Annotated in this window: 54 protein-coding genes, 3 tRNA genes and 1 pseudogene (2 of these 58 only partly in view); 30 read left to right on the top strand and 28 right to left on the bottom strand. The window is 55.2% G+C overall.

Annotated elements, in window-relative coordinates; translation table 11 throughout:
- The 3 genes in view from LQK91_RS12115 to rbsK are tightly spaced (at most 9 nt apart) and all read right to left on the bottom strand, a layout consistent with a single transcriptional unit that may run on beyond the window.
- On the bottom strand, window positions 1-999 hold the 5' portion of the coding sequence (locus LQK91_RS12115) for an aldose 1-epimerase family protein (protein WP_105099538.1). 15 nt of this gene lie to the left of the window's left edge; the window shows 999 of its 1,014 coding nt (coding positions 1-999); the start codon lies at window positions 997-999; its stop codon lies beyond the left edge, outside the window.
- Window positions 996-2,321: an L-fucose:H+ symporter permease gene (fucP, locus tag LQK91_RS12110; protein ID WP_105099537.1), complete on the bottom strand. Its 1,326-nt coding sequence runs from the start codon at window positions 2,319-2,321 to the stop codon at window positions 996-998. The genes LQK91_RS12115 and fucP overlap by 4 nt, the downstream gene beginning before the upstream one ends.
- Before the next feature lie 9 nt (window positions 2,322-2,330).
- Entirely contained in the window at window positions 2,331-3,248 is a 918-nt protein-coding gene (gene rbsK / locus LQK91_RS12105) for a ribokinase (RefSeq protein ID WP_003854889.1), read from the bottom strand.
- Window positions 3,249-3,627: 379 nt separating this feature from the next.
- Here rbsK and deoR point away from each other — a divergent pair, with 379 nt between their 5' ends.
- Window positions 3,628-4,392, top strand: a complete 765-nt coding sequence (deoR, locus tag LQK91_RS12100; RefSeq protein ID WP_033743124.1) for a DNA-binding transcriptional repressor DeoR — start codon at window positions 3,628-3,630, stop codon at window positions 4,390-4,392.
- Window positions 4,393-4,571: 179 nt separating this feature from the next.
- Window positions 4,572-6,239 carry an energy-dependent translational throttle protein EttA gene (gene ettA, locus LQK91_RS12095; protein ID WP_008925533.1) on the top strand — a complete coding sequence of 556 codons (1,668 nt, stop codon included), beginning with the start codon at window positions 4,572-4,574 and terminating at the stop codon, window positions 6,237-6,239.
- A 45-nt stretch (window positions 6,240-6,284) separates the two neighbouring features.
- Here ettA and LQK91_RS12090 read toward each other — a convergent pair whose 3' ends face one another.
- A complete protein-coding gene (locus tag LQK91_RS12090; protein WP_003854894.1) occupies window positions 6,285-7,181 on the bottom strand; it encodes a LysR family transcriptional regulator in 897 nt (298 codons plus the stop codon).
- A 186-nt stretch (window positions 7,182-7,367) separates the two neighbouring features.
- Between LQK91_RS12090 and LQK91_RS12085 the strand changes: the two genes are divergently transcribed.
- Window positions 7,368-8,369, top strand: a complete 1,002-nt coding sequence (locus LQK91_RS12085) for a zinc-binding alcohol dehydrogenase family protein (RefSeq protein ID WP_003854895.1) — start codon at window positions 7,368-7,370, stop codon at window positions 8,367-8,369.
- Between the two features lie 45 nt (window positions 8,370-8,414).
- On the opposite strand, the gene nadR is transcribed toward LQK91_RS12085, so the two are convergent.
- The 3 genes from nadR to serB all read right to left on the bottom strand — a co-directional run bounded on the left by nadR (window position 8,415) and on the right by serB (window position 12,105).
- A complete protein-coding gene (gene nadR, locus LQK91_RS12080) occupies window positions 8,415-9,656 on the bottom strand; it encodes a multifunctional transcriptional regulator/nicotinamide-nucleotide adenylyltransferase/ribosylnicotinamide kinase NadR (RefSeq protein WP_008925532.1) in 1,242 nt (413 codons plus the stop codon).
- Window positions 9,657-9,731: 75 nt separating this feature from the next.
- Window positions 9,732-11,114 carry a DNA repair protein RadA gene (gene radA / locus LQK91_RS12075; protein WP_003854897.1) on the bottom strand — a complete coding sequence of 461 codons (1,383 nt, stop codon included), beginning with the start codon at window positions 11,112-11,114 and terminating at the stop codon, window positions 9,732-9,734.
- Window positions 11,115-11,127: 13 nt separating this feature from the next.
- Window positions 11,128-12,105 carry a phosphoserine phosphatase gene (gene serB / locus LQK91_RS12070; RefSeq protein WP_078804764.1) on the bottom strand — a complete coding sequence of 326 codons (978 nt, stop codon included), beginning with the start codon at window positions 12,103-12,105 and terminating at the stop codon, window positions 11,128-11,130.
- A 107-nt stretch (window positions 12,106-12,212) separates the two neighbouring features.
- On the opposite strand from serB, the gene LQK91_RS12065 reads away from it, so the two are divergent.
- Window positions 12,213-12,863: a YtjB family periplasmic protein gene (locus LQK91_RS12065; protein ID WP_008925530.1), complete on the top strand. Its 651-nt coding sequence runs from the start codon at window positions 12,213-12,215 to the stop codon at window positions 12,861-12,863.
- 320 nt (window positions 12,864-13,183) lie between these two features.
- Here the strand turns inward: LQK91_RS12065 and yjjG are convergent, their stop codons facing one another.
- Genes yjjG through LQK91_RS12050 form a run of 3 tightly spaced genes read right to left on the bottom strand, consistent with a single transcriptional unit; the run spans window position 13,184 to window position 14,705 of the window.
- Window positions 13,184-13,864 carry a pyrimidine 5'-nucleotidase gene (yjjG, locus tag LQK91_RS12060; RefSeq protein ID WP_008925529.1) on the bottom strand — a complete coding sequence of 227 codons (681 nt, stop codon included), beginning with the start codon at window positions 13,862-13,864 and terminating at the stop codon, window positions 13,184-13,186.
- An 18-nt stretch (window positions 13,865-13,882) separates the two neighbouring features.
- Window positions 13,883-14,323 carry a ribosomal protein S18-alanine N-acetyltransferase gene (gene rimI, locus LQK91_RS12055; RefSeq protein ID WP_003850861.1) on the bottom strand — a complete coding sequence of 147 codons (441 nt, stop codon included), beginning with the start codon at window positions 14,321-14,323 and terminating at the stop codon, window positions 13,883-13,885.
- Complete coding sequence (locus LQK91_RS12050; protein WP_003850863.1) at window positions 14,295-14,705, bottom strand: DNA polymerase III subunit psi; 411 nt, start codon at window positions 14,703-14,705, stop codon at window positions 14,295-14,297. Before LQK91_RS12050 ends, rimI begins: the two co-directional genes overlap by 29 nt.
- A 106-nt stretch (window positions 14,706-14,811) precedes the next feature.
- Between LQK91_RS12050 and rsmC the strand changes: the two genes are divergently transcribed.
- The 4 genes from rsmC to LQK91_RS12030 all read left to right on the top strand — a co-directional run bounded on the left by rsmC (window position 14,812) and on the right by LQK91_RS12030 (window position 16,313).
- On the top strand, window positions 14,812-15,843 hold the full coding sequence (rsmC, locus tag LQK91_RS12045) for a 16S rRNA (guanine(1207)-N(2))-methyltransferase RsmC (protein ID WP_003850865.1): 1,032 nt from the start codon (window positions 14,812-14,814) through the stop codon (window positions 15,841-15,843).
- Between the two features lie 151 nt (window positions 15,844-15,994).
- Window positions 15,995-16,081 (top strand) — tRNA-Leu (locus LQK91_RS12040).
- A gap of 30 nt (window positions 16,082-16,111) precedes the next feature.
- Window positions 16,112-16,198 (top strand) — tRNA-Leu (locus LQK91_RS12035).
- A gap of 28 nt (window positions 16,199-16,226) precedes the next feature.
- Window positions 16,227-16,313, top strand: a tRNA-Leu gene (locus tag LQK91_RS12030).
- A gap of 137 nt (window positions 16,314-16,450) precedes the next feature.
- Here LQK91_RS12030 and LQK91_RS12025 read toward each other — a convergent pair.
- Window positions 16,451-16,735 (bottom strand): DUF1435 domain-containing protein, encoded by a 285-nt coding sequence (locus LQK91_RS12025; protein WP_003850867.1) that lies wholly within the window; start codon window positions 16,733-16,735, stop codon window positions 16,451-16,453.
- 231 nt (window positions 16,736-16,966) lie between these two features.
- Between LQK91_RS12025 and LQK91_RS12020 the strand changes: the two genes are divergently transcribed.
- From LQK91_RS12020 to LQK91_RS12010, 3 genes are all read left to right on the top strand, one after another.
- On the top strand, window positions 16,967-18,064 hold the full coding sequence (locus LQK91_RS12020; RefSeq protein ID WP_105099536.1) for a GGDEF domain-containing protein: 1,098 nt from the start codon (window positions 16,967-16,969) through the stop codon (window positions 18,062-18,064).
- A 194-nt stretch (window positions 18,065-18,258) separates the two neighbouring features.
- Entirely contained in the window at window positions 18,259-19,053 is a 795-nt protein-coding gene (gene fhuF, locus LQK91_RS12015; protein ID WP_003850871.1) for a siderophore-iron reductase FhuF, read from the top strand.
- 94 nt (window positions 19,054-19,147) lie between these two features.
- Window positions 19,148-19,612 (top strand): YbaK/EbsC family protein, encoded by a 465-nt coding sequence (locus tag LQK91_RS12010; RefSeq protein WP_008925525.1) that lies wholly within the window; start codon window positions 19,148-19,150, stop codon window positions 19,610-19,612.
- Window positions 19,613-19,729: 117 nt separating this feature from the next.
- On the opposite strand, the gene LQK91_RS12005 is transcribed toward LQK91_RS12010, so the two are convergent.
- The 3 genes from LQK91_RS12005 to LQK91_RS11995 all read right to left on the bottom strand — a co-directional run bounded on the left by LQK91_RS12005 (window position 19,730) and on the right by LQK91_RS11995 (window position 23,233).
- A complete protein-coding gene (locus LQK91_RS12005) occupies window positions 19,730-20,725 on the bottom strand; it encodes a nucleoside hydrolase (RefSeq protein ID WP_008925524.1) in 996 nt (331 codons plus the stop codon).
- 12 nt (window positions 20,726-20,737) lie between these two features.
- Window positions 20,738-21,760 carry a LacI family DNA-binding transcriptional regulator gene (locus LQK91_RS12000; RefSeq protein ID WP_003850877.1) on the bottom strand — a complete coding sequence of 341 codons (1,023 nt, stop codon included), beginning with the start codon at window positions 21,758-21,760 and terminating at the stop codon, window positions 20,738-20,740.
- 84 nt (window positions 21,761-21,844) lie between these two features.
- On the bottom strand, window positions 21,845-23,233 hold the full coding sequence (locus tag LQK91_RS11995) for an MFS transporter (RefSeq protein ID WP_105099535.1): 1,389 nt from the start codon (window positions 23,231-23,233) through the stop codon (window positions 21,845-21,847).
- A gap of 582 nt (window positions 23,234-23,815) precedes the next feature.
- Here LQK91_RS11995 and LQK91_RS11990 point away from each other — a divergent pair.
- On the top strand, window positions 23,816-24,370 hold the full coding sequence (locus LQK91_RS11990; RefSeq protein WP_008925521.1) for a histidine phosphatase family protein: 555 nt from the start codon (window positions 23,816-23,818) through the stop codon (window positions 24,368-24,370).
- Here LQK91_RS11990 and LQK91_RS11985 read toward each other — a convergent pair.
- Window positions 24,352-25,317, bottom strand: a complete 966-nt coding sequence (locus LQK91_RS11985) for a hypothetical protein (protein WP_105099534.1) — start codon at window positions 25,315-25,317, stop codon at window positions 24,352-24,354. The two genes, LQK91_RS11990 and LQK91_RS11985, sit on opposite strands and share 19 nt — an antisense overlap.
- 503 nt (window positions 25,318-25,820) lie before the next feature.
- Between LQK91_RS11985 and LQK91_RS11980 the strand changes: the two genes are divergently transcribed.
- Window positions 25,821-26,834: a glycosyltransferase family 32 protein gene (locus tag LQK91_RS11980; RefSeq protein WP_105099533.1), complete on the top strand. Its 1,014-nt coding sequence runs from the start codon at window positions 25,821-25,823 to the stop codon at window positions 26,832-26,834.
- Here the strand turns inward: LQK91_RS11980 and LQK91_RS11975 are convergent.
- On the bottom strand, window positions 26,811-27,728 hold the full coding sequence (locus LQK91_RS11975; protein ID WP_008925518.1) for a LysR family transcriptional regulator: 918 nt from the start codon (window positions 27,726-27,728) through the stop codon (window positions 26,811-26,813). The genes LQK91_RS11980 and LQK91_RS11975 overlap by 24 nt on opposite strands.
- A 102-nt stretch (window positions 27,729-27,830) precedes the next feature.
- On the opposite strand from LQK91_RS11975, the gene LQK91_RS11970 reads away from it, so the two are divergent.
- Window positions 27,831-28,220, top strand: a complete 390-nt coding sequence (locus tag LQK91_RS11970; protein WP_105099532.1) for a tautomerase family protein — start codon at window positions 27,831-27,833, stop codon at window positions 28,218-28,220.
- 221 nt (window positions 28,221-28,441) lie between these two features.
- Complete coding sequence (opgB, locus tag LQK91_RS11965) at window positions 28,442-30,733, top strand: phosphatidylglycerol--membrane-oligosaccharide glycerophosphotransferase (protein WP_039658838.1); 2,292 nt, start codon at window positions 28,442-28,444, stop codon at window positions 30,731-30,733.
- An 88-nt stretch (window positions 30,734-30,821) separates the two neighbouring features.
- Here opgB and LQK91_RS11960 read toward each other — a convergent pair whose 3' ends face one another.
- A complete protein-coding gene (locus tag LQK91_RS11960; RefSeq protein ID WP_105099588.1) occupies window positions 30,822-31,535 on the bottom strand; it encodes a GNAT family N-acetyltransferase in 714 nt (237 codons plus the stop codon).
- Window positions 31,536-31,635: 100 nt separating this feature from the next.
- On the opposite strand from LQK91_RS11960, the gene LQK91_RS11955 reads away from it, so the two are divergent.
- Entirely contained in the window at window positions 31,636-33,084 is a 1,449-nt protein-coding gene (locus LQK91_RS11955) for a PLP-dependent aminotransferase family protein (protein ID WP_105099531.1), read from the top strand.
- Between the two features lie 5 nt (window positions 33,085-33,089).
- On the opposite strand, the gene LQK91_RS11950 is transcribed toward LQK91_RS11955, so the two are convergent.
- Complete coding sequence (locus LQK91_RS11950; protein WP_039658844.1) at window positions 33,090-34,175, bottom strand: LacI family DNA-binding transcriptional regulator; 1,086 nt, start codon at window positions 34,173-34,175, stop codon at window positions 33,090-33,092.
- 193 nt (window positions 34,176-34,368) lie between these two features.
- Between LQK91_RS11950 and LQK91_RS11945 the strand changes: the two genes are divergently transcribed.
- The 4 genes from LQK91_RS11945 (at window position 34,369) to LQK91_RS11930 (ending at window position 37,935) form a co-directional block, all read left to right on the top strand.
- Window positions 34,369-35,181, top strand: a complete 813-nt coding sequence (locus tag LQK91_RS11945; protein WP_039658846.1) for an ABC transporter substrate-binding protein — start codon at window positions 34,369-34,371, stop codon at window positions 35,179-35,181.
- Window positions 35,182-35,242: 61 nt separating this feature from the next.
- Complete coding sequence (locus tag LQK91_RS11940; RefSeq protein ID WP_039658848.1) at window positions 35,243-36,049, top strand: amino acid ABC transporter permease; 807 nt, start codon at window positions 35,243-35,245, stop codon at window positions 36,047-36,049.
- Window positions 36,042-36,803, top strand: coding sequence for an amino acid ABC transporter ATP-binding protein (locus tag LQK91_RS11935; protein WP_105099530.1), 762 nt, complete (start codon window positions 36,042-36,044; stop codon window positions 36,801-36,803). The genes LQK91_RS11940 and LQK91_RS11935 overlap by 8 nt, the downstream gene beginning before the upstream one ends.
- A 19-nt stretch (window positions 36,804-36,822) precedes the next feature.
- Window positions 36,823-37,935: an NAD(P)/FAD-dependent oxidoreductase gene (locus tag LQK91_RS11930; protein WP_078804772.1), complete on the top strand. Its 1,113-nt coding sequence runs from the start codon at window positions 36,823-36,825 to the stop codon at window positions 37,933-37,935.
- Window positions 37,936-37,968: 33 nt separating this feature from the next.
- Here the strand turns inward: LQK91_RS11930 and LQK91_RS11925 are convergent, their stop codons facing one another.
- Together LQK91_RS11925 and LQK91_RS11920 are read right to left on the bottom strand one after the other, a co-directional pair.
- Window positions 37,969-38,484 carry an RcnB family protein gene (locus LQK91_RS11925; protein ID WP_008925514.1) on the bottom strand — a complete coding sequence of 172 codons (516 nt, stop codon included), beginning with the start codon at window positions 38,482-38,484 and terminating at the stop codon, window positions 37,969-37,971.
- 126 nt (window positions 38,485-38,610) lie between these two features.
- Complete coding sequence (locus LQK91_RS11920; RefSeq protein ID WP_105099529.1) at window positions 38,611-39,864, bottom strand: serine hydrolase domain-containing protein; 1,254 nt, start codon at window positions 39,862-39,864, stop codon at window positions 38,611-38,613.
- A gap of 241 nt (window positions 39,865-40,105) precedes the next feature.
- On the opposite strand from LQK91_RS11920, the gene LQK91_RS11915 reads away from it, so the two are divergent.
- From LQK91_RS11915 to LQK91_RS11875, 9 genes are all read left to right on the top strand, one after another.
- Window positions 40,106-40,774, top strand: a complete 669-nt coding sequence (locus LQK91_RS11915) for a YecA family protein (RefSeq protein WP_003850904.1) — start codon at window positions 40,106-40,108, stop codon at window positions 40,772-40,774.
- Between the two features lie 182 nt (window positions 40,775-40,956).
- Window positions 40,957-41,550, top strand: coding sequence for a transcriptional regulator UhpA (uhpA, locus tag LQK91_RS11910; RefSeq protein ID WP_105099528.1), 594 nt, complete (start codon window positions 40,957-40,959; stop codon window positions 41,548-41,550).
- A complete protein-coding gene (gene uhpB / locus LQK91_RS11905; RefSeq protein WP_105099527.1) occupies window positions 41,547-43,046 on the top strand; it encodes a signal transduction histidine-protein kinase/phosphatase UhpB in 1,500 nt (499 codons plus the stop codon). Before uhpA ends, uhpB begins: the two co-directional genes overlap by 4 nt.
- Before the next feature lie 9 nt (window positions 43,047-43,055).
- Window positions 43,056-44,384: an MFS transporter gene (locus tag LQK91_RS11900; protein WP_003850910.1), complete on the top strand. Its 1,329-nt coding sequence runs from the start codon at window positions 43,056-43,058 to the stop codon at window positions 44,382-44,384.
- Window positions 44,385-44,536: 152 nt separating this feature from the next.
- The gene (uhpT, locus tag LQK91_RS11895; RefSeq protein WP_105099526.1) at window positions 44,537-45,928 is read left to right on the top strand and encodes a hexose-6-phosphate:phosphate antiporter; all 1,392 of its coding nucleotides are present in this window, start codon (window positions 44,537-44,539) and stop codon (window positions 45,926-45,928) included.
- 253 nt (window positions 45,929-46,181) lie between these two features.
- On the top strand, window positions 46,182-47,699 hold the full coding sequence (locus LQK91_RS11890) for a BglG family transcription antiterminator (RefSeq protein WP_370640814.1): 1,518 nt from the start codon (window positions 46,182-46,184) through the stop codon (window positions 47,697-47,699).
- A 15-nt stretch (window positions 47,700-47,714) separates the two neighbouring features.
- Complete coding sequence (locus LQK91_RS11885) at window positions 47,715-48,188, top strand: PTS sugar transporter subunit IIA (RefSeq protein WP_105099525.1); 474 nt, start codon at window positions 47,715-47,717, stop codon at window positions 48,186-48,188.
- A 108-nt stretch (window positions 48,189-48,296) separates the two neighbouring features.
- Window positions 48,297-49,721, top strand: a complete 1,425-nt coding sequence (locus LQK91_RS11880; RefSeq protein WP_105099524.1) for a PTS fructose transporter subunit IIC — start codon at window positions 48,297-48,299, stop codon at window positions 49,719-49,721.
- A 5-nt stretch (window positions 49,722-49,726) separates the two neighbouring features.
- Window positions 49,727-50,587: a ketose-bisphosphate aldolase gene (locus tag LQK91_RS11875; RefSeq protein WP_105099523.1), complete on the top strand. Its 861-nt coding sequence runs from the start codon at window positions 49,727-49,729 to the stop codon at window positions 50,585-50,587.
- Window positions 50,588-50,709: 122 nt separating this feature from the next.
- On the opposite strand, the gene LQK91_RS11870 is transcribed toward LQK91_RS11875, so the two are convergent.
- The 8 genes and pseudogenes from LQK91_RS11870 to LQK91_RS22090 form a co-directional block, all read right to left on the bottom strand.
- The gene (locus LQK91_RS11870; protein WP_105099522.1) at window positions 50,710-51,294 is read right to left on the bottom strand and encodes a DJ-1/PfpI family protein; all 585 of its coding nucleotides are present in this window, start codon (window positions 51,292-51,294) and stop codon (window positions 50,710-50,712) included.
- 290 nt (window positions 51,295-51,584) lie between these two features.
- A complete protein-coding gene (locus LQK91_RS11865; protein WP_105099586.1) occupies window positions 51,585-52,394 on the bottom strand; it encodes a CDP-diacylglycerol diphosphatase in 810 nt (269 codons plus the stop codon).
- A 69-nt stretch (window positions 52,395-52,463) separates the two neighbouring features.
- Window positions 52,464-52,772: a contact-dependent growth inhibition system immunity protein gene (locus LQK91_RS11860; protein ID WP_003850923.1), complete on the bottom strand. Its 309-nt coding sequence runs from the start codon at window positions 52,770-52,772 to the stop codon at window positions 52,464-52,466.
- 18 nt (window positions 52,773-52,790) lie between these two features.
- Entirely contained in the window at window positions 52,791-53,216 is a 426-nt protein-coding gene (locus LQK91_RS11855; RefSeq protein ID WP_105099521.1) for a hypothetical protein, read from the bottom strand.
- Window positions 53,213-53,914 carry a hypothetical protein gene (locus tag LQK91_RS11850; RefSeq protein WP_039658871.1) on the bottom strand — a complete coding sequence of 234 codons (702 nt, stop codon included), beginning with the start codon at window positions 53,912-53,914 and terminating at the stop codon, window positions 53,213-53,215. Before LQK91_RS11850 ends, LQK91_RS11855 begins: the two co-directional genes overlap by 4 nt.
- 154 nt (window positions 53,915-54,068) lie before the next feature.
- Complete coding sequence (locus LQK91_RS11845) at window positions 54,069-54,425, bottom strand: putative T6SS immunity periplasmic lipoprotein (RefSeq protein ID WP_039658872.1); 357 nt, start codon at window positions 54,423-54,425, stop codon at window positions 54,069-54,071.
- A 566-nt stretch (window positions 54,426-54,991) separates the two neighbouring features.
- Window positions 54,992-55,321, bottom strand: coding sequence for an endoribonuclease SymE (gene symE / locus LQK91_RS11840; RefSeq protein WP_105099520.1), 330 nt, complete (start codon window positions 55,319-55,321; stop codon window positions 54,992-54,994).
- 324 nt (window positions 55,322-55,645) lie between these two features.
- Window positions 55,646-55,716 (bottom strand): annotated as a pseudogene (locus tag LQK91_RS22090) (restriction endonuclease subunit S); the annotation flags it as partial.
- Window positions 55,717-56,109: 393 nt separating this feature from the next.
- On the opposite strand from LQK91_RS22090, the gene LQK91_RS11835 reads away from it, so the two are divergent.
- On the top strand, window positions 56,110-56,669 hold the 5' portion of the coding sequence (locus LQK91_RS11835) for a type IV toxin-antitoxin system AbiEi family antitoxin (RefSeq protein WP_105099519.1). It continues 214 nt past the right edge of the window; only the first 560 of its 774 coding nucleotides appear in the window; its start codon is at window positions 56,110-56,112; the stop codon falls past the right edge of the window.

Genomic DNA, 56,669 nt, shown 5'->3' with positions numbered 1-56,669 from the left:
CTCCACAGAGAAGTGACGCTGCTCGCCGCTCGCCAGGGTGATCAGCGTGCCGGCCTGCTGCGCGGCAAGAAAACCCTCTGGCCGACAGGTGGCGGGCAGAATATAGGCCGCCACCTGCTGGTCATGGTTGTGCAGCAGCCAGCGGGTTGCGTGCGGGAACTGCGCGGTAGAGAAGCGCGTCATCAGCGCGTAGCCCTGCGGCGCATGCAACTCAAACTGTACCTCATCACCATACTGCGGCAGATCGTCCGCAAATAAGACGATCTCGGGATCGCAGAGCTGCGGTTGATCGAGCTGCTGTAACGCCTGCGGATCGCGCGCCAGTTGATCCGTGTAATCCCGCCAGGCGGGCGTTGGTCGCAGGTGCGCCGGGATCGAGCGACGCAGCTGGAATGCCCCTTCGGGGATCGACTGCCGGAAGCGCCCCTGATCGATCCACGCGCTGTTGAGGTGACACATGTATTGCAACGGCATCGGTGCACCCGCCAGATTGGTCACCGTCATCTCTATCGTCAGACGGGGCCTGTCGGCCTGAATGCGAACGGCGGGTGCCGCAACATAATGATGGCCGAAGCCTTTAACATATTCACACTCCCCTTCCAGCGACAGTGTCTGATCGTCCAGCACCAGCCAGGCACTATCCATGCGGGCGCAGGCCATTTCCCCGTGCAGCGGATGATCGTCCTCTGGCGCGGGACAGCCGTTAGCCAGCAGCCCCGAATGAAAGGCAAAACAGCCATAGGTATCTATGATCGAATTCGCGGGCAGCGGCTGCTTAAAGCTGTGGCCCATGGTCAGGTTATGATCGTCAAACTGCACGTCCCAGATCATCTGCCCGAGAAACGGCAGCACGGTCACGCTGCCGCGCCGGTTATGAATGCGCACTGCCTCGATTCCTGCCGGATAGCGAAACACCTCAACCCGGAAGTCATCGCTTTCCAGCAGCAGCGAGGGCGTGGTGTGAAACTGGTCACACGCTAAGGGTAAACGGGTTCTCATGGTAACTCCTCCACCAGACGACCGGCCGCAACCGGCTGTTTTTTATGGCGCAGTTCGCCGTAGAAGTAAAATCCGACCCAGGCGAAGCAGAGCAGCGAGACACCAAACGCCAGCTGCATTGAACCCAGCGTGTCAGACACCAGGCCCTGCAGCGCCGGGACAAAGGCCGCGCCAACAATCGCCATCACGATAAACGCGCCTGCCACTTCAGTGTATTTATTATCGACCGTCGCCAGCGTACCGGCGTAGATCGTTGCCCAGCAGGGCCCAAACAGCACGCTGACAAAAACGGCGGCGTAGACGGCGGTAAAGTTCGGCACCAGCATCACATAAGCCAGCGTCAGCACGCCCAGCACCGAATAGGCGATCAGCACTTTCTCGGCACGGAAGCGGGTCATCAGGAAGTTCGCCACGAACTTGCCGATAAAGAAGCAGACGAAGCTGTAGATCATAAAGTTAGAGGCGTGACGTTCATTGGCCGCCCCCAGCGTCAGCGCCAGACGAATGGTAAATGACCAGACCGCCACCTGCATGCCGACATACAGGAACTGGGTCACAATGCCGCGTTTAAAGTGACGGTTAGCCGCCAGATAGCGGAAGGTCTCGCCCAGTGACGGCCGGGATGTCTCATTACTCTCTGGTTTGCAGCGCGGATAGCGGGTGAACATAAACAGCAGCATCACGACCACCAGCACCATCACCAGATATTTGTAAGGCTCCAGCGTGTGCTCCAGCATTGTCAGGCGGAAAGCATGCGCCTGCTCTGCCGTCATGGCTGCCATCTGACTCTCCAGACTGTCGCCATCCTGGAACACCAGATATTTACCCAGCACAATCCCCATCAGCGCACCGATCGGATAGAAGGTCTGGCTGACGTTGAGGCGCAGCGTCGCATGATCACGATGACCAATCATCGAGCTGTAGGTGTTGGCCGCCGTTTCCAGGAAACTCAGGCCAATGGCAATCGCAAAGATCGCCGCGAGGAACATGGTGTAGGTCGCCATGTGCGAAGCAGGATAAAAGGCGATACAGCCGGCAATGTAGAGCGCCAGACCGATCATAATCGCCATCTTGTAACTGGTTTTGCGGATCACCAGCGAGGCGGGGATCGCAATCAGAAAATAGCCGCCATAAAAGGCGCTCTGCACCAGCGCACTGGCGAAGTCGCTCAGGGCAAACACACTTTTAAACTGGGTAATCAGGATATCGTTGAGACTCGCTGCACAGCCCCAGAGCGGGAAGAGGCACGACAGCAGAATGAACTGGAACAGCGGCGTTTTATTCAGATAGCCATCAGATTGCTGAACAATTTTCTGTTGCATAGCAGAACCTCAGTTACGGTTGAGAAAACGCTGGAAAGTCTCTGCGTCGGGATAAGCGCGCTGCGTGCCGCGCCCGGTGACGCTGCAGGCGGCATAGGCCGACGCCTGTGTCATGGCGGCGGCCACATCGCCGGTTTTCACCAGCAGATAGGCAAAGCAGCCGATAAAGGCATCACCTGCGCCGCTGGTATCGACCGCCTGAACCGGCGTCGCGGCCACGCGATGCACCTTGTCGCCGCTCATCCAGACCGAGCCCCGGCTGCCCAGAGTAATGATCAGATTTTTAAGGCCGCGCTTCAGCAGCGACTGCCCCGCCAGGATCACCTCGTCATCGGTGCTGACGGGCAGGCCGGTGAGGATCTCCAGTTCGGTTTCGTTCGGCATAAAGAAGTCGCATTTGCAGGCGTAGTGAATATCCAGCGAAGCGACGGCCGGTGCCGGATTCAGGATCACGTTGATCTGATGCTGGCGGGCAAAATCGATGGCGTAATAGACCGTCTCCAGCGGGATCTCCAGCTGCAGGATGATCAGCTCACAGGCTTTCAGCGCCTCTGCCGCGTCGTCGATATCAGCCGGTTTCAGCTGCTGGTTGGCACCTTTGATAATCAGAATGCGGTTTTGCGACTGGTCATCGACAAAAATCGGTGCCACACCGCTGGAGGTGCCTGGTGCAGTGGTGACAAATCGCGTGTCCACGCCCTGCTGCTGCAGGTTCGCGACGGTGTTGGGCGCAAAGAGATCGTCGCCAACTTTGCTGACCATCATCACGCTGCCGCCCATTTTCGCCGCCGCAACCGCCTGGTTAGCGCCCTTACCGCCGCAGCCAATCGCAAAGTCAGGCGCTTCAAGGGTTTCGCCCGCTTTCGGCAGGCTGTTGGTATAGGTAATCAAATCGACCATGTTTGAGCCGATGACCGCAATTGTCATGACCATTTCTCCTGGATATTTTGCAAACTTCAAATGTTATTAAAGTCACAATAACCTTTCTTAAAAGTTAAATATGTGACAAAAACCACAACATGAGTTCGCAAAATCGACAATATGCGACAGGGATCGGGATTTTAAGTGTTACTATTATAACAAGATAACATCATAGAGCCTGCTGGCTGAGCAATGTGAACGCCTGCGGCGATGAGCGGTAGTCACCGCACAGCGGAGGTTTGCGGGCCTTTCAGAATGCGGGTAAGATTGGTTGCCAGCCTGGCGGATGAGACGCAACTCATTCAAATCTGTGAGGTTTGTCGCGTATTGACGTCGGTTCCGGCGTCTTTCCTCCGCATTGCAGGATAGGTAAACAGAGATGACCATGGAAACCCGGCGCGACGAACGCATTCACAAGCTGACACAGGCGCTTAAACGCACCGATAAACTGCATCTCAAAGACGCGGCCCAGCTGCTGGGTGTCTCAGAGATGACGGTTCGCCGCGATTTAACCGAACCGGGCTCCAGCGTGGTGTTACTGGGCGGCTACATTGTCAGCGACCCAAAAAGTCATACCGGCCACTATTTTGTCAGCGATCAGCATGGGCAGAATGCGGCCAGAAAGCAGCGACTGGCGCAGGCGGCGGCCAGCCTGATTAACGAAAACGATACGGTCTTTTTCGATTGCGGCACTACCCTGCCCTATATCGTTGATGCGATTCCCGACACGCTGTCGTTCACTGCCATCTGCTGTGCTATGAACACCTTTCTGACGCTGAAAGAGAAACCTGGCTGTAACGTTATTCTCAGCGGCGGTGAATTTCATGCTGACAACGCTCTGTTTACACCGATTGGCGTGCACACCATCCTGGACGATCTTTGTCCGACGCTGGCTTTGATCTCTGCGGCGGGTATCGACAAAGATCAGGGGGCGACCTGCTACAACACCAATGAACTGATGATGAAACATCACGCCATGCTGCGTGCCCGAACGTCGGTACTGGTGGCTGACAGCAGTAAATATGGCAAGGTGCTGCCTGCCCGCATTGCCGGGCTGCAGCGTTTTGACCTGCTGGTGAGTGACAGCGCACCCGATCAGGCGTTACAGAACTGGCTGGCGCAGCAGGCGATACCGCTTCGCCTGCCCTGAGCCTGCCTCTGCCGTCATTTCAGCGATTACGCGCGGAAATCAGACAGTTATTTCATACGTTGTCCGGCATCACCGCCCTCAGGGCATTATTCGCCGCCCCCCGGCTGGGATTAAACGGTGAAAAAGGCTAAACTTCGACATCATTCCAACGACCAACAGACCCAGAGGCTCAATCCAACGTGGCTCAATTCGTCTATAGCATGCATCGCGTCGGCAAAGTGGTTCCGCCGAAACGACATATCCTGAAAAACATCTCGCTCAGCTTCTTCCCCGGCGCAAAAATCGGCGTACTCGGCCTGAATGGCGCGGGTAAATCTACCCTGCTGCGCATCATGGCCGGCATCGATAAAGATATCGAAGGGGAAGCGCGTCCGCAGCCAGGCATCAAGATTGGCTACCTGCCGCAGGAGCCGCAGCTTAACCTTGAACACACCGTGCGCGAGTCGGTTGAAGAAGCGCTGTCAGAAGTAGTTGGCGCACTGAAACGTCTCGACGAAGTTTATGCGCTCTATGCCGAAGAGGATGCAGACTTCGACAAGCTGGCCGCTGAGCAGGGCCGTCTTGAAGAGATCATCCAGGCGCACGATGGTCACAACCTGAATACCCAACTGGAACGTGCTGCCGATGCGCTGCGCCTGCCAGACTGGGACGCGAAGATCGCCACCCTTTCCGGTGGTGAACGTCGCCGCGTCGCCCTCTGCCGCCTGCTGCTGGAAAAACCAGACATGCTGCTGCTGGACGAACCGACGAACCACCTGGACGCCGAATCTGTCGCCTGGCTGGAGCGCTTCCTGCATGACTTCGAAGGCACTGTGGTCGCGATTACGCATGACCGTTACTTCCTGGATAACGTGGCAGGCTGGATTCTGGAACTTGACCGCGGTGAAGGTATTCCGTGGGAAGGCAACTACTCCTCCTGGCTGGAGCAGAAAGATGCGCGTCTGGCGCAGGAAGCTTCTTCTGAAGCCGCGCGTCGTAAGTCGATTGAGAAAGAGCTGGAGTGGGTGCGCAAAGGGCCAAAAGGCCAGCAGTCTAAAGGCAAAGCCCGTCTGGCTCGCTTTGAAGAACTGAACAACACGGACTACCAGAAGCGTAACGAAACCAACGAACTGTTTATTCCGCCAGGTGCCCGTCTGGGTGACAAAGTGCTGGAAGTCAGCAATCTGCGTAAGTCCTATGGCGACCGTGTGCTGATTGACGATCTCTCGTTCTCAGTACCGAAAGGGGCGATTGTCGGGATTATCGGTCCTAACGGCGCGGGTAAATCGACGCTGTTCCGCATGATGTCCGGTCAGGAACAGCCTGATTCCGGCAGCATTGTGCTGGGCGAGACGGTGAAGCTGGCGTCCGTCGATCAGTTCCGCGACAGCATGGATAACTCCAAAACCGTGTGGGAAGAGGTTTCCGGCGGTCAGGACATCATGCGTATCGGTAACACCGAGATGCCAAGCCGCGCCTATGTTGGCCGCTTTAACTTTAAAGGCGTCGATCAGGGCAAACGCGTTGGCGAACTGTCGGGTGGTGAGCGTGGTCGTCTGCACCTCGCGAAACTGCTGCAGGTTGGCGGCAACATGTTGCTGCTCGATGAACCGACCAACGACCTGGATATCGAAACCCTGCGCGCGCTGGAAAACGCCCTGCTGGAGTTCCCGGGCTGTGCCATGGTCATCTCGCATGACCGCTGGTTCCTGGACCGTATCGCGACGCACATCCTGGATTACCAGGATGAGGGTAATATCGAATTCTTCGAAGGTAACTTTACCGAATATGAAGAGTACAAGAAGCGTACTCTCGGCGCCGACGCACTGGAGCCGAAGCGCATCAAGTACAAGCGTATGACGAAGTAATCGAATAAACGGGCGGCAGCGATGCCGCCCTTTTTGATGGTTCACTCAGCGATAAAACTCTCTGAACACCGGTGACTGCAGCGCAAACTCAATAAAGCGCGCCAGCGCAGGCGAATTCAGTTTACGGCCCGGATAGACCAGCCACAGCTCATTTCCCTCGACTTCCCATTCCGGCAGCACCGGCACCAGTCGGGGATCCGCCATCGCCCCATCGGTCAGAAAGTGCGGCAGCAGCGTAATGCCTGCATCGCCCAGCGCCGATTCGCGCGCATAGAGTAAATTGTCGGTGAGATGGCCAGGCGGCAGCAGCCAGCGATAGAACGCGCCATCACGCTGCAATACCCATTCATTCCATGCGCGATGCGCGATACAGCGGTGAGCTGACAGCTGCTGCGGGTGAAGCAGCGGCGGGTGCTGATTAAGATAGTGCTGCGAAGCCACCAGCAGTCGTGGGCAGTTGCCTATCCGGCGGCCAATCAGCGAGGACTCCTGCGGCTGACCGGTGCGCAGCGCCACATCAAAGCCCTCCTGTACCAGATCCCGCATCTCATCGGAAATCGAGACATCCAGCGTCACATCAGGATAGAGACGCAAAAACGCTGCATTACAGCGCGCCAGCAGTGTGGCCCCAATGCCCGCCGGACTGGTGATGCGCAGACGCCCGCTGGGGTTTTCACGCAGGCTGGCGATAGCCTGATCGGCGCGTTCACTGGCCTGCATCATCTCCTGACAATGCAGCAGATAGCGCTCACCGGCAAAAGTCAGATTGAGCTGGCGGGTGGTGCGATTCAGCAAACGAATCCCCAGCCGCTGCTCCAGCTGGCTGATACGCTGACTGACACTGGATTTAGGCAGGCCTGCGCGTTCTGCCGCGCCGGTAAAGCTGCCGCACTCCGCCACCAGCGCAAACAGCGCCATGTCCTGCCACTGACGAAATGCCATTGTTCACCTCAGACGAACACTCTATGAAAGATTGTCCATCTTATCACCGTTAAAATCAGGTTCTACACTTAAGGCCTGTCTTCATCATTACAGCCAGTCTTGCTATAGAGAGTATGTACACCGACTCCCGACCAGGCTGTCAGAGAAAAGAGCCAGACTCTTTGCTTAACTACACAGGAAAACGTTATGTCTATTCGCGCTATCGCAATTAATCCCGAAAATCCTGAACACTTTACTGAAATTTTCCCTGAAACCCCCACGCCAGGCGAGTATGACCTGCGTGTCGAGGTCAAAGCCGCCTCGGTCAACCCGGTTGATACCAAGGTGCACAAAGGGGCGAAGAAGAACGGCTTACAGCAGCCACGTATCCTGGGCTGGGATGCCAGCGGCGTTGTGCTGGAAGTGGGCAGCTCAGTCAGCAACTTTAAGCCTGGCGATGAAGTCTTCTACGCCGGCGATCTGACCCGTCCAGGCAGCAACAGCACTGAGCAGCTGGTGGACTCACGCATCACCGGCCATAAGCCAGAGAGTCTGGACTGGGCACAGTCTGCCGCGATCCCACTGACGGCCCTGACCGCATGGGAAGGTTTATTTGAACGACTGAACCTGGAGACGGCATCGGAAGATCAGACTCTGCTGATCGTTGGCGGCGCAGGTGGTGTTGGATCACTGGCGATCCCCCTGGCGAAGCTGCGCAGCAAAGTGAAGATCATTGCGACTGCCTCGCGTGAAGATTCCGCCCAGTGGTGCCGCGATCGCGGAGCCGATGTGGTGATCAATTACAAAGATATGATCGGTGAGCTGGAGAAACAGGGCATTAAGCAGGTTGATTATATTTTCTGCCTGAACGATACCGACGGTCACTGGGAGACGATGGCGAAGCTGATCGCACCACAGGGTCATATCTGCACCATCGTGGAAAACGAACATCCGCTGTCGATGGATCAACTGAAGCTGAAGAGTGCGGCACTGCATTTCGAGCTGATGTACACCCGCAGCATGTTTAATACCCCGGATATGGCGCGTCAGGGCGAGATTCTGGATGCGGTATCGGCATTGCTGGATGAAGGTAAACTGCAAACCACGCTGAGCGAAACGCTGCACGGCTTAAGCGTTGAGACGTTAACTGCCGCCCATCAGCGCGTGCTGGAAGGCCACATGCGCGGCAAAGTGGTCATGGTCTATTAATGCGCTGACCCGGCTGCCGTGCGGCAGACCGGGTCACAGCTGGCGTTACGGCTGGGCGTTTTTCTCGCCCAGCATCGCTTTGACCAGCTCAATGCATCGCAGGAACCGCGCGTCATAATCATCTTCCTGCACGTGCAGGAATTCGATGTTGTTTTCACGCAGCATCGTCACCAGCATCGACTGAAACTCCCGCCGATCCACGGAACTGCCCAGGCTGCGCAATCCATCTGCGACCCAGGGCACGTTGTTCTCTAACAGAATCACCAGATCAAAACGGTATTCATCGATCAGTGCCTGCACAAAGGGATGTTCGCGCCCTTCATACTTCAGACAGAATGCCTGCGTGGTCACAAAATCGGTGTCGATAAACGCCACTTTGTTGGCGTATTTAACGGCAAAATCGATGTACTGTGCCTGACCCAGCGCGATCTTGTCGTAATCGGAATATTGCAGCGCCATTTCGTCACCGCCCAGATGGGAGAAGACATAGTCGCGGCCATATTCCCAGGCGCTGGTGGTGTTAAAGATGTTGGCGAGCTTATTCACCAGCGTCGATTTACCGCTCGACTCGCCGCCGAGAATCGCCACGGTGCGCACAAAGAACGGCTTCACTTCCGTAGGAATGTAATCCCAGAAGCGGAACGGATCCTGACGAATCTGCGCGCCACTGATGCTCATAAAGGATCGGTTGGGATCGACCAGCACGGTCTGAATGCCAAGGTGCTGCTGATACATCTCCGCATCGGGCGCTTCACTGGTGTAGATGCAATCCGGTGCAATGCCGTGCTCGCTCAGAAACGCGCTGACGCCCTTGCTCCAGACATCCCAGCCATGCGGATAGGGTTCAATCCCCTCCTCATCAAAGGCGTGGATGCGGATATTTTTCTGATACTTAAAGGTCTGCAGCAGCCAGCGCAGGCGATCGCTGACCGTAGGCTGCTGTGACATCGCGCTGTTCTCAAACAGTTCACGGTCACGCGGCTCGTCATAACCCATAATGATATGCAGCTCATCCACCTGACTGCAGGCGCGCTGAATCAGATAGATATGGCCGGTGTGCAGCGGATAAAACTTACCAAATACCACGCCCACCGTTTTATCGCGGCGCGGAAATTCAAGGCCCAGGAATCGGTGAAGCGCCTCCAGTTTTTGCGCGCTGGGGCTTTTGATTTTGGCATTGAGCAACTGGCTCAGATAGCCTTTGGTCATGCCGCTGGCATCAGCGACCTGTTGCAGCGTATGGCCCTGCTGGCGAATAGCCGTTTTCAGATAATCAAACGACGACATGTCGTGCCTCCTGCATCAATGCGGTTAAGGTGGGAGCGGCCTGCCCGCGACGCAGGCTGGCAGGCCGCAGGCGCATTACAGATCGTCCAGAATCGCCAGCGCATCGGCCAGCTTCTTCGCGCTGAAAACCTGCATCCCGGCAATCGGTTTTTTCGGTGCATTCCCTGCCGGTACAATGGCGCGTTTGAAGCCATGCTTCGCCGCTTCAGAGATGCGCTCCTGACCGCTGGGCACCGGACGGATCTCACCGGCCAGTCCCACTTCGCCGAAGATCACCAGATCCTGCGGCAACGGACGATCGCGCAGGCTCGACACCATCGACAGCATCAGCGCCAGGTCCGCACTGGTTTCGGTGACTTTAACACCACCAACCACGTTGACGAATACATCCTGATCCGCCATCTGCAATCCGCCATGACGATGTAAAACGGCCAGCAGTATCGCCAGGCGGTTCTGCTCCAGACCCACCGCCACGCGGCGTGGGTTGCCCATCATGGAGTGATCGACCAGCGCCTGAATCTCCACCAGCAGTGGACGCGTGCCTTCCCACAGCACCATCACCGAGCTGCCAGAGGTAACCTCTTCGCCCCGTGACAGGAAGATAGCGGACGGGTTGCTGACTTCACGCATGCCCTGCTCTGTCATGGCAAACACCCCCAGCTCATTGACCGCACCGAAGCGGTTTTTATGGCTGCGAAGGGTGCGGAAACGGGAGTCGGCATCGCCATCCAGCAGCACCGAACAGTCGATACAGTGCTCCAGCACTTTCGGCCCGGCCAGCGAGCCATCTTTAGTCACGTGACCGACCATGATGATCGCGACGCCGCGCGTTTTAGCGAAGCGCGTCAGGTAGGCGGCGGTTTCACGCACCTGCGCGACGCTGCCGGGTGATGACTGGATCTCTGCCATGTGCATGACCTGGATCGAGTCGATCACCATCAGCTGCGGCTGCTCCTGTTCGGCGATCAGGCAGATCTGCTCAATGCTGGTTTCCGACAGCATATTGACATTTTCGGTGGGTAATCCCAGACGATGGGCGCGCATCGCAACCTGTTGGAGTGACTCTTCACCGGTGACGTACAGGGTTTTCATCCCCTCTGACAACCGGCACATCACCTGCAGCAGCAGCGTGGATTTCCCCGCACCAGGACTGCCGCCAATCAGAATGGCGCTGCCCGGCACAACGCCGCCGCCCAGCACCCGGTCAAACTCTTTGAAGCTGGTCGAGAAGCGCGGTAACGCCTCCAGGCTGATTTCAGAGAGCTTCTGCACCCGGCTGGTCCCGGCGCTGCCGGCATAGCCACTCAGGCGCTCGTTACGCGCAGCAGCAGGCGAGGCAGCGATGCGCACCTCGGTGATGGTGTTCCAGGCGTGACAGGCGCTGCATTGCCCCTGCCAGCGTGGGTAATCTGCGCCACATTCGTTACAGACAAATGCGCGTTTTGCCGCTTTGGCCAAATCAATACCTCAGTTAACGCTCTTCGTGGATCAGGCTGCCGGTAAGGATGCAGAACACCCCCATTAAATCGGCATGGCGAATGGTGACCGCGGTCTGCTCATTCACCTTAGGTTTAGCATGGAACGCAATGCCCAGCGCTGAGGCTTTGATCATCAGCAGGTCATTGGCACCATCGCCGATCGCCACCGTCTGTTCCGGCGCGATATTAAAACGCTCCGCCAGCTTCTTCAGGGTATCGGCTTTGTATTGTGCGTCGACAATCGGACCCAGCACGTTGCCGGTCAGTTTGCCGTCGCGAATTTCGAGTTCATTGGCCACCACCGCCGACAGATGCAGCTTGTCGCGCAGGTATTCGGCGTAATAGGTAAAGCCGCCGGAAGCGATAGCAATCTGCCAGCCCAGCGCCTGCAGCTTCTGCGTCAGCGTCGTTAAGCCTGGCATTAATGGCAGAGCATCACGTACCTGTTTCAGAATATTGGCATCTGCGCCCTGCAGCGTGGCGACGCGCTGACGCAGGCTGGCGGTGAAGTCGAGTTCGCCGCGCATCGCACGCTCCGTGACTTCCGCCACCTGCTCGCCGCAGCCCGCCAGTTTTGCAATCTCATCGATGCACTCGATCTGAATCGCGGTGGAGTCCATATCCATCACCAGCAGGCCTGGCGTCTTGAGATGCGGGATTTTGCCCAGCGGCGCAACATCCAGCCCGGCATCGTGTGCCAGCTTGCTGGCAAACGGCGTCAGCGATCCTGCCAGTCGAATCACCTGATACTCATCGACGTTCCAGGCGCTGACGATCACCATCGCGGCCCCCAGCTGGTGCTGGTAATCGGTGAGCCGTTGCTTGTCCAGCCCGCGGCCATACAGCAGCCAGCCGGTGCGGCCAGCGCGATAATCCAGCGGCATCACTTCATCACCGCTAAGAGAAAGGGGCAAACCCGGCCAGAGGGAAACATCGGCGGGAAGATCGCACCAGGTTAAACGATTTGGCATCAGAGCTCCTGTAGGGACAACAAAACCACGCAAGAGGCTACCTTGTCTGCGCCGCTTCTGGCAACATAATCTCCAGGCTTTCTGTTGTGATATGACCCGGATGAGTAATGGCTAAAACCGCACTGAAATTTCGCTTACATCGGACCGTGATCGTTCTGATCTCCATGGCGCTGCTGGTTGTGCTGATGCAGGGCGCATCCTGGTTCAGTCTTGGTCATCAGGCGGCGCGTTCTGAACAGGTCGAGGAGCTGGCACATACACTGACCAGCCAGGTGGCGTTTAGTCTTAAGCCGTTGATGGACAACAGTGAAAATAACCGCACTCAGATAGAAGCCATTCTTAATCAGATGACGGCTAACAGCCGTATTCTGGATGCGTCGGTGTATGACGGCGACGGCAGTCTGGTGGCGCACAGTGGTGAAAATATTAATGTGCGTGATCGGCTGGCGCTCGATGGTCAGCGCGCAGGCAGCTATTTCAACCATCAGATTGTGCAGCCGCTGGCCGGGAGCGATGGCCCGCTGGGCTTCCTGCGCGTGACGCTGGATACCCACGTGCTTGTCACCGACTCGCATCAGGTCGATAACACCACCAATATTCTGCGTCTGATGATGCTGCTGGCACTGGCGATCGGCATTATTCTCTCCCGCACCCTGCTGCGCCATCGCCGCACCCGCTGGCAGCAGTCGCCGTTCCTGCTTACCGCCAGCACCCCGGTGAAAGAGGACCGGGATGAGGACGACGAGAAGAAAGAGTAGTGTTCTGCGCTGCGGTAAAGATAAAACGAGAAAGGCCCGCTGTGTGGGCCTCAGACTGCTGACAAACCCTGGCCTGATCGCTGTGAGACCGAGCCTGCGCAGGAAAGCGGGTCAGATCGGAAAGTCGCTTACGCCAATCCCTGGCCCGCTCGGCCCGCGCCCTCCATGGCGCGGGACGCTTTCCTCCTCTGACCCGGTTCCCTGCGTATTGAGCTAATCAATCGTTGCCAGATGTGCCTTGATTTGAGTTTTTCAGCAGTCTGAAGGCATGCAATGCGGCCTTATTAGTGGAAAAATGTGGATTTGCGAGGCGTGTTCCGTTAGCCAATCAACAACGCTTCCAGCTCACCCAGCGATTTGACCTGCCAGGTGGGTTTAATATGTTCTGGCAGCGGCCGGGTGCCATGATCGAGCCAGCAGGTTTTCACTCCCGCGTTCATCCCGCCCAGAATATCTGACTCTGGCGTATCCCCTACCATCAGCACTCGCTCACGATCCGGATTGCCCATCAGCTCCAGCGCGTAGTCAAAAATCGCGGCCGCCGGTTTTGGCACGCCAACCTGCTCAGAGATTACCAGCGCCGAGAAGTAATCACGGAAGCCGGTGCGCTCCAGACGCGTCTGCTGCAGCGCGGTAAAGCCGTTGGTGATGATCCCCATCTTTACCTTGCCATGCAGCTGGTTCATCAGGCTGACCGCGCCCGGCAGCGGCGTGCAGATCTCGCCCATCGCGCTGAGGAAGCCGCTGTTGAGGATCTCTGGTGCCACGCTGAGCTTTTCGCTCCAGTGGTTGAAACGCTGAGTCTGCAACTGTAACGCTGAGATGGCGCCGTTCTGATAATCGACCCACAGCGGCTTGTTGATCGCCTGATAATCGCTGTAATCCTGGTCGGTGAACTGCACATCATAGCCGGCGAACAGGCGCTGCAAACCGGCATAGGCGTCGAAATGGAAAAGGGTATCGTCCGCATCAAACAGGATGCAGTCCCAGTTATCTGTCATTAAAGCTCCTTAACACCACTACGGCGTCAGGGCCATGAGAATGGCATCTTCACGGCCGCTGGCGGTGGGATAATAGTTGGGGCGACGACTGACCTGATTGAATCCAAGCTGCTCATAGAGCGCAATGGCGGGCAGGTTCGAGGCCCGCACTTCCAGCCACAGCGTCAGCACGTTGCGTTTAATCAGCTCATCGATCAGATGCTGTAACAGCTGGCGGCCATATCCCCGGCGCTGAAAGTCAGGATCGACCGCGATGTTAAACAGCGAGGCTTCGTCCAGCACCACCTGAGTAATGGCAAAGGCGACCATTTTGCCGTCGGCGTCGAGACGTAAATTAATAAAGCGCTCGCCCTGATTGCTGGCAAACGTCTTTTCACTCCAGGGAAACGCGTGGCTACGACGCTCAATGGCAAAGGCCTGCGCCAGGTCGTCAGGGGTGAGTAAAGAGATGGCTGTCATGGTTACACATCTGTTGCCAGAGCGCGCGTTTGGCGACGCCGCTGCTGATCAGTTCATTGAAAGAGGCGCTGGTTAATGCCACGCCATTAAAAGTCTGTTCGCTCTCTACGCCGAGCAGCCAGCCCGCGCAGTTCAGCGTTTCCGGCAGCATCTGCAGCTGATCCGGCGTCACGGTCATTACCTGAGCGGGTTGCAGATTGAGGGTATGCAGCACATCGCGCATCAGCGGTTCATGCAGACCGGGTGGCGCGTCAGCGACAATAATTAACTGCGTGTCCGGTGCCAGCGTGACGGCAATTTCGCCCTGAAGCACGCGCGGGCGGCGCAGCTGATACTGCGTAATTCCCATTTGCTGTAAAAGCCAGTCGCGCCTGGACGTCATGGTGTTACCTGTTCTGCTAGCTGAATGCGACGCTATGCTAGCAAACCCATCGAACATGCGCCAACAAACCACTATAATCCCCGCTCAGATCTTACAGGAGCCCTACATGTCTGCTTTTACCCCGGCCAGCGAAGTCATTCTGCGCCACAGTGATGAATTTACCGCCCGCCATGTTTTATTTGCTGGCGATCTGCAGGATGACCTGCCCGCTCAGCTGGAAACCGCCTCATCGCGCGTTCACACCCAGCAATATCATCACTGGCAAAACCTGAGCCGCCGTATGGGCGAGCAGGCGCGTTACGGAATGGTTGCGCAGCCGGAAGATGTGCAGGGATGCGATACCCTGGTCTACTTCTGGACCAAAAATAAGCCGGAAGTACAGTTCCAGCTGGAGAACCTGCTCTCGATGCTGCCAGTGGGCTGCGACGTGTTCGTGGTGGGTGAAAACCGCAGCGGCGTCCGCAGTGCCGAAGGCATGCTGGAGTCGTGGGTGAAGCTGGAGAAGATCGACAGCGCGCGTCGCTGTGGTCTCTATCATGGTCGCCTCGACAAACAGCCTGAATTCGATGCCAGCACCTTTGGTCATCAGTATCAGCTGGATGGTCTGACCATTCACACTCTGCCTGGCGTCTTCAGCCGTGACGGTCTGGATAGCGGCAGCGCCCTGCTGCTGTCGACCTTTACCCCGCACACTAAAGGTAAAGTGCTGGATATGGGCTGTGGCGCAGGCGTGATTGCCGCCTCACTGCCTGCCCGTTCGCCTAAAGTACGCCTGTGGCTGTGCGACGTGCATGCCGCAGCCATTGAAGCGAGTAAATTGACGCTGGCCGCCAATGGCATCGAGGGCGAAGTTTTCGCCAGCAACGTCTTCTCTGACGTGACCGGCCGTTTCGACATGATTATCTCTAACCCGCCGTTCCATGAAGGCACCCAGACCAGCCTCGACGCCGCACAGGCGCTGATCCGGGGAGCAGTAAAGCACCTGAACACCGGTGGCGAACTGCGTATTGTTGCGAACACGTTCCTGCCTTATCCGCAGGTGCTGGATGAAGCTTTCGGCAGCCACGAAGTCATCGCACAGACCGGCCGCTTTAAAGTTTATCGCGCCGTCTATGGTCGTGGTGCCAAAACACGATAAGGGCTTTTAACGTCATTAATCGCGTTGCCGGGCTGAAAACGTTGCTTTTTACAGCGATCGTTTCAGCCCGACGAAATAGTTGTTGACGCAAAGAGTAAAATCTCTAGAATGCGCCTCCGTGGTTGTAACATTCTCAGGATGTTACGGGTATGCGAAGGTGGCGGAATTGGTAGACGCGCTAGCTTCAGGTGTTAGTGTCCTAACGGACGTGAGGGTTCAAGTCCCTCTCTTCGCACCAAAATCACATGTTTCATATCGCGAGCACTGCGCGAAGGTGGCGGAATTGGTAGACGCGCTAGCTTCAGGTGTTAGTGTCTTAACGGACGTGAGGGTTCAAGTCCCTCTCTTCGCACCATTGCGGTGATATGAACAGACAACTCGATGCGAAGGTGGCGGAATTGGTAGACGCGCTAGCTTCAGGTGTTAGTGTCTTAACGGACGTGAGGGTTCAAGTCCCTCTCTTCGCACCAACGTTGTCATCCTCTGGCTTTCTGCTCGTTTCAGCTGCCTAGTTGCAGTGTCGCTTTATCCCTTTCCTGTTTTGTTTTTTTCGCGTGGCATTCACTTTCCCGGTCGCGACACCCTGAACACCCGCTTTACGCCTGTATTAACTCAGATGAAAATTCACAGAGACTGCCGCCAGTCCGCCCGCTAACGCCAGGCACGAAGGCAATAACAGATAGTGACGCAGACGCTGGTTAAATAGCATGACGACAGTCAGCAGCAGCGCAACTGTCATCACCAGTCGCCACTGGCTGAAGCTGGGTTCCCATAATGCGAACAGCGGCAGCGCGATGCAGGGCAACAATACGCCCCACGCACTATCCAGTTTTTTACCCAGCGCCCAACTGACGCCCCACAAACCGCAGGCCGCAATAATCGCTATTCCCATGACGCAAACCTCAAATGATAAGCATTCCCATTATCATATGCCAGTTTTGCTTTGCTTGCAGCCTGTTTTTGTCACGCCTGGCAACGAAGATGACAGACCAGTTGGAAAATGCTAGATTGCGACCGATAACACCTTTAATAACAGCACCAGCAATAATTTGCTCACTGTCTGGCACAACCTGTTTATGCCGGCTTGCGCTTTGGTATTTCAGGGTCGTCACGAGTATTTATAATGAAATTACAATCATATGAAGAACTGAAACAGAGTAAATACCGGCTTTCAGTGATGCTTTTTCTGTTTTTAAATATCGCCGTTTCGCTATTTTATCTGCTGCCAATAATGAGCAATGAGAAAATCGATACCACGTTGCCGGTAATTTGTGTCGCGTCTTTTAGCGGCATAATGTTAATTACCCATTTAATATGGTCTAAAGTAAAACTTCCCCTTTTAAATCCTGTCGCGCTGGTGCTGGGCGCGCTCTGGGCCTGGCACATTAATTATCGTTTTCATCAGGTATTCTATTTTGATGGCGGCTTTCTTATTATCAGTTTGATCAGTGTGTTATTTATTAGTGCCATCGCCCTGAGCGATTATCTGGGGGCTTTTTGTCTTCATGTCGCGCCACCGGTGCTCACCGTATTACTGCTTGATAATGGGCAGCATCTGCCGCTGATTCTGCTGACCATTATGCTGCCGCTGATTGGTTTCTCACTCCAGCATCTTATGCGTCGCCGTGCCGACAACTTTACCCTGCGGCTGATGCACCAACTCTATGAAGAGAAAGAGACCTTCAGTGACCTCAGCATGCTCGACCCACTGACCGGACTGTATAACCGTCGTGGCCTGAAGAACCGACTGGACAATATTCTGGAAAACCATGCTGGCAGCCACTATGTGCTGCTGCTGGATATCGATCATTTCAAAGCCTACAACGATAATTATGGGCATGCGATGGGTGATCAGGCACTGGCGCGGGTCTCTGTGGCTATTCGGGATGCAGTCCGTTCACGCGATGTCGTCACCCGCTATGGCGGCGAAGAGTTTCTGGTGTTAATGACCAATGTGAACAGCTCCATCGCCATGAAACTGGCAGAGCGCATCCGTCAGTATGTGCTGGATTTAGAAATACCCCATCTTTTTAATGAGACTGTTTCAACCCACGTCACCATCAGCGCCGGCATTGCGCCTATCTACGATAATGATTTTGATCAGGCGGTAGCCAATGCTGACAGCGCATTATATGTGGCTAAGAATCAGGGCCGGAATACCATTCTTGCCTGGGAAGATCTTCCGCGAAAACAGCATGAGACCTTAAGTGAACCAGCCTGATTAAGCACAACTCGGCTGGTAATAACCCTGACATTGCCACGCTATGGCCGGTTCTGCACTGCGCAGACGGGTTTGTTCGCTGATCGCATTCCCCACCCAATCCCCGATGGCAGCGACGTTTTTTTACGCGACTTGTAGAGTTAATCAATAACGATTATCATTTGCTTTCTTATCTACACTTTTCGCGAGTCGTCATGGCAACCGTTTCAGCTCAGGAACAGCGTTTCAACGCTCAGTCGATGATCTTTCGGCAGAATGACCGTCCACTGGCGGAAAGTCTGCACGAGCGGCTGCAGCAACAGCGTAGTTATCTGCTTGATTCTGTTAAATTCAGCCAGCCCGCTCCGCACGACACGCAGACACTCGTTGCCTGGTCACAATCAGAGGCTTTTGCCCAACTTATCCAGCGCTACAGCGATTATCTCTATCGCGATCATCCTGATGCGGTTCGTGAAGCAAAGCCGGTGCTCTCTCTGTGGGCGCAATGGTATTTTGGCCTGCTGCTGCCCCCGATGATCATGGCGTTGTTACAGGAGTCGCGCGCGCTGGACTGCTCACCAGAGCATATTCGTGTCGGTTTTCATGAGAATGGTCATCCGGCCACGTTCTGGATTGATGTGCAGGAGGATGAAGAAGCCCGCTATCTTAACCCTCAGCAGCGTATTGATCGGCTGATTCAGCAGCATCTGATCCCGGTGGTTAATGGTATTACTCAGCATGGTGATATCAACGCCCGACTCATCTGGAACAACATGGGCTACTCATTGCAGTGGTTTCTGGGTGAGCTGAAAAGTCAGATCGATGAGACGCTGGTACTGCAACTGGAGCAGGCGCTATTCTTTAACCAGAAACTGCTGGATGGCAGCGAAAATCCGCTCTACCGCACCATGATCATGCGTAATGGCGAACTGGTCCGTCGCAGCTGTTGCCAGCGTTATCGCATTCCTGATGTCGAACAATGCGGCAATTGCACCCTGAGCGGCAGCTAAACAGACGTAATTACCACGAATTCTCCGTTTATCTCGTTTACAGGCACTGAGGCTTGTGGCAATTTTTACGCCTTCGATCAGCCTGGAGAGAAAGATGAGTCTGGAGTCCGTGCGCCAGTTCTTTGCCGAACACGCCCCTGAAATTGAAATTATCGAACTGGCAGAAAGCACTGCAACGGTCGGAATGGCTGCGCGCGCCCATGGCGTGACGCCAGGAGAGATTGCGAAAACCCTGTCACTGAAAGTGAAAAACGACGTCGTGCTGATTGTGACACGCGGCGATGCCCGGCTGGACAATCGCAAGCTGAAAGCCGCGCTAGGCGCAAAAGCGCGGATGCTGAGCGTTGATGAGGTTATTAACTGGACCGGCCATCCGGTTGGCGGCGTCTGTCCGTTCGGTCTGGAGAATCCGCTGACCGTTTACTGTGATGTCTCACTGCGCAGTTTCGACGAAGTGTTACCCGCCGCTGGCGCTATCCACAGTGCCGTCCGCATCTCGCCACAGCAGATGGCTGAGCTGACCAACGCCCGCTGGATCGACGTGTGCGAAGCGATGTAATGCTTTGCATCTCTTGATCCAGCCCTGATGCTGCACACCTCCTGACAGCGTTTATCAGCCTTTGAGGGTCATTGCCGCATCATGCAAACCTATCAGGCGCGCCAGTAAGCGGGTGAGTTAATCGCCCATCTCAGTCAGCCGCTTAAAGGCTTCTTCGATGATCGACAACAGCATCGTGTTATCGACGCGGTGCAGCACATGAACCCATGCGCCGCAGTGCTCAGGTACGCCGACAGCAAGCCGTAGCGGCTGACGATAACGCCAGCTTTTACCGCGCGTTGCACCGGGACGTAGCTCGATATCGACACGGTAATCGATGCCAGACGCGACCCGCTGGTTCAGCAGCCAGGCCACAACCAGTGCATCGTGGATCCAGCATCCCGCCAGTTGACGCGTTTCCATGGAATAGTTGATCCATGGACGCAGCGTGTCTCGCACAAAATCGGCCAGCGGATGATCGACAGCAGTAAGACGGGTGAGATCCTGCTGGGTCAGCAGCGTCTGCGTGGTGACATCCATTGGCACCAGCGTCACGGCGGCACCGCTGTGCAATACCTGATGCGCAGCCTCCGGATCCAGGCCAAAATTGGTGTCTTTGATATAATCATCCAGCGTAAACACGCCACCCATGATGACAATTTCTGCCACAGAGTCTGCCATCGCAGGATAGCGCTGCATTGCCAGCGCCACATTCGTCAGCGGGCCAATCGCCACCAGGGTAATTTCGCCCGGATTGTCGCAAATCAGTTTGCCCATCGCGTCAGCAGCATCAAACGCATCCGCTGCAACATCTGCTGGTTGACGCACGCCCTTCCACAGCTCACTCAGCGCAAGCTGATTGACCCGATTATCCAGCGTTTCACGCCACGGCGCAGGATCTTCCTGTAACGCCTGCGTCGCACCCTGGATGACCGGAACAGACGATCCCAGCCGGACAATCAGATCTTTGGCGACGCGCGCGCCCACGTCGCTGGGTGTATTACCCGCCACGGTAGTGATTAATTCCAGCGACAGTGCAGGTGAAGCTAATGCCAGCGCAATCGCCAGCCCATCATCGGTGTTGGCACCCGCGATACCGTTGCCGGGATCGCAATCAATAATGATTCTTTTCATATTTTTTATACGTTAACTCTGACTTTGCGGCTGGCAACCGCAGGATTCACCGATTTCAAGATAGTGTGGAAACTCCTTCAATTGCGCTTCGCTCTCGCCCTCTTTCAGCATCTGAATCGCAGAGCGGGCCATGTCACGCAGTGGCTGGCGCACAGTCGTTAATGTCGGGACATGAAATGACGAGTGATTGGTTCCGTTAAAGCAGACCAGCGCCACATCCTGTGGCACCCGAATCTGATGTTCGGAAAAGGCGCGAAGCGCACCAATCGCCTGACCTTCGTTACTGGTAAACAGTGCACGTGGCACACAACCCCGCGCGATCATAGCCTGCGCTGCCTCGTAGCCACCCTGAGGGGTGTAGCTGGCGGGAAACATCAGCGACTCATCAATGGGCAGGCCACGATCCTGCATTGCATCACGCCAGCCCTGGATGCGATCCTGTGCATTGAGCATATCGACCGGACCGCTGATAATGCCGACCTGCTGATAGCCGTGACTTAACAGATGCGCCGTTACCTGCCAGGCGGCCTGACGTTCATTCACCCGCAGCATGTTAACGCCCGGCTGTGGCTCAACCCGCTCCAGCATCACCAGCGGCGTACCGCTGGCTTTAATCAAATCAATGTAAGGATGGCGATCGACGCTGTTGTAAAACAGCCCATCCACCTGACGGTTAAGCAGTCCCTGAATTAACTCCAGTTCTCGCCTGCGGTCATCACCGGCATCTCCCAGCAGCATAACGTGACCGTGGTTCATCGACTCCTGCAGCAACATGTGCGCCATGGAGGCGACAAAAGGATTGCCGATATTAGGCACCACCAATCCAAAGGTCTTGGTATTACCGGATGCCAGTGCGCGTGCTGCGGCATTTGGCCGGTAACCCGTCGCTTTAATCGCTTCAAGTACCCGCTGACGGGTGGCCTCAGCGACCGGACGCGGCCCGTTGTTAATGACATAACTGACGACTGCCACTGAGGTGCCTGCCGCTTTCGCAACTTCTCTGCGGGTCACTTTTCCCGTTAATGACTTAGGCACATCATGTCCCTCCATAAAAACAGGCCGCTTTACACGGCCTGCTGGTTGTCGCTCTCTTCTGGCAGATGAGATCCTGAGGTACTGCTAGATGGCATCTTCAGGCAGATTCAGATTTCGCCCTCGCGTCTCAGGCGCGACAAAGGTAGTAAAGAATCCAATGGCGGCCATTGCCGAGAAATAGACTGCAATCGGCCACCAGTGACCGGTATAAGAAAGCATAGCAGCGGCAACAAGCGGTGCGGTGCCGCCGGACAAAATCGAGCCCAGTTCTTTAGCCACCGCCATTTTGGTATAGCGATGATGAACACCGAACATCTCGACACCCCAGGCCGCCTGCACGCCAAAAATACCCAGTGACGCCAGCGCCATACCGACCACGATTACCGGAATCACCAGCATCGGTTCACGGGTATCCAGCAGCGTAAAAGCAGGCCAGGCGTAAAACATCAGCAACAGACAGAAAACGCGATACACGATCCGGCGACCAAAGCGGTCAGAAAGCCAGCCCGCTAAAGGAATGATCAGGAAGCCCAGCAGCGACGCGAGAAACACGGCGGTGGTCGGTACAGACTTATCCACCATCAGCACTTTTGCGACGTAACCCACGATGAAGCCTTGCGCCAGATAGGAAGGGCCGTTTTCGCCGATGCGCAGGCCAACCATGGTCCAGAAAGCGCGGGTACGCTGGAAGAAAGGCCGCTGATCGACCACCGACGCTGCCTTCATGCCAGCACGTTCCGCTTCCATCTCCGCTTTTCTGCGCTCAAACACCGGCGTCTCTCGCAAATGACGGCGAATCCACAATGCAACCAGTGCAATCAGCGCACTGCTGAGGAAAGGAATACGCCAGCCCCACTCCAGCAGGCTCTGCTGATCCATCTGCACCACCAGCAGCCAGACCAGCGAAGCCAGCAGCGTGCCACTATTGGAACCCAGCGCGATCACAGAAGAGACCAGTCCGCGGCGCTCTGTCGGCGCATATTCGCCCAGCATCACCGTGCCGCCCGATAACTCCGCACCCGCGCCGAATCCCTGTGTAAAGCGGAGCAGAACCAGGCAGGCAGGCGCCCATACGCCAATAGAGGCGTAGCTCGGGATTAAGCCGATAAAGGTTGTGGAAGCACCCATCAGAATAATGGTGGAGATCATGACGACCTTTCGGCCTTTGCGATCGCCGAGCCAGCCAAAAAACAACGCGCCGATGGGCCGGGCAACAAAGCCGACTGACCAGGTCGCGAAGCTGGAGAGCAGCGCCATGGCTGGGGTTGATTCGGGAAAGAAGACGTCGCCAAAGATGATACCGGCAGCCAGGCCATAGAGCGCGAAATCCGCGTACTCCATTGCCGTTCCGAGCCAGCATGAGAAAGTGGCGCGCCAGAAATCTTTGCGGCCTGAAGGGGTGTCAAACCGCTCATCGGCGGCTGAAGTGGATGACAGTGATGCCTGCTGCTTAACGGAATTGTGTGCCGTCATAACCCTATCCCTGAATGAGTATGCAGATCGATAAACGCCCGTCCATGGGTCGATTCCCTGATGAAAGCGGAATCCCCCGGTGACGACGTTCAGTGGGCGAACCATGATGAAAGGTTAAAGGATTCCCTGGTGTTGGAATCGTATTCATCGCCCCCTTTCGCCGGTGTATTTTTCACCGGTCGCTTAAACTGAGCGAATATAACTTAACAATCGATGGAGCCTACTGTGCATCGGGCACCGTGAGCAATCACTGGGGACTTAGTGTATCTACGCGCGTAGATAAATCAATAGATCCTGACGATATTTGTTAGAAAAACTTCATTATAACATTCCGTCATCACCCATTTTTTGCGCAAATTCAGCGAGTTAAACGCCTTCTTATTGCACAAAAAAAGTTACCAGCGCCTGTAAGTTATCTGATTCACTAATCATTAAGCACGATAAAAGGGGCAACGTTCCCTTCATCATTTTCAGTTATCGCACGCGCAGATTACCTGCAAATGACACTGGCTGTTTATTCTGAAAAATCACCGTAAACACAGGCAATGCGTTACCCTGACCAAAAGGCCGGACAGAGATACGATGAAAATTATTCTGATGCGACACGGTAAACCTGACCACCAGGCGGCGGGTCGCCAGAGTGTGCAGGCACTGGCTGACTGGTGCGAAGCGTACGATCTGTCACAGGTCAGTGACGGACCGCCGCCGCGCAGCATCGAAATTGCCCGTCAGGCTACGTTTATCGTCTGCAGTCCCCTGCCCCGCGCGCAATCCTCACTGAGCCAGCTCGGTCTGGAACCCCATGAGGTTGATGCGCTGTTCAGCGAAGTCGCCGTGCCGCTGGTGAAAACCGGTGAGGTACAATTACCGACCGTGTGCTGGCTGGCCCTGCTGCGGCTTTTGTGGTTTTGCGGTTATGCAGGCGACGCGGAGTCGCTGCAACATGCACGCAGCCGCGCTTCGGCGGCGGCAGAAAAACTGATCGATCATTCACAGCAAGGCACGGTACTGCTGCTGGGCCACGGCATCATGAACAAAATGATTGCGCGTGAGTTACGAAAACGCGGCTGGCAGGCAGAGAAGCATGCCAGCAGCCGGCACTGGAGCACTGCGATCTATCATCGTCCGTTTATCTGACCGAGCGGAAAATAGCCCAGTACCTCACAGCCCGTGCCAACACGCGGCGTGGCAATGACTTTACGCTGTGCCAGATCGATCACACTCAGCGTGCCATCATCCTGATTGGCAATCAGCAGCTGTTGCCTGTCGGGCGTGAAGCAGCCATCCATCGGCATGTTACCCACGCTGATATCGCCCAGCGGATTCAGCAGATCGTCAAACAGTGTCACCCGCGGTTCCTGATCCCCTATTGCCACCAGCTGTTCGCCATCGGCGCTGAAGCGAACCACCTGACAAGGCTGCTGATGACCCGGCAACGTAATGCGCTGGCGAATACGGTGGCTCTGCCGATCGATCAGATAGAGCAGCGGCGCGTCAGCGGCACTGGCGACCAGATAAGGGTGTTTCGGTGATGCGGCAATGCCCGCAATCGGGCCAGGAAGCAGGATGGTATCGATCACCCGTCCTTCCGCTTCACAGAGATCCACGACGGTGATGGTCGCATCCTCTTCGTTATCGGTGAACAGCTTGCGGCCGCTGGGTGACAGCGTCAGGCGATGCGCATTGTGAGAAGGAATCGGGATAATTTTTTCTACTTTGTCAGTCTGCGGATCGATCACCGCCACGGCGGCACTCTGCTCACAGCAGAGATAGACTTTGCCATCGCGCCCCAGCTGTCCGCTGTGGGGTGCCCGCAGCGGCGACAGATCGATAAAGCCACTGATCTCGCGACGCTGTAAATCAATGACCGCCACTTTATGACCCGGATGCGGGTTATTACCTTGAACGCCGTCGCCATAAATAGGGACATAGGCCTTACCCCAGGGGGCCAGCATCAGGAGTTCATGCGGCCGCGGTGGAAAAGCGTTCAGTTCCCGCTCGACCGCGAAGGTTTCCGGATTAAGAAACAGGACGCGATTACCCTGTTTATCGACCGCCAGTAAACCGTAAGCTTCACTCTGCATGCGCACTCCTTTCTCAGTAAGTTCTTCTTAAGCGTAGACAATCCTCTTCAGCCTGTCTGATGCTGCGGATTGATGAGCCGGGCTTACCCCACCTATTAAGTGCAATATTCACGACTGCGGTGACCAGGCCTTATGTCAGCCCGATAATAAAGCATGATATTAAGATATTCCTTAATTAAAGATTTCGTCATATTTAAATAAATGATTAACAGCGACAATATTATTATTTCGCTAAGGTGACCGGATTATTTCCGTATTATCCTAAAATCAAAAAAAGACATAGCTAATGTGTAAATAATGTTTTATTAAAAAGGTGCAGTGCAATTAAACAGCCGTGAGGAAACTTCCGCGCGCTAAACCACTGCGTCGCCACCAGGGAAAACCATTCATTCATTCCCGCACTCATCGGAATTGCAGCCAGTATGCAATGCCAGCCGTTGCCGCCGCACGCGGAACGGGCAGAGCCTGTACTGTGACGGGAAAATAAAAATAACAGGTGCACCATGACTTCACATCGCCAACGTCCAGCGCATAAAATCTGGCGTAACTGGAAAAGAATATCGTTCAGTAGCCAGATGTTATGGAATAAGAAACAGCAGAGACTCTGTCAGGCACCGGAATATGATCCGGGACAGGAAGATAATGTCGTATTGGTCTCGCAGCAGAAAGATCTGCCGGAGATTCCAAAAATTGTCTGGATGGTCTGGCATAACGATCACCTGCCCACCTCAATGGCGCTGAACATCAGTAAAATCCGGCGGGATAATCCCGATCACCAGGTGCATCTGATTACACAGCGCACGCTGTCGCAGTGGCTGCCCGAACTCAGCTTTATCTCTTCGGATCTGACGCTGGCCCATAAAAGTGAAATTATCCGGCTTGAGCTGATTCACCGTTATGGTGGCATCGGCATCGACTGCAGCACCCTGCTGTTTGAGAACCTCGCCTGGGTGCATCGCGCGCACGAGGCACGGCCAATGGATCTCATCGGTTACTACCGCGAGCAGTCAACGATGAACCTGCTGGCGCCGGTTACTGAGAGCTGGTTTCTGGCCGCGCCACCGCAAAACCCGTTTATTCGCGAATGGCTGAAACAACTGGCACCGGTTAAAAACGTCGGTATCCGCAACTATTTCTATGAACTGAAGAAGCGCGATGATTTTCCGCTGATTGTGCAGAATATTGATAATCCCTCGCGCCAGCTCCTGTCGCTGGCACAGCAGGTTGCGATGCGTGAATATCGGCGGGCCAATCTCTATCTGCGTAAAGGCGAAGCCAGCGCCTGGTACTATCAGCGTTTACATGCCGACAGCAGCAGCGCCTTTGCGCAGTCCGTGATGTTTCATCAGCGGCCACAGACGCCGCCGCCGATTATCAAATTAACCGGCAACGAGCGACTGCATCTCGACTTCAATCTGCGGCTGGGTTTGTATAACCGCAGCAGTTTGATCGGCGAGATGATGCAGACCACACCGCCTGCGCTGGCATTGCCCTCAGCGGTCAAAGCGCGCGCGTAGCCACTGCGTGAACGTGGTGACCGCGCGGGGGACCTGCGCCGCCCAGGGCCGGACGATCCACAGGCGGGCGGCAAAGGCCTCAACAGGCTGCCACGCCGGCAGCACCTGCCGCAATGTACCGGCTGCCAGCGCCTCACGGGCGCTGAAATCGGGCAGCATCGCAATCCCCAGTCCCTGCAGCGCCGCATCGCGTATTGACTCGCTGTTGTTGGTGGCAAAGCTGCCCTGAATCCGCACCTGCACCTGTTCGCTATCCGTTGTCGTCTCAAACCGCCAGCGCGGTGACTCGATGCCACGTGGGTAGTAAAGACAGTTGTGCTGTTTCAGATCCTGTGGCGACTGCGGTACACCCTGCAGGCTGAGATAGGCGGGTGAGGCCACCAGCAACGTCCGGGTATCGCATAGCGGCAACGCGACATGGGTTTCCGGTAGCGTGTCACTGTGTCGAATTGCCAGATCAAAGCCTTCGCTGCTCAGTGACACGATGCGGTCGGTCACATCCAGCTGCAGACGCACCTGCGGATAGTCACGCAGAAACTCGCCAATGATTGGCACCAGTTGCTGACGGGCAAACGCCACTGGCGCGGTCATCCGCACCAGACCCCGCACAGGTCCGGCGGTATCCCTCACGCTGAAAAAACTCTGCTCGATGCGGGAAAACGGTTCGCGGAGCTCCTCCACCAGCTTCTCGCCTGCTGACGTCAGTCGCACACTGCGCGTGGTGCGCTGTACCAGCAACACACCAGCCATCTCTTCCAGCTCTTTGATTTTCTGACTCATCGCCGCTTTGCTGACGTCGAGCCGCTCTGCCGCGCGGGTAAAACTGCCCTGCTCTGCCAGTACGGTCAGCCAGTGCAGATGATCCCACAGCGCATCCGTTTTCATCTCTTTCATTGTAATTGTTCACTATAGTGAATAATCATTTCAGGCTACGCGCTTTTTCCCGCCGGATAAAGCGGTCACCATAGCGTTATTAATCATGATGAGGAATTCGCTATGCCACTGCTGCAATTTGATGTTATTCAGGGTCGTTCAGAATCCGAACTTCGTACACTACTGGATGCAGCGCACCGCGCTGTGCTTACGGCCTTTAACGTGCCTGAACGCGATCGCTACCAGATTGTTCAGGAAAACAAGCGCTATCAGATGGTGTTTCAGGATACCGGACTGGGATTTACACGCAGCGATAATCTGGTAATGGTGCGGGTCTATACCAGCCCACGCAGCAGCGAACAGAAACAGCATTTTATGGCGGAGCTGGCACGTGAGCTGCGCGAACATTGTGGTGTGCAGGGCAACGATTTAATGATCAGCTTTATCACCAACGACAAAGGTGACTGGAGTTTTGCCGACGGCGAAGCACAATATCTCACCGGCAAACTCTGAAAAACGTCCTGACCTCTGCTCTGCTGACGGTGCGCGCCAGCCACCGTCACGCCTGATAACCTCCCTTCTGGAATGACAATTAACCAATCTGCTCTCCACCGCACAATTCGGGCCGGATATGTTGCAGCCGGATGACAGCCAATATAGATTGTCGAAAAACCATCCCCCGAAGATGGCTGGTTGCGTGAAGCCTCGCGTAACCCTGAAAAGAGGATTTCCCATTGTCCGAATTGGTGTCCGTCGCCTTGTTTCTGGCCGCTATTGCCATTTATTCCTGTAAAGCCGGGCGTAACAAATTCTGGTTTATTGTTGTTCTGATTCTGCTGGTGCTTTTCGTTGTGCTGAACGCCACCCTTTATGCCAGCAACTATTTTACGGGTGACGGCATCAACGATGCGGTGCTCTATACCCTGACCAATAGCCTGACCGGCGCGGGCGTCAGTAAATATGTGGTGCCGGCGATTGGCCTGATCATCGTACTGTTTCTGCTGTTCTGCCTGCTGTCGTGGATTCTGCGTCGGCGTAAGCGTCCCCATCACATGGGCTGGTCGCTGCTGGCGGCTGTCTGCGCGCTCGGCTCCGTGCAGACCACCCCGGCTTTTCGCCAGGTCGCGACGCTGATTGTGTCGCATACCCAACTGGCGGATTCTGACTTCGACAACTTCTACAGGGTGCCGCGTAATCGCATTGAGCAGCCGCACCTCAACGTGGTTTACATTTATGGTGAAAGCTTAGAGCGCACCTATTTTAACCCGATCGCTTTTCCTGGCTTAGCGCCGGAGTTAAGCCGGCAGAAAGAGCAGAGCATCGACTTCAGCGAAACCGAACAGCTGCCTGGCACCGATTACACTATCGCGGGCATGGTTGCCTCACAGTGTGGCATTCCTCTGTTTGCGCCGTTTGACGGCAATGCGTCGGCGTCACTCTCCAGTTTCTATCCCCAGAACGTCTGTCTGGGCGACATCCTGAAAAACTCCGGCTACCAGAACTGGTTTATTCAGGGCGCCGATCTGCGTTTTGCCGGTAAAGATATCTTCCTGAAATCGCACGGTTTCGATCCCGAAAACCTGTATGGTTCGCAGGAACTGAAAAGCCGCGTTGCCGATCCCACCTACCGCAATAACTGGGGTTATTACGACGACACCGTGCTGGATGAAGTCTTTGAGAAATATCAGGAACTCTCAAAGGCCGGTAAACCTTTTGCGCTGTTTACCCTGACCGTCGACACCCATCATCCTGACGGGTTTATCTCGCGCAGCTGCGATCGCCGGAGTTACAGCATTGAGGGCAAACCAAACCAGTCATTCAGTGCAGTTGCCTGTTCGCAGGAGCATGTTGCGCGTCTGATTTCGCGCATACAGGCGTCACCGTGGTTCAAAAATACCGTGATTGTGGTGAGTTCCGATCATCTGGCGATGAACAATACGGCGCATGCGTGGCTGGTTAAGCAGCCTCGTCGCAATCTGTTCATGGTGATTCGCGGCGATAAACCGCAGGCGGAGCTGATGGAGGCGAAGCGCAGCACGCTGGATAATGGGGCCACGCTGCTGGATATTCTTGGTGGTGACAATGCGATTGGTCTGGGCCGCAGCAGCCTCTCCTCGATTTCGCTCTCCACCCAGTTCGACGATATGAAAAGTAAGGTGACGAGCTGGAAACCCGACATCATCCAGTTGTGGAACTTCCCGAAGAAAATAGACAACTTCACGGTGGATCAGGCGAAGAATACCTTCAGCTTCTCAGGTACCACCTTTAAATTGCCGATTCTGTTCCGTATCAGTGACAAGCATGTAGAGCCGATGCCGGAAGGAGAATATTCGGCTCCGCTGCGCTATCAGCTGGCCGATTTCGCCGCCGCTGATAAATTTCTCTGGGTCGATCGCTGTTTTAAAATGGCGCGGCTCTGGCAGCCTTCGCTGGCCCTCTCCGGCGATCTCTGTGTGGCGATGGGGCAGTTCGGTGGCACGCCGTCGGTGACGCACGTCGATAAAGCGCAGTGGAAAGGCAAAGTGAAGTTCCCGGACGGCGCCGTCAGCGATGCGCGTTACCAGCAGAACCTGGCGCAGCTTCGTATTGAAGATAACAATATTCGCTACAGCGCCGACAGCTTTCGACTCGACGTGCCCGGCGCACCGGAGAGTGTTAAAAGCTTTAGCGGCATCTCACGACCAGAAATCTGGGGACGCTGGTCTAACGCCAATCTCGCACCAGAAGTGCATATCGACTATGTCGATGCGCTGCCCGCAAAGTTCGATCTGGTGATCACCGCGCGCGCGTATGGCCCTAACGCACACCGGGCCATTCCGGTTAGGGTCGGCGACCAGCAACAGTTGCTGTCGCTGGGTGAAGAGGTTTCGACGCATACCCTGCATTTTGACAATCCAACTGCCAGCCATCGTCTGGTGATTGCACCACCGGAGCCGCAACTGAGTAACACCGGCAATATCACCGGTCAGGATCCGCGCAAATTAGGCATTGGTATGGTTGAAATTAAAATCGTGCCACAGTCATAACGCCCATTTTTCTGGTCACGCCTCTGCGGATTCCCGCAGAGGCCCATCACCTGAAATCCTGTCTGACTTCACCGGGTCAGTTCCCCGATCAGGGCCTGTCGCGCAGCGCTTCCAGCTTCTCGCGCTGCTGACCGTCGGCGGTAAAGTTATCTTCGGCCAGCCAGCGCTGCATCCCCTTTTTCACCTGTGGCCATTCGCTGTCGATAATCGAGAACCAGCTGGTGTCACGCGAACGCCCTTTATAGACGATGGCCTGACGGAACTCGCCTTCAAAACGGAAACCAAGCCGTGCCGCCGCTTTTCGTGAAGGGGCATTACAGCTGTCGCACTTCCATTCATAACGGCGATAACCTAGCGTCTCAAAGGCATAACGCATCAGCAAAAAATGCGCTTCCGTTGCCATGCGGGTCTGCTTCAGCCGGGGTGAGAAAGCGACATGCCCGACCTCCATCACGCCATGTTCAGGCTGGATGCGCATTAAAGATAGAGTGCCCACCGCCTGCTCTGTAGCAAGATCGATCACCGCGAAATGCAGTGGATCGCGACTGGCCTCCAGTTGCTTTGCATAATCCTGAAATGCCTGCCGGTCACTAAATGGCCCCATAAACATGTAAGTCCAGTCACGCCCATCCTCAGCCTGCGACCACGCCTCAAACAGGGCATCGCTATGCCGTGCCACGCTGTAAGGCTCCAGCCGGCACGCCTGCCCAGTGAAAATCTGATGCTGCGGTAATGGACGGGTTTGCCAGTCTGGTAAAGGCTGACCGACCGGCTGACCGTATTGATTCAGGTGTTGTGACATATCGCCTCCCGGCTGCAGATAATAGCCGCAGATTGCCACTATCCTGGTGGGTTAAAAAGGTCCACTATCGTGAAGAATGATAGATCCACGAGAAGAGACAATGAAATCGGTGATCCCGCCATTACTGCTGGCTCCCTTACGATCGGCAGCCGGTACGACGCTGCAACAGCAACTCTATCAGCGGATAAAACAGGGCATTCTGCAAGGCCAACTGGCTGCCGGCACGGTGTTACCGGCGACACGGCAGCTGGCACATGAGCTGCAGGTTTCGCGGAATACCGTGCTGAACGTCTGGACACAGCTGCAGGCAGAGGGCTATCTGATGAGCGATCGGCAAGGCAGCCGCATCAGCTCACTGGCTTTGCCGGCCCGGCAGGCGGATGACGACACGTTAGCCAGCTGGCCGCTGGCAAAACGGATGGATCCCTTTTATCTAAGTCAGTGGGCCGACACCGGCTCACTACCCCTGCGTCCCGGCATACCCGCCCTGAACCATTTCCCGATGGCGGCATGGCGACGAGCGCTGAGTCAGGTAACGCACCACACACCACCGCAGCTACTCGGCTATGGCGATCCGCTCGGCGATCCCGAACTGCGTGCTGTACTGGCGCAACAGTTGCGGATCACACGCGGTGTACGTTGTGATGCCGGACAGATTGTGATTACCGAAGGTGTGCAGCAGGCGCTTACGCTGTGCGTCGCCCTGCTAAGCAATCCGGGCGACCATGGCTGGATTGAAGATCCGGGTTATCGCAGTGCCAAAGCGGCTCTGCAGGGCGGGGAACTTAACGTGATCCCCATCTCCACCGATCACCAGGGGCTGGCCCCTCAGCCGATACACTGGGAACAGACCCCGCCCCGTCTGATCTACACGACGCCCACCCATCAGTATCCCACCGGAGCAGTAATGAGTGCGTCCCGTCGTTTGGCGCTGATTGCTGCTGCGCAACAGCATCAGGCGTGGATTATTGAAGATGATTATGATGGCGACTTCCATTACCACGGTGAGCCTATTATGGCGATGCAGGGCATGACAGATAATGCCCCGGTTATCTACCTCGGCTCATTCAGCAAGACCCTGTTCCCTGCGCTGCGTATCGGTTTTATGGTGCTGCCCGCGCCGCTGGTCAAGCGTCTTCGACCGGCACTGCATCAGATCCTGCGCGGCGGAAACCGTCTGGAGCAGCAGGCGCTGACCCGTTTTATTCTCAATGGTGATTATCGTCGCCATCTGGGCAAAATGCGTCGTCTCTATCGTCAGCGACAGGCATTGCTGCGAACCGGACTACAGCGCGCTGCGGGTCAGGCGATTTCGTTGCTGGGCGGTAACAGCGGTATGCATCTGGTGCTGCCACTCGAGCCTCATCGGGATGACGTCGCCATTACCCGCAAACTGCTTCAGGCTGGCTACGCGCCCACAGCCCTCTCGACCTTCTATCTGACCGAACCGGCACAGCAGGGTCTGGTTATTGGATACGGTAACTGTAGCGACACACAGATTACCGCAGCCACAGGCCAGCTAAGTCGATTACTTGGCTGGCCCGGCTAACGTGATCATTTCGCGCTGATGAGGCTGGCCGGTGCGGCAATCGACTGGCGAATCATCAGACGGGCATCAAAGCGCGGCATCGGCCCGACGGCTTCGCCGCGTATCTCTGCAATCAGGCGTCGTGCCGCTTCACGGCCCATCTCATAGACTGGCTGCGCCACCACCGTCAGCGGCGGGGTGACAATCTCACTCCACGGAAAATTGTCATACATAACAAATGAGAGATCGGCAGGGATTCGCAGTCCGCGCTGCGTCACTTCACGCAGCAGCCACATCGCGACCACGCTGTCAGAGGCCACCAGCGCCGTGGGCGGCTGCGGACGCTGCCACAGCTCGGCCACGATACGGGCGATTTCCACTTCATCCAGCGCGTTCACTTTCACCAGCGTCGGATCAAATTCCACACCCGCGGCGGCAAAGGCCTGCATCATGCCGCCGACGCGCTGGGCGACTGGCGTCAGGCCAAAATCGCCTGGCGTGCTGTAGTCGGTTGCCAATGCCATGCTGGTGATATAGGCGATATAACGGTGGCCTGCCTCCAGTAACCGGGCGGTGGCGTCTGCGGCGACATCAGTAAATTCGCAGCAGATCGCCTCTACTTTAAGGCCATTCACAGCGCGATCAAACAATTTCACTGCTCTGCCCTCCTCCAGAACCTGAGTCAGGTGACTGTTGAGATGGTGCTCTGAACAGCAGGGCGCAACGATAATGCCGTCAACCCGCTTTTCCAGCATCACCCGCACCGCATCCTGCTCAGCCTGCAGCTTTTCATCGCTGTTACTGAGCAGCAGATGGTAACCGGCCGTGCGCGCCACATCGGCCATGCCGCGCAGCGCCAGGCCAAAGTGGGGATTTTCGATATCGCCGACAATCACTCCAATGGTATTGGAACGTCCTGTGTTCATGCTGCGGGCCAGAGCATTCAGACGGTAGCCCAGCGCGGTGGCGGCGCTGTTGACCCGCTCCTGCACTTCATCACTGACTGCCCCATAGCCTCCCAGCGCGCGCGCCGCCTGAGCTTTAGAGACTTTTGCTGCGCGTGCCACATCCGCCACGGTAGGCGCTTTCGATTGCCGTTTCTGACTCGTCATAATTATTTTGAATCACAGGTTGATGACAGGAATATTGACGCCGAAAAAAGGCTGTGCTTAAACTCATTGTAACCCCTTGAGACCGGTCTCACAATGCCCATGTCTTAAGGTGCCACCTGTGTTGAGACCGGTCTCAATTATAATCGCTGGCTCAACAGTCTCTGATGTTTAAACCTGCAAAAACGGATGAGCTATGAAATCGCAAACCCCCCGGGGCAAACTGCTGGGCACACTGCTCGCACTCTGTTCACTTTCGTTCTGTACGCTGGCTGCCAGCGATAACAATCCTTATGGGCTGATCGAACCCGACCAGCTACGCATCGCCAGCGTCGGCGACTCCAAACCCTATACCTTCACGGATGCCAGCGGTCAGTTCACCGGCTTCGACGTCGAATTCTTCAGAAATGTCGCCCACCGAATCGGAATCGATAAGGTCGATTTTATTGGTCAAGACTTCTCGGCGATTATGCCAGCAGTGGCCAATGGTCAGTATGACGCGGCGGTGGCGGCTATCGGCATCACCCCGGCGCGGGAAAAGACGGTCGACTTTTCAACCGGCTATCTGGCGGGATTTCTCACCGTTCTCACCCGCGCTGACAGCGGCGTGAAGAATGTCGCCGGCCTGGCGAAACACCGGCTTGGCGTCGTTCAGGGCACGCTGCAGGAGAGCTATGCCGTCGAACACTTCACCCAGACCGATCTTGTCCGCTTCCCGGATAACAACAGCGCCGTTTCCGCACTCAACAACGGCACGTTAGACGCCATCTTCCTCGACTATGAGGCGGCAAAAAGCTATGCCGAACGCTTCAGGCTGGTCTCTGCCGCCGACATCCCCTCGTTTGATGCACCGGCCGGCATTGCCATTGCCAAAGGCAAGCCCGCCTTCAAGGCCGCACTGGACAAGGCCATCAAAGCCGCCATGCAGGATGGCACCTGGCAACGGCTCTATGAGAAATGGTTTCCCGGATCGCCGATGCCAAAACAGTATCTGCCTGGCGGCCAGTAAAGAGGCGGACGTTCGCGTCCTGAGTTAACCGGGGGAACCCCCGCCCTGCATGGAGACGGCGATGGACTTGCTCACCATTCTTTCCCGCACCTTCTTTGATTTTCCATCAATGATGGAAGTGCTGCCGCAGATGCTGGCCACCGGACTGGTCAACACGGTGATTATCTCGCTGGCGGCAACGCTGCTCGGCACGCTGTTTGGTCTTCTGCTGGCGCTGATGGGCATCTCGCCTTCACGCTGGCTGCGACTGCCTGCCCGGCTCTATACCGATCTGTTTCGAGGTCTGCCCTCTATTCTAACTATTCTTCTGATTGGTCAGGGCCTGGCGCGATTCAGCTATCAGCTGTTCGGTCCGACACCCTACCCACTGGGGATCTTCGCGCTTAGCCTGATCGCCAGCGCCTATATGGGCGAGATTTTCCGCGCCGGTATTCAGAGTGTTGAACGCGGCCAGATGGAAGCCTGCCGCGCGCTGGGGATGAGTTATGGACGGGCAATGCGACTGGTGGTGATCCCGCAGGGGATCCGCCGCGTGCTGCCCGCCATCGTTAACCAGTTTATCGCCATCATCAAAGATTCCTCGCTGGTCTATCTACTGGGCCTGATGACCCAGCAGCGCGAGCTGTTCCGCGTGGGTCAGGATGCGGCGGTACTCACCGGCAATCTCTCGCCCCTGATGCTGGCCGGACTGTTCTATCTGATCATCACCGTACCGCTGACGCACATGGTCAACTATGTCGATGTGCGTTATCGCACTGGTCGCCGTCGCCTGACGGTTCCGCAAAGCGGCTTAAAAGAGGTGGATGAAGTCAGGCCGCCCAGCGGCGCACTGATCACGCATCCCCGCATCGGAGGCAACCATGAATAACCTGAGCAGCACAACGGACGCGACCTGGCACGGTGCCAGCCTGGAGCTGCGCGAGCTGACGCTGGCCTATGGCCCGATTGAGGTGCTGCGTAAGGTCTCGCTGCGGGTTGCGCCTGGCAGCACCACCTGCATCATCGGGCCATCCGGCTCAGGTAAATCGACACTGCTGCGCGGCATCAACCGACTGCATGAGCCGCAATCGGGAGATGTCCTGCTGGCTGACCGATCCGTGCTGCACGACAAGCCCGATACGCTGCGGCTGCGGATTGGCATGGTGTTTCAACACTTCAATCTCTTCCCCGATCACAGCGCGCTGGAGAACGTGGCGCTGGCCCCGTGGCGGGTCAAAGGCCTGCCCAAAGCGCAGGCGATGGCGATAGCGCGTCAGCGGCTGGAAGAGGTCGGGCTGGGTCAGCGCGCAGACCACCGGCCACGCGATCTCTCCGGCGGCCAGCAGCAGCGTGTCGCGATTGCCCGTGCGCTGGCGATGGATCCCGAAGTCATGCTGTTTGACGAGGCGACCTCCGCGCTCGATCCCGAACTGGTGAAAGGTGTCCTGACGCTGATGGCGGATCTCTGTCGTCGCGGCATGACGATGGTAGTGGTGACACATGAAATGGGCTTTGCGCGCAAAGTGGCGGATCAGGTGGTGTTTATGGATGAAGGCGAGATTGTTGAAGCCGGGCCGCCGGGCGCCATTTTTGATGCACCGCAGTCACCGCGTCTGCAACGTTTTCTCTCTGAAGTGCTGTAACTGAGTAAGGAACCTGATAATGGCAGTAAAAACTGAAATGAACGTGGTGGTACTGGGTGGTGGCGTCATCGGTGTGTCGACGGCGCTGGAGCTGACAAAACGCGGTGCCACCGTCACACTGGTGACCGAAGCCGCGCTCTGTTCCGGGGCATCGGGACGCTCGCTGTCGTGGCTTAACTCGGCGGGTGAACGCTCCTTGCCCTATCACGCGCTGCGTATGGCGGGCATTGATCGCTATCGCACCTTATTTGCTCAGCATCCTGACCTCGACTGGCTGCGTTTTGATGGCGGGGTCTGTTGGTTTAGCGACGATGAGGCCGGAACGCAGGCGCGGCATGCCTATGAAAAAGCACACGGCTACGACTCACAGCTAATAACCGCGGATACCGTGGCGCAGGCAGATGCGACGATCGATCCCGATGCGCTGCCGTCACAGGCGATATTCAATCCCGGTGAAGGCTGGGTCAGCCTGCCACACCTGACCGATTATCTGGTGAATCAGTTCCGGGCGCGCGGGGGTGAAGTGATAGAGCACGCCGGTAAAACCAGTGTGATCACCGGGCATGGCCGTGCCTGCGGCATCCGCAGTGATCTGGGAGAACTGCGGGCTGATGCGGTGGTAGTCGCCTGCGGCCCCTGGACACCGGATGTGGTTGCACCACTGGGCGTATCGATCCCCAACGGATCGCCCGTCTCAATGCTGGTGATCACTGAACCAAGCCAACATGAACTCAAAGCGGTGCTGAACACGCCACGCGCCGCTATCCGGCCCAACCCTGGCAACCGTTACGCTCTGGATCATGACTGGTATGAGGAAGATATCCAGCCACTGGCCGGAGGCGATTACCATATTGATAAGCAGGTGGTGGCGAAGCTGGCGGACGAAGCGAGCAGGCTATTACGTGGCAGCGAGTCGCTCAGCGTCCAGAGCTGGAAAATTGGCCTGAAGCCGATTCCCGGTGATGGCGATCCGGTGCTGGGCCAACTGCAGAAGGTGCCGGGCTGTTTTGTCGCGTTCACGCATTCGGGCGCAACGCTGGCGCTGATTGTCGGAGAATTACTGGCGGAAGAGATCGTAAGCGGTGAGAAGCATCCGATGCTGGCGAGCTTTGGTGCGGAGCGTTTCAGCTAAAAAAAGCCGGTCATTGCGACCGGCTGATTTTATTTAACCGCGGAAGAAGATATCGCCTGATTTACCCATGACGATTTTGCCGGTGTCATTGGTAATAAGAATGTAGTTGGCGTTGATATAGGCCCAGTGGGTATTTGCCTGCGGGGCGGGCAGATTACGCTTTTGCCACTCGGTGATGGTGTACGTTTTATCGGTGTACTTCTCTGGCACGATGTCACCGATTTTGTACTCTTTGTAGTCGATGATGATGGTGCTGAGTTCGTAATTAGGGCGTGCGCCGTTGGACGGTGCCGGAGAAGTCGGCGTCGTCGGCGTAATGCCATCATTAGATTGTGAGCTGGTCTGCGGCTGGTTTTGCGCGGCACCGGTGTCCGGCTGAGCGCTGCCCGTATCAGGCGTAGCGGGCTGGGCACCAGGGTTTGCAGGCTGAATCTGCGGTGGTGGCGGAACGCTATCCGTTGCTTCGCCAGCAGCCTGTACAGCGGGGATCAGGCTCAGTGAGCCAACCAGTAATCCCATTGATAAAAGTACACGTTGAGTCCTGCGCATAATGATTTCCACGTTGAATTTTGACAGTCAGGCTAAAATTTATCGCACTTCAGTTCCGGTACGCTAATGCTATGTGTAAGGCAAAACAGCGCGATTCACTTTACTGCGCACAGCTCAGGTAACGGATCACTGTGCGACCACTTTATCCTGAGTTGCCAGATCGACCAACAACGCAATGCCTAAATAGTTGCTCCAGTTAAAGCCGTTCTGCAGCACCACGATCGCATTGCCGTTACGTTTATCGTAGCCGATAAAACTGGCGTAACCGCCGATATACCCCACCTGATAGGTGATCTGCTGACCTTCAATCGTGTCGGTAACCCAGGCGATGTTCTGCGCCTGCGTACCCTGCTGATACCATGCGCGGTTCACCGCCATAAACGCCCGACCCCGCGCCGTATCATCGGTGGCATCAAGATGTGCGCGCAAATAAGCACTCAGGTCACGCGCATTACTGTAGAGACTGGCCGCCGCCACCATATTGCCGCGAAAATGCCAGTCGGGCGTCAGCGAGCCACGGCGGATAAATTTTGGCTGATCGCCTGCATGGCCCAGCGCACGCAGCGGATAGCCTGGCAGCGTTTCCGGGACAAAACTGCTTTGACTCATCTTTAGCGGGGTAAAGATAAGCTGTGACGCCAGCGTCTGAATCTCCTGATGAAAACGGGTGCGTATGATAAAACCGAGCAGCGCATAGCCGAGATTGGAGTAGTGTGGCATGCGTACCGCAGGTGCAGAGAAGTCCGCCAGATAAGTCAGCAGTCTGTCACTGTCGAGATTGCCATAGAAATTCTCGCCAGTGCCCAGATAACCCACGAACTGCAACAGCATCGGCAGGTCCATATCCTGACGCGGCAGGCCTGAGGTATGCGTCACCAGTTGCAGCAGGGTGATGCGCTGCGCATCAGCACTAAGATGAACCTCTTTCGGTAGCAGGTCGGCCAGCGTGTCACTCCAGCGCAGCTTACCCTGTTCAACCAGCTGGATAATCACTTCAGCCGTCACGCCTTTACTCAGCGAGCCCAGCGCAAACAGGGTATCGGGCGTGATCGGATAGCGATGCGCCCCATCAGTAACGCCGAAAGGATAATAGCGGGTCGGGCCGCCGCGATGAATCACCGCAATGCTGATGCCGGGAACCTGCTTCTGCTGCATGTAGTGCTGCACGATGTCATCGACATTTTCGTGAAAGGTGGCGTGCGTCAGATAAACGCGGTCGCCTACCGGCGCGGAGGTTTGCGACAGGGTTCCACAGCCCGCCAGCAGGAAAACCACGGCTGGCAGGAATTGCGTCATTAATCTGCTGAGCCATTGACCAGCCTGAGGAATCAGTCTGTGGTAAAGCGCAACAGCCTGGCTGCCGGAAAATCCATTTTTCATTTAATAATCATCAGGTTAATTTTATTTACTACGCAGCAGCCTCTCTGTAGCGCAAAAATGTACCACAAAGTGCAGCAGGCTATCGCCTGCATAATGGGGTCAAAATGGTGTTAAACGCGGTTTAACCTCATGCCAGCGCCGGACAGGGTTAGCTGTGTTGAACGCCCACAAGGGTGTACACTGCTGCGGTTTTAAGGCTCAACGCCGCGCTGAAATTTTCACATGCCCGGGAGGCAACCGCATGAAAGAAGGCCCACTGTCCGAGAAAGAGCTGCAATGGCTGGAAGATATGCTGGAAAAATATGGCAGCGAAGCGTCGATTATTGATGTCTCCGAGCTGGATGGCCTGCTGACTGCCGTTCTCTCCGGCCCCACTACCGTTGAACCCAGCCAGTGGCTGGTGGCCCTTTGGGGCGGCGAGAAGCAGATTCCAAAATGGAGCAACGAGCGTGAAATGACGCGCTTTATGTCGCTGTGCTTCCAGCATATGAATGATGTGGCTGATCGTTTATCTGAGTTCCCGGAGCAGTTTGAACCGCTGTTTGGCATCCGCGAGATGGAAGGTCTGGAATTTACCGTGGTGGAAGAGTGGTGCTTCGGTTACATGCGCGGTGTCGCGCTGACCGACTGGTCTGCCCTGCCTGCGGATCTGCAGCCTGCGCTGGACGCTATCGCTCTGCACGGCGTGGAAGAGAATCTCGAAAAGATCGACGCCATGACGCCAGACGAAATGGAAGCCAGCATTGAGGCGATCCGCCCTGCCGCCCTGGCGCTGCACGATCACTGGATCTCTCAGCCGGAAGCGATTCCCGTGCCTCAGAAACCGGTCGCGGCAGAGAAACTGCCTGGCCGCAACGATCCCTGCCCGTGCGGCAGCGGCAAAAAATATAAGCAGTGCTGTCTGCATTGATCGACTGCTTAGCCTCACGATCTGCCGGGCGGCTATTCGGCCCGGCAGGCTTTATCTGACCATCCACGACAGTTTGACCTGCATCATTCTACCCATCCCCTTACCTGAATAGACTGCTCAAGACTTGAACAGCTTCGTGCTTATCGCTAAGGTAAGCGCGATTTTACCCGCCAGGAAGAGACATGATCACCATCGCGCTTATTGACGATCACCTTATCGTCCGCTCCGGCTTTGCCCAGTTGCTGGCCCTGGAATCAGATTTCCAGGTTGTCGCGGAATTTGGTTCTGGCCGTGAGGCACTGGCAGGTTTACCGGGCTGTGGCGTTCAGGTCTGTATTTGCGATATTTCGATGCCGGATCTCTCCGGGCTGGCGCTGCTGAGCAAGCTGCCGACGGGCCTGGCCACCATCATGCTTTCAGTCCATGACAGTCCGGCTCTGGTGGAACAGGCACTTAATGCCGGTGCGCGCGGATTTCTCTCTAAACGCTGTCGTCCCGATGAGCTGATCGCGGCGGTGCGCACGGTCTCCACAGGCGGCTGTTATCTGACGCCAGAGATTGCGATCAAGCTGGCCGCTGGTCGGCAGGACCCGCTTACCCGACGTGAACGTCAGGTGGCGGAAAAACTCTCACAGGGCATGGCGGTTAAGGAAATTGCCGTTGAGCTGGCGCTGTCACCGAAAACCGTACATGTCCATCGCGCGAATCTGATGGAGAAGCTCGGCGTCAGCAATGATGTGGAGCTGGCGCGCCGCATGTTTGATGGCTGGCAATGAGTCCTTTTGTTTCGCGGCTGATCTCCGTTGTCGCCAGCTTTTTTATCTTTTCGGCGGCCTGGTTCTGCCTGTGGAGTATCAGCCTGCATCTGGTGGAACGCCCGGAACTGGCGGTGCTGCTATTCCCGTTTGGCCTGCGTCTGGGGCTGATGCTGCAATGTCCACGCGCTTACTGGCCGGTGCTGCTGGCAGCTGAGTGGATCATGCTGGTCTGGCTGGCGAAGGTGGTCGCGCTGGCGCATCTGCCGCTGTTAATGGCGGGCAGTGTACTGACGCTGCTGCCAGTGGCGCTGATCTCCCATTACCGCCATCAGCGTGACTGGCGCACGCTGCTGAGCCAGGGTGCGGCACTGATCGCCGCAGCGCTGCTGCAATCTCTGGCGTGGGCGGGACAGCAGGAGATGCTGAACGCCCTGCTACTGACGCTCACCGGTGGTCTGACGCTGGCCCCGACCTGCCTGGTCATCTGGCACTATCTCACCAGCACCCGCTGGCAGCCGCTGGGGCCGTCGCTGGTCTCACACCCGGTCAACTGGCGCGCCCGGCATCTTATCTGGTATCTGCTGCTGTTTGTCATCAGTCTCTGGTTGCAGCTTGGCCTGCCCGCTGAACTGTCGCGCTTTACGCCATTCTGTCTGGCACTGCCGATTATTGCTCTGGCCTGGCACTACGGCTGGCAGGGTGCGCTGATCGCGACGCTGATGAATGCAATCGCGCTGATCGCCAGCCAGACCTGGCACGATCATCCGGTCGATCTTCTCCTCTCACTACTGGCCCAAAGTCTGACCGGACTGCTGCTGGGTGCGGGTATCCAGCGGCTGCGCGAGTTGAATCAGTCGCTGCAGAGCGAGCTGGCGCGCAACCGGCTGCTGGCGGAACGGCTGGTCGAAACAGAAGAGAACGTACGCCAGGAGGTGGCGCGCGAACTGCACGATGATATCGGTCAGACGATTACGGCAATCCGCACCCAGGCGGGCATTGTGCAGCGCCTTGCGCCGGATAATGGCCGGGTGATCCAGAGCGGCGTCCATATTGAGCAGCTCTCACTCGGTGTCTACGATTCAGTGCGGCGACTGCTGGGACGTCTGCGACCCCGCCAGTTAGATGACCTGTCACTTGAACAGGCAGTCCGCTCCCTGATGCGTGAGATGGAGCTGGAGGATTGCGGCATCGTCAGTCACCTTGAGTGGCGTATTGATGAGACGCTGCTGAGCGAAGCGCAGCGTGTCACGCTGTTTCGCGTCTGTCAGGAGGGGCTGAACAACATTGTAAAACACGCCAGCGCCAGCGCCGTGATGCTGAAAGGCTGGCAACAGGAGGGTCGCGTTTTGCTGGTGATTGAAGATGATGGCTGCGGTCTGCCGCCAGGTTCCGGTCAGCAAAGCTTTGGTCTGGTCGGGATGCGCGAACGCGTGAGTGCGCTGGGCGGCTCCCTGACGATCTCCTGCACCCATGGAACCCGCGTCAGCGTGCATCTGCCGCTGCGTTCGGCCTGAGGAATCACCGTGTTTAACTTTCTGAAAACGCCCGCTAACGCCGCCCCGCTGCAGGACAAAGGTGAGATTGATAGCCGCTATCGCTACTGGCGACGGCACATCATGTCAACCATCTGGATCGGCTATGCCCTGTTCTACTTTACCCGCAAAAGCTTCAACGCGGCAGCACCTGAAGTGATCGCCAGCGGTGTGATGATGCGAACCGATATCGGCCTGCTGGCGACGCTGTTTTACATCACTTATGGCCTGTCGAAGTTCTTCTCCGGTATCGTCAGTGACCGCTCCAATGCCCGCTATTTTATGGGACTGGGGCTGATCGCTACCGGCGTGGTCAATATCCTGTTTGGCTTCTCCACCTCGCTATGGGCTTTTGCGCTGCTGTGGACCATCAACGCCTTTTTCCAGGGCTGGGGCGCGCCGGTCTGCGCGCGCCTGCTGACCAACTGGTATTCGCGTAACGAGCGCGGCGGCTGGTGGGCATTATGGAACACCGCGCACAACGTTGGCGGTGCGGTTATCCCGATCGTTATCGGCGCGGTGGCATTGCACTATGGCTGGCGAACCGGGATGATGATTGCGGGCAGTTTAGCGATACTCGCCGGACTGTTTCTCTGCTGGCGTCTGCGCGACCGGCCTCAGACTGTCGGCCTGCCCACTGTAGGCGACTGGCGACAGGATGAGATGGAGATGGCGCAGCAGCAGGAAGGCGCAGGTCTGAGTCGCAAAGCGATCCTGACCCGCTACGTGCTTTTCAATCCCTATATCTGGCTGCTGTCATTGTGTTACGTGCTGGTCTATGTGGTTCGCGCCGCGCTCAATGACTGGGGGAATCTTTACATCTCCGACACGCTGGGGGTGGATCTGGTGACGGCCAACTCGGTAGTCACCCTGTTTGAGCTGGGCGGTGTGATAGGCGCGCTGGTCGCGGGATGGGGCTCGGACAAGCTGTTTAATGGCAACCGTGGCCCCATGAACCTGATTTTTGCAGCCGGGATTTTGCTTTCCGTCGGCTCACTGTGGCTGATGCCCTTTACCAGTTACGTGATGCAGGCCGCCTGCTTTTTTACTACCGGTTTCTTCGTCTTCGGCCCGCAGATGCTGATCGGCATGGCGGCTGCCGAGTGTTCGCATAAAGAGGCGGCGGGCGCGGCAACCGGCTTCGTCGGTCTTTTCGCCTATCTCGGCGCGTCACTCTCCGGCTGGCCGCTGGCGTGGGTAATCGACGTCTGGCACTGGAGCGGCTTCTTTGCGGTGATTGCCACGGCGGCGGGGATATCCGCCCTGCTGCTGTTGCCGTTTTTAAATGCTCAGGCGCCGAGATCCCTGCCTGAAGCGTGATACGCCTCTCCTTTTTGCCCAAGGTGGGGCAAAACTAAGAAATTTTCCTGGTTTCGCCTGGATGCTGTCTCAGGCCTGTCTGGCGGCAAGTTTTTACAATGCCAGCCATTAGCTGCCCATTGCAGCTATTCCAACCAGGAGAATCCCCTTACATGCTGGCATTCCTCAAACAGGTGCGCAGACCAACGCTGGATCTGCCAATCGAACTGCGGCGCAAGATGTGGTTCAAGCCGTTTATGCAGTCCTATCTGGTGGTCTTTATCGGCTACCTGACCATGTATCTAATCCGCAAAAACTTCAATATCGCGCAGAACGATATGATCACCACCTACGGACTGAGCATGACGCAGCTGGGGATGATCGGTCTGGGTTTCTCCATCACCTATGGCGTCGGGAAAACCCTGGTCTCTTATTATGCTGACGGCAAAAACACCAAGCAGTTCCTGCCGTTTATGCTGATTCTTTCGGCCATCTGTATGCTGGGTTTCAGCGCCAGCATGGGCACAGGTTCCGTCAGCCTGTTCCTGATGATCGCCTTTTATGCTTTAAGCGGATTCTTCCAGAGTACCGGCGGCTCCTGTAGCTACTCCACCATCACGAAGTGGACGCCGCGCCGCAAGCGTGGCACCTATCTGGGGATGTGGAATATCTCCCACAACCTCGGCGGTGCCGGTGCGGCAGGCGTGGCGCTGTTTGGTGCCAATGTGCTGTTCAACGGCCATGTGATTGGGATGTTTATCTTCCCGTCTATTATCGCGCTGATTGTTGGTTTTATCGGCCTGCGCTACGGCAGCGATTCCCCGGAGTCTTATGGCCTGGGCAAGGCCGAAGAGCTGTTTGACGAAGAGCTAAGCGATGAGGATAAAGAAGCTGAAGATGAGTCGATGACCAAATGGCAGATCTTTGTCGAGTACGTACTGAAGAACAAGGTGATCTGGCTGCTCTGCTTCGCAAACATCTTCCTCTATGTGGTGCGCATCGGGATCGATCAGTGGTCAACGGTTTACGCCTTCCAGGAGCTGAAGCTCTCTAAAGAGGTGGCGATTCAGGGCTTTACCCTGTTTGAAGTGGGTGCACTGGTGGGTACGCTGATGTGGGGCTGGCTATCCGATCTGGCCAATGGCCGTCGTGCGCTGGTGGCCTGCGTCGCACTGGCGTTGATTATCGCCACGCTCGGGATCTATCAGCATGCCAGCAACCAGTATGTCTATCTGGCCTCGCTGTTCGCACTGGGCTTTCTGGTCTTTGGCCCACAGTTGTTAATCGGCGTTGCCGCGGTCGGCTTTGTGCCGAAAAAAGCGATTGGCGCAGCGGATGGGATCAAAGGCACTTTCGCTTACCTGATTGGTGACAGCTTTGCTAAGTTAGGTCTTGGGATGATCGCTGACGGCACACCGATATTTGGCCTGACCGGCTGGGCTGGCACGTTCGCCGCACTGGATATCGCCGCTATCGCCTGTATCTGCCTGATGGCGTTGGTTGCGGTGATGGAAGAACGCAAGATTCGCCGCGAGAAACGACTACAGCGTTTGAAGATGGTGTAAAGATAAACTCTGGCCCGGCGTAAGCCGGGCTTTTTTTGGCAACTGGTATGTCCCAGACTGGCTGCCGATTAGCCTGCAAAACCCTCCCAATCTCTTCCCTCACATTTTTCACCCCACCCGAATTATTTCAAAAATACCCCTTCAGGTGGTCAGCCGGCCCACTCTGTTGTGGCCATGTTTTAATATTTACATGGCTGAGGGCCTTTGTTTAGATGATAACTGACACCTCGAATAACAAATTAAGCGGAACCTGATGATGATGAAGGCGCTGACTGAGCGGCAACTGACGATTATGCGACAGCTTATTTCTCATAACAGTTACGTGAGCCTGCAATTTATTTCTGAAAAAACAGCCATCACCAGCCGAACCTTACGCCGCGACATCGCTGACATTAATGAAAAACTGGCTGACTTGGGGATCAATATCAGCGGAAAAAGTGGGAGAGGGATCACAATTAAATTCTCTGATGCCCAGGCAGAAATAGCTGCGCGCCGGATTTTTTCAACCGAGGTGGATGATTTCAGCAGCAACTTCAGAATGCTAAAAATAGCATCGGATTTATTAATGCTTTCACCAAAAAGTTCATCCATTAGCGAGCTCGCGGATAAATACTTTATCAGCCGTGCGTCGATAGTGAATGATTTAAAAACACTGGAAGTCTGGTTGCATCAGTTTAATTTAACGTTATTGAAAAGTCGCGTCGGCACCAGTATTAAAGGCAGTGACCAGAATATTCGCATGGCGATGAAAGCGCTGGTATTAAAATCGATTTATAACCGTCAGGACATGATGGAAAGCCGCCTGGATGAAAGCACGCTGCAGGAGCTTTCAGAGAAATTTGGTCAGCAGGCTGTCCATTTTACCCTGCAACTCATCAATTTTATTGAACAGCAACTGCACTATACGATTAGCGATCCTTACTACATTAATTTGTTTACCCACATTCTGGTGCTGATTCACCACAGTCACTCGCCGATGCCCAGGACCGACGCGCGAGCAGTGACCATGAGCAGGGTCAGCGATCATCACGCCTGGCAGGTTTCGCTGGCGGTGGTAGAGCGCATCGAGACCGCCTGTAACACGGTGCTGGTGGCTGAGGAGTCTCACTCTATCTATCAATATCTTGTCTCCTCCGGTAAAGCGGGCGGTGAAGTGCCACTACAGGATAAGTCGCTGATTTCGGAACGTGAAACCCGCTTTGCACAGGCGCTGATTAGCCGGGTGGCGCAGCGCATCAACATTGAAATCACGACCGACCAGAACCTGCAGGCGTCCTTGTCCTCGCATATCAAGCCGATGCTGAACCGTCTGAGATATCGGATACGGATTAAAAATCCGCTGCTGCATGATATCCAGACCGAGCTGGGAACGGTGTTTGCCGCCGTTAAAGCGGTGATCAACCAACTGACGCAGGAGTACAGCCTGGATGAAATCAGTGACGATGAGGTGGCGTACCTGACGGTGCATATTCAGGCGGCCATCGAAAACAGCATCAAAGTTAAGCGGGTACTGCTGGTCTGCTCCAGCGGTCTGGGCACGTCGCAGCTGCTTTACGGGCGGATTATCCGCGCCTTTCCCGACTGGAAGATCATCGACATCGTACCTGGAAAAAATATAGCGGACTCCCTGAAACGTCATGAGTGTGATGTGGTGATCTCTACCATCCGGCTGGAGCCGCTGGAAAAACCGGTGGTTTATGTTTCAGCCCTGTTTTCGGCGAAAGATATCGCAAGAGTCACAGAGTGTCTGGTATCGAATTCAATTAATTAATAATGGAGAAGTAACATGACAACAGCCGTGGCGATTAATGAAGTGCTGAAAGAAGAGTGCATTATTCTCGATGTCGATTGCCAGACGAAAGAGCAGATTATTTCTCAGCTGACTGACCTGCTCTGCCAGACCGGCGCGGTCACGGATAAAGCTGCGTTTCTGAAGGATGTTTATCTGCGTGAAGAATTAGGCTCTACCGGATTTGAAAATCATATTGCGATTCCGCACGGTAAATCCGCTGCCGTCGCAAAAACCCGGATTGCCGTGGGCCGTTTACGCCGTGATATTCCATGGGAAACCATTGACGGCACCAATGTTCGTTTAGTGATTCTTTTCGCGGTAAAAGAGTCTGATAAAGATGTCGGCCATATCAAAATGCTCGCCAGAATATCCATTGCGCTGGGCGATGAAGATGTCGTTGAACAGTTACTGACTGTCGCGCATCGTGAAGAGATGTTTCATTTACTGTTATCCCGCTCGGGAGCCTGAATAAATCAGAGAATGTAATGAGATAAAAAGCTTAAGGAGGTATTCCAGGTTGTAGCCATCCCTTCAGACCGAAAAACATAAATATAAAATTTTCACTGGAGAACGTTTATGAACATTATTGCCATTACCGCCTGTCCTACAGGTGTCGCCCACACCTACCTTGCCGAAAGTAATCTAAAAAAAGCGGCTAAAAAACTGGGCCTGAATGTATTAGTTGAAACTCAGGGCGCGATTGAAAGCGAATATATTTTCAGCGAAGACGATATTCATCGGGCCGACGTGGTGCTAATTGCCGCGGATAAGAAAGTAGAGATGGCGCGCTTCCAGCACAAAAACGTGATTGAGGTGCCCGTTACCCGAGCCGCAAAAGATGCCGAAGGCCTGTTAAACGCCATCGTGAACGGCGAGCTGGCTCCTCGCCTGGTGGATTCAGCATCGCCGACGAATGCGTCTGAACCGGCTAACAGTGCCCGTGAAACGTCAGGTTCCCGCTCCTGGATGTCTGAGATTTATGTGCACCTCATCACCGGTGTGAACCTGATGATTCCATTTGTCGTGGCGGGCGGCATTCTGATCGCTCTGAGCTTTTCATTCGGGATTACCGCGGCCACACCAGGGGACGCGAATTTCAGCCCGATAGCGAAGATGCTCTCTGATATCGGCGGCGGTTCGGCCTTTGCCCTGATGCTGCCGATTCTGGCACTGGGCATCAGCCAGTCTATCAGCGGCAAAGCGGGCATCGTGGCGGGCGCAGTGGGCGGGATGATGGCAATCCACACCGGCTCCGGCTTCCTCGGCGCACTGATTGCGGGATTCCTGGCCGGATACATCACGCTGTTGATCAATAGCCATATTCATCTGCCTAAAGCGGTCGCCGGCCTGAAACCCATTTTGATTGTGCCGCTGCTGAGTGTGCTGCTGACCGGTGCACTGATGGCGCTGCTGATTGGTGAGCCGATCAAAATGCTGCTCGGCTGGCTGACCGACTTCCTGAGTTCTCTGGGTAACGCTAACGCCGCCCTCCTCGGTCTGCTGTTCGGCATGATGGTGGCCTTCGATATGGGCGGCCCGCTGAACAAAACCGTCTGTATGTTTGCGATTGGCCTGATGTCGAGCGGCATCTATGGACCGATTGCCGCCTGTATGGCGTCGGGCATGGTGCCGCCGCTGGGCATCGCGCTGGCAACCACCCTCTTCCGCCGCAAATTCACAGAGCAGGAGCGTGAAACCGGCAAAGTCACTTACATCCTCGGCCTGTCGTTTATTACCGAAGGCGCGATCCCCTATGCGGTCGCCGATCCACTGCGCGTCATCCCGGCCATTGTGGCAGGTTCCGGCTTAGCGGGCGCCCTGTCGATGATGCTGGGCTGTGCTTCCAGCGCCCCGCACGGCGGCATTTTCGTCATCTTCATTCCTAACGTGATCAGCAATGTCATGGGTTATCTGTTTGCAATTGCCGCAGGCAGTTTACTGACGGCGCTGATCCTGATGTTCCTGAAAAAAGATCTCTCTGTTCCTGCAAAACAAGGATAAAACCTATGCTTTACAACATGAAAGACCTGCTCAGCGTTGCCCAGCGTCATCAGTTTGGTGTCGGTGCATTCAACATCGCCAGCGCGGAGTTTGGACGGGTGGCGGTTGAGACTGCCGAGCGGCTGGATTCACCGCTGATTCTGGAGATCCATCCTGAGGAGATGGCCTTCACCGGCCCGGAGTTTATCGGTTATCTGCGGACGCTGGCGATTCAGGCGCGGGTGCCGGTGGTGATCCATCTGGACCATGGCCGCTCGCTGGAAGAGGTGATGAAAGCGATCTACGCCGGTTTTACCTCTGTAATGATTGACGCCTCGTCTCATCCTTTTGAGCAGAACATTGCGCTGACGAAGAAGATTGTCGAGATAGCGCACACGATTAATGTTTCCGTGGAAGCGGAGCTGGGCACCATCGGTGTGGCGGAAGGCAGCGGTGAAGGCGGCAGTAACGAGATTCTCTATACCGATCCGCAGCAGGCGGAGACCTTTGTGCGCGAGACCGGCACCGATACGCTGGCCGTCGCCATCGGCACCTCGCATGGCCTCTATCCCAAAGGGAAGCAGCCGAAGCTGGATATCGAACGTCTGCAGCAGATCCGTAAGGTGGTGGATATCCCGCTGGTGCTGCATGGCGGGTCAGGCAACAAAGACAGCGAGGTCGCGGAATCCATTCTTTATGGCGTCGGTAAAATCAATATCTCCAGCGATATGAAGAAGGCTTTCTTCGTGGCGCTGGAACAGGAACTGAAACAGGGTGGACACGAGCCTAATTCACTCTTCGTTAAACCGATGCAGGCGGCAGGTGAAGTGGTCGCGGCGAAGATGGCGCTGTTTAATTCGGTGGGGAAAGCGGCGCTGTATCGGTAAGCCAGTCGCCAATGACTAGTGGAACACGGCTGCGATTCAAAGAGACACTGAGGATTCGGTGTCTCTTTTGCTGCTATCACAACACTCAGCGCTCTGTGCGGCTGACTAAAATTCAGGGGCGTTTAGCGAAGCGACCTCTTCAGCCACGGACGGTAATAAATGTGTTCAGCCTGGAAATCGACCGCGCCTTTATTACCGGTGAGACGCTGAGCCAGCGTTAATGCAAAATCGAAGGCGACACCCAGCCCCCGGCCACTGAGCAGATTGCCATCCTCCACCACATCCTCCATTACATACTCGCCATCTTTGACCTCCAGCCCCAGCTCGCCTGAACAGGTATAGCGACGGCCTTTCAGAAGGTTATTGCCACCCAGCACCCGGGCGGCGGCAGAGCAGATAGGGGCAATCAACATGCCGGCGTCATCATGTCGCTGAATTAAAGCAGTAACAGCAGAGCTGGCGGCCAGATTCTTAGAACCCTCAGGCCCGCCTGGCATGATCAGCGCATCGAATAAATGTGCGTCCGCTAATTCTTCAATCAGCGTATCTGCTTTAATGACGGCACCGTGGTAGCTGACGATCTCGCGCTGAGGCTGACAGGCAACGGTGGTGACTTTGATGCCAAGCCGGCTGAGGATATCGAGAGTAATAAACGCTTCTGCTTCTTCAAATCCTGTGGCCAGGAGTAATGCTGCATTTTTGGACATATTGCCTCCGATGACTTTCAATAAATGAAACACTGTTTCATTTTATCGGTATTCTACCAGAAGTTTTCCGCTGTCGATGACTCTGTTTAAAAAAGGGAGGGTTTACAGCGTGTGCATGACAGGATGCCACTGGCAGCGCGCGGGGCCGCTGGTCTTTATTCATGCGTGAGCCATGAGCTGGTTTTTCTGCGCGGGTGATCTCGTCCTCTTCAGCCGGGTTCATGCTATCAGAGGGCTTAATTACAGCAGTGCGGTTGGGTTGGTTGAAGGTTCAGGGTGATGAAGATTGGTTACTCCCTGACTGAAACGTCAGCCGGCGGCGTTGAAAGAATAGTGCAGCGTTTATCCAGTAGCGACTCAACGGACGCCCGATTGCCCTTATCCCAGCCGCGCCGGGTGGTGAGCAGGATAAACCCTTTTTCTCCCGAGAACGTCGCCGGGATGAGCGCCACACCCGATTCCGCCAGCTGCGGCGGCGATAGATGGAAATGGCGCGCTATAGAAGTGACAGGATAGATCCCCATCGCCGTCGGCTGCATCACGCGACGGGCATAATAGGTATGATTCAGCAAACGGTCGGGCAAGGGTCGCCAGTCATTATTAATATAGGGGCGCTCGGCCTGAAGCTGGCGATAGACATCCTCCCGCAGGCAGGTCAGATGAATATGCAGTTGATTCTGGCTGCGGCCATAAGCGGAGTTCAGCGCCATGCCGAGCCGCTCCTCCGGCACTTCAGCCCCATAAGCCGCCATCAGACGATAACGCATCAACCAGGCGTAACCGAAATAATCGGGACGTCCGGGGCGCGTCAGCGCAATGCTCTCAATGCCGGACATCGCCACCGTGGGCACCAAAATAAAGTGCAGCTTGTGGCGGGGATTCTGGATGATGCTGTAGCCCTGTGTGGCGTCCTGCGGAAGATAGACTTGCTGGCAGGGAGCCGGATCGCGACGGTAGTGATAGTTATTCATGCAGAGATTATGCGTGACCGTCCACAACGCGTCAGAGCGGGCGCATCCTGTCAGCAGCAGCGCGATGACCAGCGGCAGAGACCGGCATCGCCATAACCATTTCTCGTTTAGTGGATTCCGTCCGCTCAGGAGACTCAATGCAGGTATAACCTCATCAGCAAGGGTTTGTATTAGGGAAGTGTTTAGCTGAATGGCAAATCAGCATTCAGAAAGAGATGCACTCACCTTTTGCTTCAAAAGCTTCAGGAATTCTGCAGGCGTCGTTTCCCATAAATCTGTAGAAAATTCCGCGCCATAGCAGCTTTCGAAATCCTGCTCCAGATTGTCAGTCTCCCTCATAAATTGTTCAATATCACCTATCAAGCCATGCCGGGAGGCGGGAGTAGAATCTGCAATCCATGCGTTGATTTGAGCATCTACACTTTCACCACTACCGAACAGGTCATAATCCTGTCCAAAATAGATGGCGATAAGGCTATCCAGTCCGGCTATGTTAATGTTTTTCAAAGTCGTAACCTCGGCGACTCAATTATTCAGAACCTTGGTCAGCTCAACCTCACGGGTTATGGGATTAAAGTATAGATAGAACTGATCCCCATCCAACTGATCAGGCCTTGCCCATATTTCCTTCTCACCCAGACTGCGCTTTTGCTTCACGTATCCCAGCTTTTCGAGATAAGCGCGCAGCGATGCAGTATCTGCAGCTCCTTTAAATACGATGCTATTTGTAGGAGAATAACCGTCACCAGGGTGCGACTCGAAATAGAACTCGTCCGTTATACGTGGTGCTTTTTCGATATCTGAGTCTGTCAGTGTATGGTATTTAAAAAAATCGTGTTGTGTGTAAACAGTCGCCTCATTTGAGCACGCTGCAACAAACCAGACAAACAGACCGCCACAAATAAGCACGGTAGCAACCATAAGCGCGGACCACTTAAACAGGTTTTTCATTGCTTCGTCCCCATGAATGAGAGTGATGTCCCATCATTGGTAACGACCTTAACAATTCCAGATGTGAAATCGTTCCACGGCCTGAGCCAGGTCATAAAATGCGGAAGATATACTTTATACGGCTGATGTCGCAGGCATTTATCATCCGGGTCGGGAAAAAGAATCGGACGGAATCCATGATTTTTATGGGAACCGATAGCCCCATAGTAGTCCCAGCGCCGAACAGCTGAATCATAGCTGACTGGCTTGAGACGATAGCCATATCGACCCGGTATGATAGCCCGATAAAAACCAAACAGATCGGAAACCAAATCCTCACCACTGAAACCGCTGTCTGTATACCATGAGAATGAACGCAGACTTTGCAGGCTTTCGAATCTGGATGCGGTGTTCATCATCATCGCCAGCATGATTCTGTTAATCTCATCGGTGTCCCGGCCTCGCTTGATTTCCCAGTGAGAAAACTTCCCGACGCCAAACCGCGATTTGAACTTAAAAACGCCCATATCCTGCCGGTACATGACTGGATAAGATGGCTTGCTGCTACGCTCACCTTCAGCGAACTGACGCCTCAACGCAGCCACGTCATTGCCACGGGCATGGCCCATATCAATCCAGCCCAACACCTCGGTGTAAACTATGCCTCTGTCGAGTACGTCAAAGGATGCCCCATCCTTAATTTCTCTTCGGGTGCTCATACTTACATCTCCTTATGTAGTTTGCTCGTGAATGGTATAGATGATTTTTCAGACAGTCCAGCCGGGAAGCTGTTTCATTAGCCTGCTTACCATTGATTAATATTCCAGGTGTGCTGCATGCCGGTTTGGGCAACAAAGCGGGCGCTCCGCCTTCTTATTCTTTGTGATAAGAGAAATCAGCTGTGACTAGATGCGAAACTGACTTAGCAGATTGAACCTCATAGGCGAAATAGTATCGTTCTCCCGTTGTGAATTTAAATCCGAACACAGGAAGGCACTCACCTTTTGGAACATAAACAGGCTTGTCATCAAAAACCCTGTGAAAGGAGTCACTTTTATCGCTGTTGATTTGAATGGCAGTGATACTTTCTTGTGGCTCCAGTGGCGACACTACACAAACTCGATTGTCTTTGAGAAACGCCGTTGTAGATACGCGCCCCACCATTCGATCGCCAGGCCCAGGACATCCCGTTAAGAGAAATACGACACCCAGCAATATTTTGTTTTTCATGTTAAACGCTCCTTCCCTGTTACGACTTTATGGCAATGCGAGGGGAAAAAAACCACTTCACTTATTATAAAATTCGTTTTTTTTATTCATCTTCTTCTCAATCACTCTGACTATGATCTGATAACCGTTGAGGGTTACCACTGTTCTGATGACTATTAGCGTAACCCCCACAGACCTTCAATATCGCGTTGATTGTATAGCTTTGCTAACGCTGTCCAAAAATTCTGCTCTCCCTCTGTAGATTGATCTGATGGCTTTACCAGAAGGAAAGTTATTACGAGCAAGGTGACGGCGATAAGGATTCCATCCCTTGCCGGGACACGTTTCGCTTCCATTTAACACCAACTCAATTGTGCAAAAGACATTAGCCCGTTACGTAATTTTACCTGTGAGGTATAGAGTAATGTCTGCCGGATAGCCATGAAATCAGTTCGGTGTTGTAAAGTGATGTAGCCTAAAGACACGCCGAGCGGCGCCGCGAAAATGCAGCCTGAAATTCCCTCGCTCTACATTATTCACCTTGATATTTAACTGCTCCCGATGTGATCTCGGGAACGGCTTTCCATTCAAACGACTTTCCGTTTACCGGATATAACCTGAATAAACTCCTGAACCTGCTTTTGTTTCCGCGCCGACAGCTTGCACACCTGGCGCAGCGACTGCACTAGTTCGATCTCCTGCCGGGCAGTGAGCACAATACAGCCTTCCATTACCTTTACCTCTACGGCTGTGCCAGTGACAAAGCCGGCTGCTTCCAGCCATTGTCCTTTCATAGTGATGGCGGGAATCCGGCTGTAATCCGGATAGCGGCTCGCGTAGCCAACCGTCAGCTGGCGGTTATTTGAAGGCGAGACTTCTGGTTCCGACAGTTGTGCAATAGAATGGGCGTCAGTCATGATTACTATTCCCTATAAATAGTGATTGTGATTAGCGGCGCGGGTGTGTTGGCGCACATTCGCACCGCGCTAAATACCTGTATACATCATCAGTAAAGCGACAAAAAGTCCAGCTGAAAGCAGCGTGAAATAATTTTTTTATAAAATCATTTGAATATAAATATTAATATTTATCTGGCGGTAAATAATAAGGCGCGCACCGGCAAGGCCCGCACTAAAATAATAACCAGGATTTTCTACGCGGGCCTTTTTACCTGTTCAGACTGTACGTTCGGATTTAATTTTCTCCAGCAACGCGGCAGCGCTGTTTTCTCCGCTGATTTATTCAGGGTCTACAGCCGCCACTGCACGGTGAGTTCACCCTGGAATACTTTCGCCAGGATTAGTTGTCGGATTTATTGACGGACTGATAGTCGCGGCTTAGGGCGATTCAGCGAAAACCATGGGTCCAGGTACCACGCCAGGCTTATCATTCGATCCCGCTCGATCCCGCTTGATAGTGAAGGGACTGATGTGGCTGGCAGAGCCGATTTTTCTTGTACCAGAGTATGTGTCTAAAGCAGCGGCGGCAGGGATTCGGCTGACAGTATCGATTACGGGCAGATCTATCAAAAAATACACGTGATGCAATCATTTACAGCCTGACTGAAACAATCTGTTCAGGATTTACCAGCAGGCTATCAATAACTTTCGCTGGCAACATTTATGCTGTGAAAAACACTGTACGTTGACTTTTCACTCCCCAGATAGTTTACTTTTTTTATTATAGTTACACTCTGAGTTGATCTATGCCATCAAAAATAAACTGGCTGTTGCAAAACACCTCTCCAGGAAGCCTGGTTTTGCAATCCTGGCTAACCCGGAACAACATATCGCCTTCTCTGGCCTATAAATACGCGCAAAGTGGCTGGCTGAAAAAACTGCGGGCTGGCGTTTATGCGCGCGCAGGACGAGAACCGGACTGGAGTGATGCGCTATTGAGTCTTCAAAGCCAGCTTGACGCGCCAGTGCATCTGGCCGGACTGAGCAGCCTCTCCTGGCAGGGCCGTTCCCATTACCTGCAACTTAAGCAGAGTCAATGCTGGCTTAGCGTTGAAAACAAAACAATATTGCCTAAATGGTTTAAAGAATTTCCCGGCGTTGAGTGGCTGATAGTATCAGCTCTGAAGCTTCCTCAACTGGATGAGAAGTTCCGAACCGAGCTCGACGTTAAAGGAAAAAAATTAACTGCCAGCGTACCAGAGCTGGCAGCCTATGAGCTGTTAAGCGCAGTTCCTCAGGTAATCTCATTCGAGCACGCTGCCGAGCTTTTTCAGGGACTGGTCAATCTCAATCCACGTAAAGTCGA

The sequence above is a fragment of the Pantoea sp. MHSD4 genome (assembly GCF_021043305.1).
GTDB lineage: Bacteria > Pseudomonadota > Gammaproteobacteria > Enterobacterales > Enterobacteriaceae > Pantoea > Pantoea eucalypti.
This window is presented reverse-complemented; position numbering and strand designations above follow the sequence as displayed.

Coding starts and splice junctions, on each gene's coding strand:
- fucP (WP_105099537.1), bottom strand. CDS start 2,321: ATGCAACAGAAAATTGTTCAGCAATCTGATGGCTATCTGAATAAAACG.
- rbsK (WP_003854889.1), bottom strand. CDS start 3,248: ATGACAATTGCGGTCATCGGCTCAAACATGGTCGATTTGATTACCTAT.
- deoR (WP_033743124.1), top strand. CDS start 3,628: ATGGAAACCCGGCGCGACGAACGCATTCACAAGCTGACACAGGCGCTT.
- LQK91_RS12090 (WP_003854894.1), bottom strand. CDS start 7,181: ATGGCATTTCGTCAGTGGCAGGACATGGCGCTGTTTGCGCTGGTGGCG.
- LQK91_RS12085 (WP_003854895.1), top strand. CDS start 7,368: ATGTCTATTCGCGCTATCGCAATTAATCCCGAAAATCCTGAACACTTT.
- nadR (WP_008925532.1), bottom strand. CDS start 9,656: ATGTCGTCGTTTGATTATCTGAAAACGGCTATTCGCCAGCAGGGCCAT.
- serB (WP_078804764.1), bottom strand. CDS start 12,105: ATGCCAAATCGTTTAACCTGGTGCGATCTTCCCGCCGATGTTTCCCTC.
- LQK91_RS12065 (WP_008925530.1), top strand. CDS start 12,213: ATGGCTAAAACCGCACTGAAATTTCGCTTACATCGGACCGTGATCGTT.
- yjjG (WP_008925529.1), bottom strand. CDS start 13,864: ATGACAGATAACTGGGACTGCATCCTGTTTGATGCGGACGATACCCTT.
- rimI (WP_003850861.1), bottom strand. CDS start 14,323: ATGACAGCCATCTCTTTACTCACCCCTGACGACCTGGCGCAGGCCTTT.
- LQK91_RS12050 (WP_003850863.1), bottom strand. CDS start 14,705: ATGACGTCCAGGCGCGACTGGCTTTTACAGCAAATGGGAATTACGCAG.
- rsmC (WP_003850865.1), top strand. CDS start 14,812: ATGTCTGCTTTTACCCCGGCCAGCGAAGTCATTCTGCGCCACAGTGAT.
- LQK91_RS12025 (WP_003850867.1), bottom strand. CDS start 16,735: ATGGGAATAGCGATTATTGCGGCCTGCGGTTTGTGGGGCGTCAGTTGG.
- LQK91_RS12020 (WP_105099536.1), top strand. CDS start 16,967: ATGAAATTACAATCATATGAAGAACTGAAACAGAGTAAATACCGGCTT.
- fhuF (WP_003850871.1), top strand. CDS start 18,259: ATGGCAACCGTTTCAGCTCAGGAACAGCGTTTCAACGCTCAGTCGATG.
- LQK91_RS12010 (WP_008925525.1), top strand. CDS start 19,148: ATGAGTCTGGAGTCCGTGCGCCAGTTCTTTGCCGAACACGCCCCTGAA.
- LQK91_RS12005 (WP_008925524.1), bottom strand. CDS start 20,725: ATGAAAAGAATCATTATTGATTGCGATCCCGGCAACGGTATCGCGGGT.
- LQK91_RS11995 (WP_105099535.1), bottom strand. CDS start 23,233: ATGACGGCACACAATTCCGTTAAGCAGCAGGCATCACTGTCATCCACT.
- LQK91_RS11990 (WP_008925521.1), top strand. CDS start 23,816: ATGAAAATTATTCTGATGCGACACGGTAAACCTGACCACCAGGCGGCG.
- LQK91_RS11985 (WP_105099534.1), bottom strand. CDS start 25,317: ATGCAGAGTGAAGCTTACGGTTTACTGGCGGTCGATAAACAGGGTAAT.
- LQK91_RS11980 (WP_105099533.1), top strand. CDS start 25,821: ATGACTTCACATCGCCAACGTCCAGCGCATAAAATCTGGCGTAACTGG.
- LQK91_RS11975 (WP_008925518.1), bottom strand. CDS start 27,728: ATGAAAGAGATGAAAACGGATGCGCTGTGGGATCATCTGCACTGGCTG.
- LQK91_RS11970 (WP_105099532.1), top strand. CDS start 27,831: ATGCCACTGCTGCAATTTGATGTTATTCAGGGTCGTTCAGAATCCGAA.
- LQK91_RS11960 (WP_105099588.1), bottom strand. CDS start 31,535: ATGTCACAACACCTGAATCAATACGGTCAGCCGGTCGGTCAGCCTTTA.
- LQK91_RS11955 (WP_105099531.1), top strand. CDS start 31,636: ATGAAATCGGTGATCCCGCCATTACTGCTGGCTCCCTTACGATCGGCA.
- LQK91_RS11950 (WP_039658844.1), bottom strand. CDS start 34,175: ATGACGAGTCAGAAACGGCAATCGAAAGCGCCTACCGTGGCGGATGTG.
- LQK91_RS11945 (WP_039658846.1), top strand. CDS start 34,369: ATGAAATCGCAAACCCCCCGGGGCAAACTGCTGGGCACACTGCTCGCA.
- LQK91_RS11940 (WP_039658848.1), top strand. CDS start 35,243: ATGGACTTGCTCACCATTCTTTCCCGCACCTTCTTTGATTTTCCATCA.
- LQK91_RS11935 (WP_105099530.1), top strand. CDS start 36,042: ATGAATAACCTGAGCAGCACAACGGACGCGACCTGGCACGGTGCCAGC.
- LQK91_RS11930 (WP_078804772.1), top strand. CDS start 36,823: ATGGCAGTAAAAACTGAAATGAACGTGGTGGTACTGGGTGGTGGCGTC.
- LQK91_RS11925 (WP_008925514.1), bottom strand. CDS start 38,484: ATGCGCAGGACTCAACGTGTACTTTTATCAATGGGATTACTGGTTGGC.
- LQK91_RS11920 (WP_105099529.1), bottom strand. CDS start 39,864: ATGAAAAATGGATTTTCCGGCAGCCAGGCTGTTGCGCTTTACCACAGA.
- LQK91_RS11915 (WP_003850904.1), top strand. CDS start 40,106: ATGAAAGAAGGCCCACTGTCCGAGAAAGAGCTGCAATGGCTGGAAGAT.
- uhpA (WP_105099528.1), top strand. CDS start 40,957: ATGATCACCATCGCGCTTATTGACGATCACCTTATCGTCCGCTCCGGC.
- uhpB (WP_105099527.1), top strand. CDS start 41,547: ATGAGTCCTTTTGTTTCGCGGCTGATCTCCGTTGTCGCCAGCTTTTTT.
- uhpT (WP_105099526.1), top strand. CDS start 44,537: ATGCTGGCATTCCTCAAACAGGTGCGCAGACCAACGCTGGATCTGCCA.
- LQK91_RS11890 (WP_370640814.1), top strand. CDS start 46,182: ATGATGATGAAGGCGCTGACTGAGCGGCAACTGACGATTATGCGACAG.
- LQK91_RS11885 (WP_105099525.1), top strand. CDS start 47,715: ATGACAACAGCCGTGGCGATTAATGAAGTGCTGAAAGAAGAGTGCATT.
- LQK91_RS11880 (WP_105099524.1), top strand. CDS start 48,297: ATGAACATTATTGCCATTACCGCCTGTCCTACAGGTGTCGCCCACACC.
- LQK91_RS11875 (WP_105099523.1), top strand. CDS start 49,727: ATGCTTTACAACATGAAAGACCTGCTCAGCGTTGCCCAGCGTCATCAG.
- LQK91_RS11870 (WP_105099522.1), bottom strand. CDS start 51,294: ATGTCCAAAAATGCAGCATTACTCCTGGCCACAGGATTTGAAGAAGCA.
- LQK91_RS11855 (WP_105099521.1), bottom strand. CDS start 53,216: ATGAAAAACCTGTTTAAGTGGTCCGCGCTTATGGTTGCTACCGTGCTT.
- LQK91_RS11850 (WP_039658871.1), bottom strand. CDS start 53,914: ATGAGCACCCGAAGAGAAATTAAGGATGGGGCATCCTTTGACGTACTC.
- LQK91_RS11845 (WP_039658872.1), bottom strand. CDS start 54,425: ATGAAAAACAAAATATTGCTGGGTGTCGTATTTCTCTTAACGGGATGT.
- symE (WP_105099520.1), bottom strand. CDS start 55,321: ATGACTGACGCCCATTCTATTGCACAACTGTCGGAACCAGAAGTCTCG.